Origin of the sequence: Sphingobium ummariense RL-3 (assembly GCF_000447205.1) — a bacterium.
GTDB classification, from domain to species: domain Bacteria; phylum Pseudomonadota; class Alphaproteobacteria; order Sphingomonadales; family Sphingomonadaceae; genus Sphingobium; species Sphingobium ummariense.
Map to the genome: position 1 here is coordinate 110,431 of NZ_AUWY01000023.1, position 56,345 is coordinate 166,775.

The 56,345-nt window shown below is 64.4% G+C and carries 54 protein-coding genes and 2 tRNA genes (2 of these 56 only partly in view); 36 read left to right on the forward strand and 20 right to left on the reverse strand.

Annotation, left to right across the window (positions count from 1 at the left end; genetic code table 11):
- Window positions 1-635 carry the 3' portion of an ABCB family ABC transporter ATP-binding protein/permease gene (locus M529_RS27415; protein ID WP_021316471.1) on the forward strand. 1,210 nt of this gene lie to the left of the window's left edge, so the window shows 635 of its 1,845 coding nt (coding positions 1,211-1,845); its start codon lies off the left edge, out of view; it ends in the stop codon at window positions 633-635.
- A 12-nt stretch (window positions 636-647) separates the two neighbouring features.
- A complete protein-coding gene (locus M529_RS27420) occupies window positions 648-1,073 on the forward strand; it encodes a GFA family protein (protein WP_031294165.1) in 426 nt (141 codons plus the stop codon).
- Between the two features lie 3 nt (window positions 1,074-1,076).
- Here the strand turns inward: M529_RS27420 and M529_RS27425 are convergent, their stop codons facing one another.
- Window positions 1,077-1,475, reverse strand: a complete 399-nt coding sequence (locus M529_RS27425) for an acyl-CoA thioesterase (RefSeq protein WP_021316473.1) — start codon at window positions 1,473-1,475, stop codon at window positions 1,077-1,079.
- On the reverse strand, window positions 1,475-3,529 hold the full coding sequence (locus M529_RS27430) for a S9 family peptidase (RefSeq protein ID WP_021316474.1): 2,055 nt from the start codon (window positions 3,527-3,529) through the stop codon (window positions 1,475-1,477). The genes M529_RS27425 and M529_RS27430 overlap by 1 nt, the downstream gene beginning before the upstream one ends.
- 93 nt (window positions 3,530-3,622) lie before the next feature.
- Between M529_RS27430 and M529_RS27435 the strand changes: the two genes are divergently transcribed.
- Entirely contained in the window at window positions 3,623-5,404 is a 1,782-nt protein-coding gene (locus M529_RS27435) for an aminopeptidase P family protein (RefSeq protein WP_021316475.1), read from the forward strand.
- A gap of 114 nt (window positions 5,405-5,518) precedes the next feature.
- Here M529_RS27435 and M529_RS50505 read toward each other — a convergent pair whose 3' ends face one another.
- A complete protein-coding gene (locus M529_RS50505; protein WP_269078858.1) occupies window positions 5,519-5,647 on the reverse strand; it encodes a hypothetical protein in 129 nt (42 codons plus the stop codon).
- A 114-nt stretch (window positions 5,648-5,761) separates the two neighbouring features.
- Between M529_RS50505 and M529_RS27445 the strand changes: the two genes are divergently transcribed.
- Window positions 5,762-5,836: transfer RNA gene (locus M529_RS27445), tRNA-Thr, on the forward strand.
- A gap of 37 nt (window positions 5,837-5,873) precedes the next feature.
- Here M529_RS27445 and M529_RS27450 read toward each other — a convergent pair.
- A complete protein-coding gene (locus M529_RS27450; protein ID WP_021316477.1) occupies window positions 5,874-6,785 on the reverse strand; it encodes a LysR family transcriptional regulator in 912 nt (303 codons plus the stop codon).
- Window positions 6,786-6,913: 128 nt separating this feature from the next.
- Between M529_RS27450 and M529_RS27455 the strand changes: the two genes are divergently transcribed.
- Both M529_RS27455 and M529_RS27460 read left to right on the forward strand, forming a co-directional pair.
- Window positions 6,914-8,059 carry an isovaleryl-CoA dehydrogenase gene (locus tag M529_RS27455; RefSeq protein WP_021316478.1) on the forward strand — a complete coding sequence of 382 codons (1,146 nt, stop codon included), beginning with the start codon at window positions 6,914-6,916 and terminating at the stop codon, window positions 8,057-8,059.
- Window positions 8,056-9,657, forward strand: coding sequence for a carboxyl transferase domain-containing protein (locus M529_RS27460; RefSeq protein WP_021316479.1), 1,602 nt, complete (start codon window positions 8,056-8,058; stop codon window positions 9,655-9,657). The genes M529_RS27455 and M529_RS27460 overlap by 4 nt, the downstream gene beginning before the upstream one ends.
- 20 nt (window positions 9,658-9,677) lie before the next feature.
- Here M529_RS27460 and M529_RS27465 read toward each other — a convergent pair whose 3' ends face one another.
- Window positions 9,678-10,106: an endonuclease domain-containing protein gene (locus M529_RS27465; protein WP_021316480.1), complete on the reverse strand. Its 429-nt coding sequence runs from the start codon at window positions 10,104-10,106 to the stop codon at window positions 9,678-9,680.
- A gap of 77 nt (window positions 10,107-10,183) precedes the next feature.
- Between M529_RS27465 and M529_RS27470 the strand changes: the two genes are divergently transcribed.
- The 3 genes from M529_RS27470 to M529_RS27480 are packed head-to-tail and all read left to right on the forward strand — an operon-like array spanning window position 10,184 to window position 13,382.
- The gene (locus tag M529_RS27470) at window positions 10,184-12,046 is read left to right on the forward strand and encodes an acetyl/propionyl/methylcrotonyl-CoA carboxylase subunit alpha (protein WP_021316481.1); all 1,863 of its coding nucleotides are present in this window, start codon (window positions 10,184-10,186) and stop codon (window positions 12,044-12,046) included.
- Between the two features lie 29 nt (window positions 12,047-12,075).
- Window positions 12,076-12,528, forward strand: a complete 453-nt coding sequence (locus M529_RS27475; protein WP_021316482.1) for a MaoC family dehydratase — start codon at window positions 12,076-12,078, stop codon at window positions 12,526-12,528.
- Window positions 12,525-13,382, forward strand: coding sequence for an HpcH/HpaI aldolase/citrate lyase family protein (locus M529_RS27480; protein WP_021316483.1), 858 nt, complete (start codon window positions 12,525-12,527; stop codon window positions 13,380-13,382). Before M529_RS27475 ends, M529_RS27480 begins: the two co-directional genes overlap by 4 nt.
- On the opposite strand, the gene M529_RS27485 is transcribed toward M529_RS27480, so the two are convergent.
- The 4 genes from M529_RS27485 to paoA all read right to left on the reverse strand — a co-directional run bounded on the left by M529_RS27485 (window position 13,374) and on the right by paoA (window position 18,554).
- On the reverse strand, window positions 13,374-14,642 hold the full coding sequence (locus tag M529_RS27485; protein ID WP_021316484.1) for a DUF3422 domain-containing protein: 1,269 nt from the start codon (window positions 14,640-14,642) through the stop codon (window positions 13,374-13,376). The genes M529_RS27480 and M529_RS27485 overlap by 9 nt on opposite strands.
- Before the next feature lie 113 nt (window positions 14,643-14,755).
- Window positions 14,756-16,972, reverse strand: coding sequence for an aldehyde oxidoreductase molybdenum-binding subunit PaoC (gene paoC, locus M529_RS27490; RefSeq protein WP_021316485.1), 2,217 nt, complete (start codon window positions 16,970-16,972; stop codon window positions 14,756-14,758).
- Window positions 16,969-17,925 (reverse strand): FAD binding domain-containing protein, encoded by a 957-nt coding sequence (locus M529_RS27495; RefSeq protein WP_021316486.1) that lies wholly within the window; start codon window positions 17,923-17,925, stop codon window positions 16,969-16,971. The genes paoC and M529_RS27495 overlap by 4 nt, the downstream gene beginning before the upstream one ends.
- A complete protein-coding gene (gene paoA, locus M529_RS27500) occupies window positions 17,922-18,554 on the reverse strand; it encodes an aldehyde dehydrogenase iron-sulfur subunit PaoA (protein WP_021316487.1) in 633 nt (210 codons plus the stop codon). The genes M529_RS27495 and paoA overlap by 4 nt, the downstream gene beginning before the upstream one ends.
- A 261-nt stretch (window positions 18,555-18,815) precedes the next feature.
- Here paoA and M529_RS27505 point away from each other — a divergent pair.
- Window positions 18,816-18,890: transfer RNA gene (locus M529_RS27505), tRNA-Gly, on the forward strand.
- 328 nt (window positions 18,891-19,218) lie between these two features.
- Here the strand turns inward: M529_RS27505 and M529_RS50690 are convergent.
- Entirely contained in the window at window positions 19,219-19,371 is a 153-nt protein-coding gene (locus tag M529_RS50690) for a type II toxin -antitoxin system TacA 1-like antitoxin (protein WP_084490764.1), read from the reverse strand.
- A gap of 321 nt (window positions 19,372-19,692) precedes the next feature.
- Here M529_RS50690 and M529_RS27510 point away from each other — a divergent pair, with 321 nt between their 5' ends.
- Together M529_RS27510 and M529_RS27515 are read left to right on the forward strand one after the other, a co-directional pair.
- Window positions 19,693-23,529: a hypothetical protein gene (locus tag M529_RS27510; RefSeq protein WP_152522510.1), complete on the forward strand. Its 3,837-nt coding sequence runs from the start codon at window positions 19,693-19,695 to the stop codon at window positions 23,527-23,529.
- A 101-nt stretch (window positions 23,530-23,630) separates the two neighbouring features.
- Window positions 23,631-23,906, forward strand: coding sequence for a hypothetical protein (locus tag M529_RS27515; RefSeq protein WP_152522511.1), 276 nt, complete (start codon window positions 23,631-23,633; stop codon window positions 23,904-23,906).
- 251 nt (window positions 23,907-24,157) lie between these two features.
- Here the strand turns inward: M529_RS27515 and M529_RS27520 are convergent, their stop codons facing one another.
- The gene (locus M529_RS27520) at window positions 24,158-25,231 is read right to left on the reverse strand and encodes an Abi family protein (RefSeq protein ID WP_031294174.1); all 1,074 of its coding nucleotides are present in this window, start codon (window positions 25,229-25,231) and stop codon (window positions 24,158-24,160) included.
- A gap of 389 nt (window positions 25,232-25,620) precedes the next feature.
- Here M529_RS27520 and M529_RS27525 point away from each other — a divergent pair, with 389 nt between their 5' ends.
- Window positions 25,621-29,571, forward strand: coding sequence for a hypothetical protein (locus tag M529_RS27525; RefSeq protein WP_161626316.1), 3,951 nt, complete (start codon window positions 25,621-25,623; stop codon window positions 29,569-29,571).
- A 273-nt stretch (window positions 29,572-29,844) separates the two neighbouring features.
- Here the strand turns inward: M529_RS27525 and M529_RS27530 are convergent, their stop codons facing one another.
- The 5 genes from M529_RS27530 to M529_RS27545 form a co-directional block, all read right to left on the reverse strand.
- Entirely contained in the window at window positions 29,845-30,258 is a 414-nt protein-coding gene (locus M529_RS27530; protein ID WP_161626317.1) for a hypothetical protein, read from the reverse strand.
- A gap of 34 nt (window positions 30,259-30,292) precedes the next feature.
- On the reverse strand, window positions 30,293-31,600 hold the full coding sequence (locus tag M529_RS27535) for a type II toxin-antitoxin system HipA family toxin (protein ID WP_021316493.1): 1,308 nt from the start codon (window positions 31,598-31,600) through the stop codon (window positions 30,293-30,295).
- A gap of 2 nt (window positions 31,601-31,602) precedes the next feature.
- A complete protein-coding gene (locus M529_RS27540) occupies window positions 31,603-31,803 on the reverse strand; it encodes a helix-turn-helix domain-containing protein (protein WP_021316494.1) in 201 nt (66 codons plus the stop codon).
- Between the two features lie 350 nt (window positions 31,804-32,153).
- Complete coding sequence (locus M529_RS0124050) at window positions 32,154-32,792, reverse strand: CerR family C-terminal domain-containing protein (protein ID WP_021316495.1); 639 nt, start codon at window positions 32,790-32,792, stop codon at window positions 32,154-32,156.
- Window positions 32,793-32,833: 41 nt separating this feature from the next.
- The gene (locus tag M529_RS27545; protein ID WP_021316496.1) at window positions 32,834-34,684 is read right to left on the reverse strand and encodes a putative bifunctional diguanylate cyclase/phosphodiesterase; all 1,851 of its coding nucleotides are present in this window, start codon (window positions 34,682-34,684) and stop codon (window positions 32,834-32,836) included.
- A 303-nt stretch (window positions 34,685-34,987) separates the two neighbouring features.
- Here M529_RS27545 and M529_RS27550 point away from each other — a divergent pair, with 303 nt between their 5' ends.
- The 8 genes from M529_RS27550 (at window position 34,988) to M529_RS27585 (ending at window position 41,981) form a co-directional block, all read left to right on the forward strand.
- Entirely contained in the window at window positions 34,988-36,181 is a 1,194-nt protein-coding gene (locus M529_RS27550; protein WP_031294181.1) for a hypothetical protein, read from the forward strand.
- 174 nt (window positions 36,182-36,355) lie between these two features.
- A complete protein-coding gene (locus M529_RS27555) occupies window positions 36,356-37,273 on the forward strand; it encodes a hypothetical protein (RefSeq protein ID WP_021316498.1) in 918 nt (305 codons plus the stop codon).
- A 182-nt stretch (window positions 37,274-37,455) separates the two neighbouring features.
- Window positions 37,456-39,570: a ParB/RepB/Spo0J family partition protein gene (locus M529_RS27560; protein WP_021316499.1), complete on the forward strand. Its 2,115-nt coding sequence runs from the start codon at window positions 37,456-37,458 to the stop codon at window positions 39,568-39,570.
- 107 nt (window positions 39,571-39,677) lie between these two features.
- Window positions 39,678-40,154, forward strand: coding sequence for a DUF6878 family protein (locus tag M529_RS27565; protein ID WP_021316500.1), 477 nt, complete (start codon window positions 39,678-39,680; stop codon window positions 40,152-40,154).
- 11 nt (window positions 40,155-40,165) lie between these two features.
- Window positions 40,166-40,573, forward strand: a complete 408-nt coding sequence (locus M529_RS27570; RefSeq protein WP_021316501.1) for a DUF6915 family protein — start codon at window positions 40,166-40,168, stop codon at window positions 40,571-40,573.
- On the forward strand, window positions 40,570-40,848 hold the full coding sequence (locus M529_RS27575; RefSeq protein WP_021316502.1) for a DUF5983 family protein: 279 nt from the start codon (window positions 40,570-40,572) through the stop codon (window positions 40,846-40,848). Before M529_RS27570 ends, M529_RS27575 begins: the two co-directional genes overlap by 4 nt.
- Window positions 40,849-40,927: 79 nt before the next feature.
- Complete coding sequence (locus M529_RS27580) at window positions 40,928-41,344, forward strand: hypothetical protein (protein WP_021316503.1); 417 nt, start codon at window positions 40,928-40,930, stop codon at window positions 41,342-41,344.
- Window positions 41,337-41,981, forward strand: coding sequence for a hypothetical protein (locus M529_RS27585; RefSeq protein ID WP_031294183.1), 645 nt, complete (start codon window positions 41,337-41,339; stop codon window positions 41,979-41,981). The genes M529_RS27580 and M529_RS27585 overlap by 8 nt, the downstream gene beginning before the upstream one ends.
- 6 nt (window positions 41,982-41,987) lie before the next feature.
- Here the strand turns inward: M529_RS27585 and M529_RS27590 are convergent, their stop codons facing one another.
- Window positions 41,988-42,347, reverse strand: coding sequence for a hypothetical protein (locus M529_RS27590; protein WP_031294184.1), 360 nt, complete (start codon window positions 42,345-42,347; stop codon window positions 41,988-41,990).
- Between the two features lie 316 nt (window positions 42,348-42,663).
- Here M529_RS27590 and M529_RS27595 point away from each other — a divergent pair, with 316 nt between their 5' ends.
- Window positions 42,664-42,978 carry a DUF4326 domain-containing protein gene (locus tag M529_RS27595; protein ID WP_201766321.1) on the forward strand — a complete coding sequence of 105 codons (315 nt, stop codon included), beginning with the start codon at window positions 42,664-42,666 and terminating at the stop codon, window positions 42,976-42,978.
- On the opposite strand, the gene M529_RS27600 is transcribed toward M529_RS27595, so the two are convergent.
- Together M529_RS27600 and M529_RS27605 are read right to left on the reverse strand one after the other, a co-directional pair.
- On the reverse strand, window positions 42,979-43,368 hold the full coding sequence (locus tag M529_RS27600; protein WP_021316507.1) for a type II toxin-antitoxin system VapC family toxin: 390 nt from the start codon (window positions 43,366-43,368) through the stop codon (window positions 42,979-42,981). It lies immediately after the preceding gene.
- Window positions 43,355-43,630, reverse strand: coding sequence for an AbrB/MazE/SpoVT family DNA-binding domain-containing protein (locus M529_RS27605; RefSeq protein ID WP_021316508.1), 276 nt, complete (start codon window positions 43,628-43,630; stop codon window positions 43,355-43,357). The genes M529_RS27600 and M529_RS27605 overlap by 14 nt, the downstream gene beginning before the upstream one ends.
- Before the next feature lie 325 nt (window positions 43,631-43,955).
- On the opposite strand from M529_RS27605, the gene M529_RS27610 reads away from it, so the two are divergent.
- The 5 genes from M529_RS27610 to M529_RS27630 all read left to right on the forward strand — a co-directional run bounded on the left by M529_RS27610 (window position 43,956) and on the right by M529_RS27630 (window position 51,725).
- A complete protein-coding gene (locus tag M529_RS27610) occupies window positions 43,956-48,284 on the forward strand; it encodes a strawberry notch family protein (RefSeq protein ID WP_031294187.1) in 4,329 nt (1,442 codons plus the stop codon).
- On the forward strand, window positions 48,284-49,318 hold the full coding sequence (locus M529_RS27615) for a DUF7146 domain-containing protein (protein WP_021316510.1): 1,035 nt from the start codon (window positions 48,284-48,286) through the stop codon (window positions 49,316-49,318). The genes M529_RS27610 and M529_RS27615 overlap by 1 nt, the downstream gene beginning before the upstream one ends.
- A gap of 295 nt (window positions 49,319-49,613) precedes the next feature.
- Window positions 49,614-50,537, forward strand: coding sequence for a DUF2493 domain-containing protein (locus M529_RS27620; RefSeq protein ID WP_031294190.1), 924 nt, complete (start codon window positions 49,614-49,616; stop codon window positions 50,535-50,537).
- Window positions 50,538-50,670: 133 nt separating this feature from the next.
- Window positions 50,671-51,135, forward strand: coding sequence for a nuclear transport factor 2 family protein (locus M529_RS27625; RefSeq protein ID WP_021316512.1), 465 nt, complete (start codon window positions 50,671-50,673; stop codon window positions 51,133-51,135).
- 2 nt (window positions 51,136-51,137) lie between these two features.
- Window positions 51,138-51,725 (forward strand): TetR/AcrR family transcriptional regulator, encoded by a 588-nt coding sequence (locus tag M529_RS27630; protein ID WP_021316513.1) that lies wholly within the window; start codon window positions 51,138-51,140, stop codon window positions 51,723-51,725.
- Between the two features lie 160 nt (window positions 51,726-51,885).
- Here M529_RS27630 and M529_RS27635 read toward each other — a convergent pair whose 3' ends face one another.
- Window positions 51,886-52,095: a hypothetical protein gene (locus M529_RS27635; protein ID WP_021316514.1), complete on the reverse strand. Its 210-nt coding sequence runs from the start codon at window positions 52,093-52,095 to the stop codon at window positions 51,886-51,888.
- A gap of 324 nt (window positions 52,096-52,419) precedes the next feature.
- Between M529_RS27635 and M529_RS49960 the strand changes: the two genes are divergently transcribed.
- From M529_RS49960 to M529_RS27665, 9 genes are all read left to right on the forward strand, one after another.
- Window positions 52,420-52,587, forward strand: coding sequence for a hypothetical protein (locus M529_RS49960; RefSeq protein ID WP_021316515.1), 168 nt, complete (start codon window positions 52,420-52,422; stop codon window positions 52,585-52,587).
- A 141-nt stretch (window positions 52,588-52,728) separates the two neighbouring features.
- The gene (locus tag M529_RS27640; RefSeq protein ID WP_021316516.1) at window positions 52,729-53,169 is read left to right on the forward strand and encodes a hypothetical protein; all 441 of its coding nucleotides are present in this window, start codon (window positions 52,729-52,731) and stop codon (window positions 53,167-53,169) included.
- A 561-nt stretch (window positions 53,170-53,730) separates the two neighbouring features.
- Window positions 53,731-54,057 carry a DUF736 domain-containing protein gene (locus M529_RS27645; protein ID WP_021316517.1) on the forward strand — a complete coding sequence of 109 codons (327 nt, stop codon included), beginning with the start codon at window positions 53,731-53,733 and terminating at the stop codon, window positions 54,055-54,057.
- A gap of 185 nt (window positions 54,058-54,242) precedes the next feature.
- A complete protein-coding gene (locus M529_RS27650) occupies window positions 54,243-54,488 on the forward strand; it encodes a helix-turn-helix domain-containing protein (protein ID WP_021316518.1) in 246 nt (81 codons plus the stop codon).
- A 91-nt stretch (window positions 54,489-54,579) separates the two neighbouring features.
- On the forward strand, window positions 54,580-54,843 hold the full coding sequence (locus M529_RS27655; protein WP_021316519.1) for a DNA -binding domain-containing protein: 264 nt from the start codon (window positions 54,580-54,582) through the stop codon (window positions 54,841-54,843).
- A gap of 132 nt (window positions 54,844-54,975) precedes the next feature.
- On the forward strand, window positions 54,976-55,275 hold the full coding sequence (locus M529_RS50695) for a transcriptional regulator domain-containing protein (protein WP_394357204.1): 300 nt from the start codon (window positions 54,976-54,978) through the stop codon (window positions 55,273-55,275).
- Between the two features lie 94 nt (window positions 55,276-55,369).
- Window positions 55,370-55,741 carry a DUF2285 domain-containing protein gene (locus M529_RS47600; RefSeq protein ID WP_021316520.1) on the forward strand — a complete coding sequence of 124 codons (372 nt, stop codon included), beginning with the start codon at window positions 55,370-55,372 and terminating at the stop codon, window positions 55,739-55,741.
- A gap of 140 nt (window positions 55,742-55,881) precedes the next feature.
- Window positions 55,882-56,163, forward strand: a complete 282-nt coding sequence (locus tag M529_RS27660; protein WP_021316521.1) for a helix-turn-helix transcriptional regulator — start codon at window positions 55,882-55,884, stop codon at window positions 56,161-56,163.
- A gap of 11 nt (window positions 56,164-56,174) precedes the next feature.
- Window positions 56,175-56,345: the 5' portion of a replication initiator protein A gene (locus M529_RS27665; RefSeq protein WP_021316522.1), read on the forward strand. The gene runs 717 nt beyond the window's last position; the window shows 171 of its 888 coding nt (coding positions 1-171); its start codon is at window positions 56,175-56,177; its stop codon lies off the right edge, out of view.

Below are 56,345 nucleotides of genomic sequence, written 5' to 3' on the forward strand. Positions count from 1 at the left end.
TTCGCTTCTACGACATTCAGTCGGGACGGGTCACGATCGACGGGCAGGACATCGGCGCCGTGACGCAGCAGTCGCTGCGCGCCGCGATCGGTATCGTGCCGCAGGATATGGTGCTGTTCAACGACACGGTCGGCTACAACATAGCCTATGGCCGCGAGGGGGCGAGCAAGGCGGAGATCGAGGCGGCGGCAAGGGCGGCGCAGATCCACGACTTCATCATGGGCCTGCCGCAGGGCTATGACACGCGCGTGGGCGAGCGGGGCCTCAAGCTTTCGGGCGGCGAGAAGCAGCGCGTCGCCATTGCCCGCACCTTGCTGAAAGACCCGCCGGTGCTGGTGCTGGACGAGGCAACCAGCGCATTGGACAGCCGCACCGAAACCGAAATCCAGGACGTGCTGCGCAGCATAGCGCGCAAAAGAACAACGCTGATCGTCGCGCATCGTCTCTCCACCGTGGTCGACGCGGACGAGATCATCGTGCTGGACCAGGGCCGGATCGTGGAACGCGGACGCCATGCCGATCTGGTCCGCGCCGACGGGCTCTATGCCGCGATGTGGGCGCGGCAGGCCGCGGAACGGGAAGAGGTGGAGCCAGAACCGAAGATCGAGGATGTGTTCGAGGTGGCTCGACAATAGGGGGAGCAAATCATGACTGAAGAGGTCCGGAAACATGATGGCGGGTGCCATTGCGGCGCCGTGCGTTTCCAGGTCACCCTGAGCCAAGGCTTCGACACGGCTCGACGCTGCACCTGCTCCTATTGCCGGATGCGGGGCGCTGTCGCCGTCTCCGCCCGCTTCGGCGACATGAAAATCACGAAGGGGGCGGACAAATTATCGTCCTATCGCTTCAATACCGGGGCGGCCCAGCACTTCTTCTGTTCCCTGTGCGGTATCTACACCCATCATCAACGTCGGTCGAACCAGGCCGAATATGGCATCAATGTCGCCTGTCTCGACGGCGTCAGTCCCTTTGATTTCACGGCGGTGCCGGTGGTGGATGGCGTCAACCATCCCAATGATGTGGGCGGCCAGGCACGTCGTATCGGGACATTGCGCTTCGACCCGACCGAATGAGGCTCACCCGTCGACGAAGTTCGCCGCCACCTCCGCCGGCACACGCAGGATGCGTCCGCTGGCCTTGTCGATGATCGCCCAGGTGGATTTGGCTGCCACCTTCACCTTCCCGTCCTCGCCGGTAAATTCCATGTGGCGGTCGAAACGGGCGCCGCGTGGACCTTCGGGAATCCAGGTGCGCGCCGTCACCGTCTCGCCCGCCTTCACATTGCCGCGATAGTCGATTTCGTGCCGGGTCACGACCCATATATAGGCGTCGACATGCGCCGGGTCGGCGTCGTGCATCCAATGCTCGACCGCGACCTGCTCCATCCACTGCACCCAGACGGCGTTGTTGACATGGCCGAGCACGTCGATGTGCTCGGGCAGGGCCGTAATCCGCTTGGTGAAGCGCGACGCCATCAGCTTGCCACACCCAGTTGCCACAGGATAAAGGCGAATTCCTCCGCCGTCTCCTGAAGGCTTTCGAAGCGGCCGGACTTGCCGCCATGGCCCGCACCCATATTGGTCTTGAAGATCAGGACATTGTCGTCGGTCTTGGTCGCGCGCAGCCGGGCGACCCATTTGGCCGGCTCCCAATAGGTGACGCGCGGATCGTTGAGCCCGGCCGTCACCATCAACGGCGGATAATCCTGCGCCTTCACATTGCCATAGGGATCATAGGCCCGGATCGTCTCGAACGCCGCTCGGTCCTCGATCGGATTGCCCCATTCGGGCCATTCGCCGGGCGTCAACGGCAGCGTCTCGTCCAGCATGGTGTTGAGTACATCGACGAAGGGCACATGCGCCACCACCGCGCCCCAGAGGTCGGGATCGCTATTGGCGACCGCGCCCATCAGCTCGCCGCCTGCCGAGCCGCCCGAGATACTGATGCGGCCCTTGCTCGTATAGCCGCGCTCGATCAGCCCCTTCGCCACGTCGACGAAATCGGTGAACGTGTTGGTCCGCTTGTCCAGCTTCCCGTCCAGATACCATTGCTGGCCGAGGTCATCGCCGCCGCGGATATGGGCGAGCGCGAAGGCGAAGCCGCGGTCGAGCAGCGAGAGACGCGTGGTGGAGAAGCCCGGCTCCATCGCGATGCCGTAGGCGCCATAGCCATAGAGATGCAGCGGCGCGCTGCCGTCGCGGGGCAGGTCCTTCGGGTAGACGATCGAGACGGGGATCGGCGTGCCGTCGCGCGCCGGGATCATCAGCCGCTCGGTCGCATAGCGGGTCGAGTCGTAGCCCGAGGGGATTTCCTGGACCTTCAGCACCTCCAGCTCGCCCGTCGCCAGATGATAGTCGTAGATGGTGTCGGGCGTGACCATCGATTCATAGCCGATGCGCAGCTTCGTCACGTCATATTCGGGATTGTCGTCGAGCCCGGCGGAATAGCTCGCTTCCGGAAAGGGGATGCGCTTGGCCGCATGGGTGGCGTAGTCGCGCAGCTCGATCTGGTCGAGCCCGTCCTGCCGTCCTTCGGTGACGTAGAAGCCCTTGAACAGGGTGAAGTCGGTCAGGTAGAAATGATCGTCCGGGGCGATCACCTCGGTCCACTCGCCGGGCGTCGCGATCGGCGCGGTCACCAGCCGGAAATTGGGGTGGGCATCGTTGGTGCGGATGTAGAGCGTGCCCTCATGCTCATCGACATCATATTCCCGGCCCTCCTGCCGCGCGGAGACCAGCAGCGGCGCGGCGGTCGGATCGTCGGCAGGCACCAGCCAGGCTTCGGTCGTCACATGGTCGCCGGTCGCGATGACGATCCACTTTTCCGACGAGGTAAGACCGATCGAGACGCGGAAGCCCTCGTCATCCTCGTGGAACAGTTCGACGTCGCTTTCCACCGGCTGCCCCAGCCGGTGAAGCCGGGCATTGTCGGTGCGCCAGTTGTCGTTGGCGAGGCCGTAGAGCAGCCCCTTGCTGTCGCTGGTCCACACGAGCGACGAGAGCGTGCCCGGGATCACCTCCGGCAGCAGGTCGCCTGTCGCCAGATCCTTGATCCGCGCCTCGAACCGTTCCGATCCGTTATTGTCGATCGCATAGGCGAGATAACGGCCGTCCGGGCTGACCGACATGGCGCCCAGGCGGAAATAGTCATGGCCTTCTGCCAGCGCGGGTTCGTCCAGGATCAGCTGGTCCTCGCCGCCCGCCACGGGCCTGCGATACCATTTGCGATATTGCGCCCCGACCTCGAAGGCGCGCCAGTAGATATAGTCGCCGTCCTTCTGTGGGACCGAGCTGTCATCTTCCTTGATGCGCCCCTTCATTTCCGCGAACAGTGCATCGGTCAAGGGCTTGCGCGGCGCCATCGCCGCCTCGAACCAGGCATTTTCCGCCTCCAGATGGGCGAGTACGTCCTTGTCCGTCACCTCGGGATAGCCAGGGTCGCGCAGCCAGGCCCAGGGATCGTCGACCGTGATGCCGTGATGGGTGATGCTGTGGGGACGGCGTTCGGCGATGGGAGGTTTTGCGGTCATTCGGTGTCCAGTTGTTGGCATAAGCGGCCTGGCACGCTTATGTTGTCCACTTTGTGGCCCGCGCAAGGGGCCAGTTGATCCAGGGAAGTTTCGATGTCCAGTTATGAAGACCGCCTGAAGGCCCTGCGCGCGCAGTTGCTGCGCGACCGGCTGGACGGCTTCGTCGTGCCGTTGACCGACGAGCATATGAGCGAATATGTCGGCGCCTATGCGCAGCGGCTGGCCTGGCTGACGGGCTTTCAGGGATCGGCGGGCAGCGCGGTGGTGCTGCCGGAGGAAGCCGCGATCTTCGTCGACGGGCGCTACACGCTGCAGGTGCGCGAGCAGGTCGACCCGGCGCACTGGCAGTATGAAAGCGTGCCGCAGACCTCCGTCGCGGCCTGGCTGGGCGCCCATGCACCGCAGGGCGGGCGGATCGGCTACGACCCGTGGCTGCACACCCGCGCCTGGGTCAGCCAGGCGACCGAGGCGCTGGCGGCGAAGGGTGCGGAACTGGTCGCCGTCGACACCAACCCCATCGACCGCGTCTGGCCCGACCGCCCGGCGCCCAGCGAAGCCCGGCTGGTGGTGCATGAGGACCGCTTCGCCGGGCGGAGCGCGGCGGAGAAGCGGCAGGCGATGGCCGACTGGCTGACGGGCAGGAAGGCCGATGCGGCGGTGCTTTCGGCGCTCGACTCGATCGCCTGGACCTTCAACATCCGCGGCAAGGACGTGGAGCGCACGCCGGTCGCACTCGCCTATGCGATCGTCCATGCCGATGCGACCGCCGACCTTTATGTCGCGCCGGAGAAAATGGACGAGGCCGTCGCCAAGCATCTGGGCAATGCCGTGCGCGTGCACGACCGCGCGGCCTTCGCCGAGGCGCTCGGCAGCTTGAGCGGCAAGACCGTGGTCGCCGATCCGGAGCGGGCGGTAGCCGCGATCTTCGAGGGGCTGGAGACGGGTGGCGCGAAGGTGCTGGCGCTGCGCGATCCGGCGGTGCTGCCCAAGGCGATCAAGAACCCGGTCGAGATCGCCGGGCACAAGGCGGCGCAGACGCGCGATGGGGCCGCGCTCAGCCGCTTCCTCCACTGGATCGCGACCGAAGCGCCCAAAGGCGGGCTCACCGAAATGATTGCCGCCGACCGGCTGGAGGCGTTCCGCAAGGACACCGGCCTGCTGGAGGATCTGTCGTTCGACACGATCAGCGGCGCGGGGCCGAACGGCGCCGTTGTGCACTATCGCGTCGAGGAGAAGACCAACCGGCCGATCGAAACCGGCACGCTCTATCTCGTCGATTCAGGCGGCCAGTATCGCGACGGGACGACCGACGTCACCCGCACGATCGCCGTCGGCACGCCCAGCGAGGAGATGAAGCACCGCTTCACCCTGGTGCTGAAGGGGCATGTTGCGCTGGCGCGTGCGGTATTCCCCAAGGGGACGCGCGGCGGCCAGCTCGATGCGCTGGCGCGGCAGTTCCTCTGGGCGGAGGGGCTGGACTATGCCCATGGCACCGGCCATGGCGTCGGCAGCTTCCTGTCGGTGCATGAGGGGCCGCAACGCATCGCGACCTTCGGCGGCGGCGACGAGCCGCTGCAGGCAGGCATGATCCTGTCCAACGAGCCCGGTTACTACAAGACCGGTGAATATGGCATCCGCATCGAAAATCTGGTGCTGGTGGAGGAACGCGCGATCGAGGGGGCGGAACGCGAGATGCTCGGCTTCGAGACGCTCACCTTCGCGCCGATCGACCGGAACCTCATCTCGGTGCCGATACTGACCGGCGAGGAACGCGCCTGGATCGATGCCTATCATGCGAAGGTGCTGGAAGTGGTCGGGCCGCAGCTGGAGGGCGGGGCGCTGGACTGGCTGAGGGCGGCGTGCGCGCCGCTGTAGGAGCTCTCACCCCGCTGTTCGGGCTGAACTTGTCGAAGCCTCTTTCTTTTCTTCAAAGCGAAATGGAGCCCCTCGACAGGCTCAGGGCGAACGGAGGTTGAGCAAAACGGATCCTCAATCGTCGGGCCGACGATCCGCCTTCTCGGTCGACGCACTCTCCCGCGCCTGAGCCTTGCGTCGGCGCAGATTGTCGCGCAGCGCCTGCGCCAGCCGTGCCTTGCGTTCGTCCGCTGTCTCCGTCATGGCGCAACGCATAAGCAAATCGCGCCCGCCGCCGCAAGCCGCCTTGACAAGCCGGGCGACCGCGGTCATAGGCCCGGCTCCGTCGCCCGGACATGGGCCACGCGATGAAATAGTGCTGCCGTAGCTCAGTGGTAGAGCGCATCCTTGGTAAGGCTGAGGTCGTGAGTTCAATCCTCACCGGCAGCACCATCATTTCGATGACATCGAAGACCATCCCGCGAACGGGTTACCCTGCGGGCCAGGCGGACCGTCCCAGATCGTCCCGCGCCAGGCCGGCAAGGCTGGCGTCGATCACCTGAAGCAACGACGGCATGGCGCTCAGCAGGCCCTCCCCCTCGACTGTCGCGGCCCAGCCCAGCGTCCGCTCGACGGAAAAGCCGGCGAGCCGGGGCCGCACTACGCCGGGCGCTTGGAAGCACATCGGCATCACCGTCACGCCCAGCCCGGCGGCGACCATCCGCAGGACTCGTTCATCATTTGTCGATCGCAGCGCGAAATGCGGCCGCACGCCGCGCTCGGTGAAGAAGCGGCTGGTCTCCGAAAGCGCCTCGCAATGGCGCCGGACCATCATCACCTCCTGCGCCAGCAGCTCGGGCGCGATCGCGCTCTCCCCCGCGAGCCGATGCCCCGCGGGAAGGGCGAGGCCATAGCCCTCCGTGACGATCGGCCGCTCCAGAAACCGGTCGGCACCGCGCCCGACGAGCGTGACCGCAAGGTCGATCCTCCCCCGCGCCAGATGGCCCGTCAGCTCCCTTTCGGTACCGAACAGCAGTTCGAACCGATGGGATTGCGCGGGATGCGTCCGCGCGACGCATTCGGCGATGATCTCGGTAGGGACGCTCGACAGGATGCCGAGACGCAGGTTGGGCTGGTCCATGCCCTCCCCCGTCATCGCCTGCATCGCGCCGTTGAACTCGCGCTCGATCCGGCGGGCATGGAGGAGGAAGCGGGCACCGGCACTCGTCAGCTCGACGCGCTGGCTCGACCGCACGAACAGCTGCGCCTGAAGCGTCCTTTCCAGCTTGGAAATGCCGACGGAAAGGGTCGGCTGGGACACGTTGCAATGGGCGGCAGCACGGGAGAAATTGCCCTGGTCGACGACGGCCAGGAAATAACGGAGCAGATATCTGTCGAGCATCGATGGGGGCACCTCCGGCGACACATGGACGATCGCTGAATAGATGCTGTCTATGCTGTCGTTATCGAAACTTCAATTTTCATATCTTTCCCCCTTCCGCTAGAAGATGGCCCGGGAAGAGAGGTGCCATGGCTGATTTCGACTTCGCCCTGGGCGAAAATGCGGACCTGATCCGCGAGACCACTGCCCGCTTTGCTGCCGAGCGGATCGCGCCGCTTGCCGCGCGGATCGACGCGGAGGACTGGTTCCCCCGCGACCTGTGGCCGGCCATGGGAGAGCTCGGCCTGCACGGCATTACGGTGGAGCAGGAGTTCGGCGGCCTCGGCCTCGGCTATCTGGAGCATGTCGTCGCGCAGGAGGAAGTGGCGCGGGCGTCAGCCTCGGTGGGTCTCTCCTACGGCGCGCATTCCAACCTCTGCGTCAACCAACTGCGCCGTTGGGGCAATGAAGCGCAGAAAGCGAAATATCTGCCGAAGCTGATTTCCGGCGAACATGTCGGCAGCCTCGCCATGTCGGAAGCGGGCGCCGGCTCGGACGTCGTGTCGATGAAGCTCAAGGCAGAGAAGAAGGGCGACCGCTACATCCTCAACGGCACGAAGTTCTGGATCACCAACGCCCCCTATGCCGACACGCTGGTCGTCTATGCGAAGACCGGCGAGGGATCGCGCGGCATCACCACCTTCATCGTCGAGAAGGATTTCCCCGGCTTCTCGATCGGCCAGAAGATCGACAAGATGGGCATGCGCGGATCGCCTACGGCCGAGCTGGTGTTCGACGGCTGCGAGGTGCCGGAGGAGAATGTCATGGGGCCGCTCAACGGTGGCGTCGGCGTGCTGATGTCCGGCCTGGACTATGAACGGACCGTGCTGTCGGGCATACAGCTCGGCATCATGCAGGCCTGCCTCGATGTGGTGCTGCCCTATGTCCGGGAACGGAAGCAGTTCGGCAAGCCGATCGGCAGCTTCCAGCTGATGCAGGCGAAGGTTGCCGACATGTATGTCGCGCTTAATTCCGCCCGCGCCTATGTCTATGCCGTGGCAAAGGCATGCGACGCGGGGCGCACCACCCGCTTCGACGCGGCAGGCGCGATCCTGCTGGCGAGCGAGAATGCGATGAAGGTGGCGCTCGAAGCCGTGCAGGCGCTGGGCGGGGCGGGCTATACGAAGGACTGGCCGGTGGAGCGTTACATGAGGGACGCCAAGCTGCTCGACATCGGCGCCGGCACCAACGAGATCCGTCGCATGCTGATCGGCCGGGAGCTGATCGGGGCATGAGCGCACCCGTCCTCGATACGAAACTCTCGCCCGACAGCGACGCTTTCCGCAGCAACGCCGCGCATAATCGCGCGCTGGTGGATGAGTTGCGCGCAAAGGTCGCCGCCGCCGCGCGCGGCGGATCGGACAGCGCGCGGGACAAGCATGTCGCGCGCGGCAAGCTGCTCCCCCGCGACCGCGTCGAACGGCTGCTCGATCCCGGCAGCCCCTTCCTCGAAGTCGGCCAGCTCGCCGCCAACGGCCTCTACAATGATGAAGTGCCCGGTGCGGGCATCGTCGCCGGCATCGGCCGCGTCGCCGGCCGACAAGTGATGATCGCCTGCAACGATGCGACGGTGAAGGGCGGCACCTACTTCCCGATGACGGTGAAGAAGCATCTGCGCGCGCAGGAGATCGCGCTCGAAAACCGCCTGCCCTGCGTCTACCTCGTCGACAGCGGCGGCGCGAACCTCCCCAACCAGGCGGAGGTCTTCCCGGACAAGGACCATTTCGGCCGCATCTTCTACAATCAGGCGCAGATGTCGGCGCGCGGCATCCCCCAGATCGCCTGCGTCATGGGCAGCTGCACGGCGGGTGGTGCCTATGTCCCGGCGATGTGCGACGAAAGCGTCATCGTCCGCAACCAGGGCACCATCTTCCTCGCCGGCCCGCCGCTGGTGCAGGCGGCGACGGGCGAGGTCATCAGCGCCGAGGATCTCGGCGGTGGCGACCTCCACGGTCGCAAATCGGGCGTGGTCGATCATGTCGCAGAGAATGACGACCATGCGCTGACCATCGTCCGCGACATCGTCTCGACCCTCCAGCCCGATGCCATGCCGGACGTCAACCTGCGCGACCCGCGCGCGCCGCTTTACGACGCGAGCGATCTCTATGGCATCGTGCCGCAGGATGTCCGCGCGCCCTATGACGTGCGCGAGGTGATCGCGCGGATCGTGGACGGCAGCGAATTCCACGAGTTCAAGGCGCTCTACGGCACCACGCTCGTCTGCGGCTTCGCCCATATCTGGGGGATGCCGGTCGCCATCCTCGCCAATAACGGCGTCCTGTTCAGCGAGAGCGCGGTCAAAGGCGCGCATTTCATCGAACTCGCCTGCCAGCGGCGCATACCTTTGCTGTTCCTCCAGAATATCTCCGGCTTCATGGTCGGCGGCAAATATGAGGCGGAGGGGATCGCCAAGAACGGCGCAAAGCTCGTCACCGCCGTCGCCACCGCGCAGGTTCCCAAGATCACCGTGCTGATCGGCGGCAGCTTCGGCGCGGGCAATTACGGCATGTGCGGGCGCGCCTACGGCCCGCGTTTCCTCTTCACCTGGCCCAACAGCCGCATCTCGGTCATGGGCGGAGAGCAGGCGGCGAGCGTGCTGGCGACCGTCAACCGCGACGCCGCCAACTGGACGCCCGAACAGGCCGAAGCCTTCAAGGCGCCGATCCGCCAGCGCTTCGAGGATGAAGGCAATCCCTATTACGCCACCGCGCGCTTGTGGGACGACGGCGTCATCGATCCCGCACAGACCCGCGACGTGCTGGGCCTAGCCTTCGCCGCCACGCTGAACGCGCCGATCGAACAGCGCGCGCAGTTTGGCGTGTTCCGGATGTGATGCGGTCAGGCGCGCTCTTGTCATTCCTCCCCCAGCTTGTCTGGGGGAGGGGGACCGCCCGGCGCAGCCGGGTAGGGGAGGGGCAGCCACGCCTCCGCTTGTGCCACGATGAAGCGCACGACTTCATCCAGATCGACCAGCACATCTCGCGCTGGGACACGCAAGGTCAGGATACCCTGCGCCGCGAACCAATCACCCCGCACCGCGTCCTTGTTGGGCCGGTCGCCCCGGTCATGTACGCCGCCATCGACCTCGATCGCGAGCCGGGCATCGCTGCAATAGAAGTCGAGAATGAAGACGCCGCTCGGATGCTGGCGCCTGAACTTGGGCCCGCCGGGACGGCACCGCAGCACCTGCCACAGCAGCACGTCCGGCAAGCTCATCGCGCGTCGCAGCCGGCGCGCCTTGCCGATGCTTCCCCGCGCCTTGGGCGCTCTGTCTTTGAGCATCGCGACACCCCCTCCATCATGCTTCGCATGGTCCCCCTCCCCGAGACAAGCTCGGGGAGGATTGATCGGAGCCAACCATGATCGCCTCCCTCCTCATCGCCAATCGGGGCGAGATCGCCTGCCGCATCATCCGCACCGCGCGGGCGATGGGAATCCGCACCGTCGCGGTCTATTCGGACGCCGACGCGCAGGCGCTCCACGTCCGATCCGCTGATGAGGCGGTCCATATCGGCTCATCGCCGGCGCGCGAATCCTATCTGGTCGGCGAGAAGATCATCGCCGCCGCGAAGGCGACCGGCGCGGAAGCCATCCACCCCGGCTATGGCTTCCTGTCCGAAAATGCCGATTTCGCGCAGGCGGTGATCGACGCCGGGCTCATCTGGGTCGGGCCGCGGCCTCACAGCATCCGCGCCATGGGGCTCAAGGACGCGGCCAAGAAGCTGATGCAGGACGCTGGCGTCCCCACCACGCCCGGCTATCTGGGCGAGGACCAAAGCAAGGCGCGCCTGAAGGCCGAGGCCGACGCCATCGGCTACCCCGTCCTCATCAAGGCGGTCGCGGGCGGCGGTGGCAAGGGGATGCGCAAGGTCGATGCGGCAGCCGACTTCGCCGAAGCACTCGCCTCCTGTCGGCGCGAGGCGGCGTCCAGCTTCGGCAACGACGCCGTGCTGCTCGAAAAATATATCACCAACCCGCGCCATATCGAGGTGCAGGTGTTCGGCGACACCCATGGCAATGTCGTCCACCTGTTCGAGCGCGACTGCTCGCTCCAGCGTCGCCACCAGAAGGTGATCGAGGAAGCGCCGGCGCCCGGCATGACCGAGTTCACCCGCGCCGCCATCTGCGACGCCGCCGTCCGCGCTGCGAAGGCGGTGGACTATGTCGGCGCGGGCACGATCGAATTCATCGCCGACGGTTCGGCCGGCCATATCAAGCCCGACCGCGTCTGGTTCATGGAGATGAACACCCGGCTCCAGGTCGAACATCCAGTGACCGAGGAGATCACCGGCGTCGATCTCGTCGAATGGCAGCTCCGCGTCGCGTCGGGCGAACCGTTGCCGAAGAAGCAGCACGAACTGTCGATCAACGGCCACGCCATCGAAGCGCGCCTCTATGCCGAAGACCCGGCCAAGGGCTTCCTGCCGAGCATCGGCAGACTGGAGCGGTTCGAACTCGACGGCAGCGTCCGTATCGACAAGGGAGTCTATCAGGGTGCGAGTATCTCCCCCTATTACGACCCGATGATCGCCAAGATGATCGCCCACTCGAGCGACCGCGAGGGTGCACGCGAAGATCTGGTCCGCGCGCTCAACGACAGCGTCATCTGGCCCGTTCGTACCAATGCCGCCTTTCTCATGAACCTGCTCGATCACCCGGATTTCGTCGCCGGATCGGTGGACACCGGCCTTATCGAGCGGGCGGGCGAAACGCTGATGCCGCCGGATGCGCCCTCGGACGATCTGCTGTCCGATTCCACCGGAGACTATGGGCGGCAGGCGCTGGCCGGATTCCGGCTGAACGCCCCGCCTCGGCGGGAGGTCGTACTGGCGGTCAATGGCCAGATCAGGACGGCGCACATGCCGCTCCATGACTATGTGGATCAGAAGCCGCTCGCTGGCCCCGCTGACCCGCCTTCAGAGATGTTCTGGACCGAAGAGGGACAAACCTGGCGGATCGGCCCGCTGCGCGTATCGGGCGCTGCCACCGGCGCAGCCTCCGACGGGGCAATCCTGTCGCCCATGCCGGGCCGCATCATCGCCGTCGCCGTCTCACCAGATGAGCGGGTCACCAAGGGCCAGAAGCTGCTTACCCTCGAAGCCATGAAAATGGAGCACAGCCTGGTCGCGCCTTTCGACGGCACCGTGACGGAGCTGAACGCGGCCGAAGGCGGGCAGGTGAGTGAAGGAGCGCTGCTGGCCAAGATCGAGAAGGCGGACTAGCACGGCGTCGGCAGGATCGGGAGGTCAGGATGGCAGGCAGATATTTCGACCAGTGGCAGGTGGGCGACAGCATCGCCCATGAAATCCGCCGCACCGTGACGGAGACCGACAATCTCCTCTTCTCGACGATGACCCACAATCCCCAGCCGCTCCATATCGACGTCGAGGCGGCGCGGGCGAGCGAGTTCGGACAGATCCTCGTCAACGGCACTTTCACCTTCGCGCTGATGGTGGGCCTGTCGGTCGGCGACACGACCTTGGGCACGCTGGTCGCCAATCTCGGCTACGACAAGCTGATCATGCCCAACCCGGTCTTCATCGGCGACACGCTCCGCTGCGAGACCGAAGTGACCGACCTCAAACCCAGCAGGTCCCGGCCCACCGCCGGCATCGTCACCTTCACCCATCGTCTGCGGAACCAGCGCGACGAGGTCGTCTGCCAATGCCTGCGCACAGCGCTGATCAAGCGGTCCGACGCATGATCCTGCGCTCGCTGCTCTTCGTTCCCGCCGACCGGCCCGATCGCTTCGCCAAGGCGGCCGCCAGCGGGGCCGACGCGATCATCCTCGACCTGGAGGACTCGGTCCTGCCGGAGCGGAAGGCCGCAGGGCGCGCCGCCCTCGCCGAATGGCTCTCCGCCGAACGCCCCATTCCAGCCTTCGTGCGCGTCAATCCGCTGGCGACGGGCCTCACCGCGGCTGATCTCAAAGCCGTGATGCCCGGCGCGCCGGACGGCATCGTCCTGCCCAAGGCGGAGGGAAGCGCAAGCATCGACGCCATCGCCGCCCTGATGGGCGAGCTTTCCGTTCCCATCCTCCCGATCGCCACGGAGACACCCGCCGCGCTTTTTGCGCTCGGGAGCTATGCAACCGTGGGCGAGCGGCTGGCGGGCCTCACCTGGGGAGCGGAGGACCTGCCGGCGGCGATCGGCGCCACGACATCGCGCGAGCCGGACGGCCGCTATACCCCCCCCTATGAGTTGGTCCGCTCGCTCGCCCTCTTCGCCGCCCACGCCGCGGGAGTGGCCGCGATAGAGACGGTCTATCCCGACGTGGGCGATGCCGATGGCCTCACGGCTTATGTCGCCCGCGCCCGGAGGGATGGTTTCACCGGCATGATGGCGATCCATCCCCGCCAGGTGGAGATCATAAACAGGGGGTTCACCCCGACCGAGCAGGAACTGCGCCACGCCCGGGCGGTGGTGGAGGCGTTCCGCACGAACGACGGCGCTGGCGCACTTCTGCTGGAAGGCCGGATGATCGACCGGCCCCATCTGGTGCAGGCCGAACGGCTCCTCGCCCTGGCGGACAGGCTCGCCCCGCCGCCATCAATGTAGAGAGATCAGGCGCCTCCTGAGGCGGCCGAGCAGCAGGAACGCCGCCAGTACAACCAGCGGCACCGCCAGGCCAAGCGCCAGGGTCGACGAAAATCCGTGCCACAGCTTCTCTGCCGCCTTGGCCGGATAGGACAGCAGGCCGAGCGCATAATAGCTGATCGCTACCACCGACAATCCTTCCACCAAGTGCTGCAGGCGCAGCTGCATCCGCGCGCTGCGGTCCATGGAGGCGAGCAGCCGGCCGTTCTGGTTCTCGATGCGCGTCTCGATCCGTGTGCGCAGCAGCGCCGTGAACTGCGCTGTCCGGTCATTCAGTTGCGCGTGGCGCGCGGTGAAGGCGGCGCAGGTGCGCACCGCCGGGTTGAAGCGCCGCGCCGTGAAATCGGCGAGCGACTGGAAGCCCGGGATCGGCCGCGCATCCAGTTCCCGCAGCCTTTCCCCCACGATCTGGGCATAGGCGGCGGTCGCGCTCAGCCGGTAGTCGCAATGGCCGGCAACGCTCAGCAGCTCGGCAGACAGCCCGGTGAGGTCGGCCAAGAGATCGTCATCGCGGGACTGGTCCGTCGTCAACGCCAGCCCGATCTGCGCGAGCCGCTGGTCGAGCGTATCGAGCTTCGTCCAGTTGTCGCGGGCGATGGCCAGGCCCAGCAGCGCGAGGTTGCGGTAATTTCCCAGTTCCTGCAGCCGCTGGAGCGCGCGGGCGATGTCGCCGCTCGCCATGCCGTTGGCGGCGAACACCATGCGCCCCATGCCATCCTCATGGATGCGGAAATCGGCCCAGATGCGCCCGCCTCCGGCGATGTGGCAGCTGACCAGATGGTCGCCGTCGAAATCGGCGGCGGCGACCGCGTCCTGCGCCTGCCTGTCATCCTCCACCAGCAGGACATGGTTGGCGCGCACCACCTCGCCCGGCAGGGCGTCCAGCCATGCCATGGCCTGCAGCCGCGCGGGATCGGTGAAAGGCTGCCAGTCGAACGGCGCTGCCGCCGCTCCACAGAAGATCAGCGATGCAGTGCTTGCCTCGCTGTGCAGTTCCCACATCGCGGCGACATCCGGGGACCAGCGCCCGGTGGCATGGCGATGCTCCGGCCGGTCCAGCCGGGGCATGCTGTCGACCGCTGCACGCTCATCCTCGCGGTCCTCGGGCGCGACCATGCGCACCACCTGGATCAGCCGGGCGGGCGGCTCGAAGCCCGGCAGCCGGCGCAGGTGCATTTCCCCCACGACCTGTCGTCGCAGCGGATGTTCTATGAACGCCATCGTGACCTCCCCTCCCGGTGGTAACGCTACCGTCCTATACCCGCCGACCCGGTCTTGGATAGGGCGTAACGCAACATCGCCGATCGCGGGGCGTCACCGGAAAGGAAAGGCGATCAGGCGATGGCCGTCCCGTCGGCGTGGCGCAGCAGCTTGTCGATCGTCAGCGGATAGTCGCGCAGCCGCACCCCGGTGGCGTTGTAGATCGCATTGGCGACCGCCGCCCCCGCCCCGCAGATACCCAGCTCTCCCACGCCCTTTGCCTTCATCGGCGAAGACTTGTCGTCCAGCTCGTCGACGAACAGCACGTCCTGCTGCGGAATGTCGGCATGCACCGGCACCTGATACTCCGCCATGTCGTGGTTGACGAAGAAGCCGAAGCGCGTGTCGACCACCAGTTCCTCCATCAACGCAGCGCCCGCGCCCATGGTCATCGCGCCGATCACCTGGCTGCGCGCGGACTTGGGATTGAGGATGCGGCCGGCGGCGAAGGCCCCGCCCATGCGGCGGATGCGTACCTCTGCGGTGTCGACGTCCACGCCCACCTCGCAAAAATGGGCGCCGAAGGTCGCCTGGGCATAGCGCTTCTCGAGGTCACCATATTCCATCTTGTCCTCGGCCCACAGGCCCTCGCGCCCGGCGAGAGCACCCAGCTTTTGCGAACGGTTGCCCTGTTTCACCAGCCCGTCCTCGAAATCGGTCTGGTCGGCAGCAAAGCCCGCCTTTTCCGCCAGCTTCGCGCGCAGCGCCATGCAGGCGGCATAGACGCCCGCCGTGGAGCTGTTGGCGCCCCACTGCCCGCCCGACCCGGCCGAGACCGGGAAGCGGCTGTCGCCCAGCTTCACCGTCACCGCCTCCAGCGGCACGCCCAGCATCTCAGCCGCCGTCTGGCCGATGATGGTATAGGTGCCCGTGCCGATGTCGGTCATGTCCGTCTCAACGGTCACCCGGCCCTCAGCGTCCACGCCAACCCGCGCGCCGGAGGTCTGGACCAGATTGTTGCGAAAGGCGCTGGCCATGCCCATGCCCACCAGCCAACGGCCATCGCGCACCTGTCCGGGCTTCGGGTTGCGGCGGTTCCATCCGAAGCGGTCTGCGCCCTGGCGCAGGCATTCGACCAGCTTGCGGCTGGAAAAGGGACGCTGCGGCCCGGCCTCGGGATCGAACTGCACGTCGTTGCGGATGCGCAGCTCTACCGGATCGACGCCGCAGGCCTCGGCCAGCTCGTCCATCGCGACCTCCAGCGCCAGCAGGCCCACCGCCTCGCCGGGCGCGCGCATCGCGTTCCCTTCGGGCAGGTCGAGCGTCGCGAGCCGGTGGGTCGTGATGCGGTTGGCGCCCCGATACAGCAAGCGCGTCTGCTGCGCGGCTGTTTCCGGCCCGCCACCGGGCAGGTCGCCCGACCAGACATCGTGCGCGATCGCGTCGATCACGCCATTGCGGTCCGCGCCGAGGCGAATTCGCTGGATCGTCGCAGGCCGGTGCGTGGTGTTATTGGGGATCTGCGGCCGGGCGATCGCGACCTTGACCGGCCGTCCCACCTGCCGCGCGCCCAGTGCCGCCAGCAGAGCGTCCGCCCGCACGAACAGCTTCGAACCGAAGCCGCCGCCGATGTAGGGCGAGACGATCCGGACATTCTCCTTCTTGATCTTCAGCGTCTTGGCGACGTCGCCGACACCCCACGCGACCATCTGGTTCGCGGTCCAGAGCGTCAGCATGTCGCCGTTCCACGCCGCGATGGTCGCGTGCGGCTCCATCATCGCATGGCTCTGGTCGGGCGTGGTATAGGTCTGGTCGACCTTCACCGCTGCCTTGGCGAAGGCACCGTCGAAATCGCCGACGCTGGTATCGGGCTCGCTGCCAAAGCTCGCCTTGGGCTTGACGGCGTTGGCACGCTCGCCAGCGAGGTCGAAGCGGCCGGTGGCGGGCGCAAAGTCGATCTGGACCAGCTTCGCCGCGTCGCGCGCATTTTCCAGCGTGTCCGCGACGACCAGCGCCACCGCCTGCTCATAATGCTCGACCTTCGGCCCACCAAGCAGGCGGGCGGTGTTGAAATCGCCCTTCTCCAGCGGCCCGGCATTCTCATAGGTGACGATGCCCAGCACGCCGGGCGCGGCCTCCGCCGCCTTCAGGTCGATCGAGCGGATCGTGCCGCTGGCGATCGCCGATCCGACGATCCATCCATAGGCGGGCTTGGGCGCCGCATCGTGGCGCTCATAGGCATAGGGCGCGGTGCCGGTGACCTTCGCCGCGCCGTCGATCCGGTCGTGCGGAATGCCGACCACGCGGCCGCGATCGATGGGATTGGTGGTTGCGGGCGTATCGAACTTCATGCCGCTGCCTCCTTCTGCCGGAAGACCGAGGCGAGCGTGCGCGCGGTCAGTCCCTGCTTGAACCCGTTCTGCTCGGTGGGCCGCGCTCCGGCGAGCGCCGCCTCCGCCACCGCCTTCGCGCCGGAAGGCGCCGCGGCATCGGCCGCCGCGACCCGCCAGGGCTTGGGCGCCAGGCCGCCGAAGGCGAAACGCGCGCTGCCATCCTTGCCGAACACCGCCGCCACCGAAACCAGCGCGAAGGCGTAGGAGGCACGGTCGCGCACCTTGTGATAGACATGGGTGCCGCCCAGCGGCCGGGGCAGGGTCACCGCCGTGATGAGTTCGCCCGGCTTCAATGTATGTTCGACATGGGGCGTATCGCCCGGCAGCCGGTGGAAGTCGGCGATCGGGATCGCGCGGCGGCCGCCGGCGGCATCCACCGTCTCCACCGTCGCGTCGAGCAGCCGCATCGCCACCGCCATGTCGGACGGGTGCTGGGCGATGCAGGCATCGCTGGTGCCGATGATGGCGAGGCCCCTGCTGATGCCCTTCAGCGCAGCGCAGCCGCTGCCCGGGCGCCGCTTGTTGCAGGGCATGCGCGTGTCGTAGAAATAGGGGCAGCGCGTGCGCTGGAGCAGGTTGCCCGCCGTCGTCGCCTTGTTGCGAAGCTGGCCTGACGCACCGGCGACGAGCGCGCGGCTCAGCACCGCATAGTCGCGCCGCACGGTTGCGTCCGCGGCGAGATCGGTATTGCGCACCAGCGCACCGATGCGCAGCCCGCCCTCCGGCGTCTTCTCGATCTTGTCCAAGCCCAGCCGGTTCACGTCGACCAGATGGGCCGGCGTCTCGATCTGCAGCTTCATGAGGTCGAGCAGGTTGGTGCCGCCGGCAATGAAGCGGGCGCCCTGCACGCTCGCCACCGCCTTCGCGGCCTGCTCCAAGCTGGTCGCGCGCTCATAGGTGAAGGGCTTCATGCCTTGGCCTCCCCGGCGACATTGCGCATCGCGGCGATAATGTTGGGATAGGCGGCGCAGCGGCAGATATTGCCGCTCATCCGCTCGCGCAGTTCGGCGTCGCTCAGCGCCACCTTGTTTAGGTCGACCGTCGCGTGGCTCGGCACCCCGGCCTCGATCTCGTCCAGCACCGCCACGGCGGAACAGATCTGCCCCGGCGTGCAATAGCCGCACTGATAGCCGTCATGGACGATGAAGGCCTTCTGCATCGGGTGGAGCTTTTCGGGCGTGCCGAGGCCTTCGATCGTCGTCACCTTCTCGCCATCGTGCATGACGGCGAGCGTCAGGCAGCTGTTGATACGGCGGCCCTCGACGATCACGGTGCAGGCGCCGCACTGGCCGTGGTCGCAGCCCTTCTTGGTGCCGGTCAGATGCAGATGCTCGCGCAGCGCGTCGAGCAATGTCGTGCGCGGATCAAGCTGAAGATGCACTTCGCGCCCGTTGACGGTGAGTTCCACGGGGGTCATGCGGCCTCCTTCCTGCCTGGGTTGCGCGGCGACGGTCGATGCGCCGCCCAGCGCCGGCACGGTCGCCGCGACGGCGACGCCGCCCTGCAACAGCCCTCGGCGCGTCAAATGGTCGGACGTCATGGCGATCCTCCTCCTGCTGAAATGCCATACGAAGAGCGAATGCGATCGATCCGCGAGAGTCGGGAAAAACGTGTCGCGCGAGGGTAGCAGAGGCCACGCCATTGCCAAAGCCCCGCCGGCGGCAAATGCGAGCGCGTTTTTCGCCCCGCCCGGCCGGGCAAGAAAATTGCCGGGGAAGCGAATTGCCCCCTTGCCGAGTCAGAAGCGCACTGCTAGGTGGCCGCCTCACCCGCCGAGAGGTTCCCTCCTCCGGCCGCCAGAGCGGGCGTAGCTCAGGGGTAGAGCACAACCTTGCCAAGGTTGGGGTCGAGGGTTCGAATCCCTTCGCCCGCTCCAGTTTTCCTCTTATAATTCAATAACTTATGGCGGCGCCTCGGCGCCATTTTTTGCTTCCCCGCGCCCTCCATAAAGTCCGGGGAAGCAGGGGGGAAGCACGAGGAGGTGTGCTGCAACGCACCAACGGATATGTTCGGCGAATATGATGCTATCGATTTTGTGTCATCGTTGAGCACAGCCCGACGCTTGATTGCGTGAGCGAGTAGGAACTCCAGCCACACGTTCTCTGGATCTGGCCGTTGCAGCGTCCACTTGGATTGCAGGCGTGATCGCAACCGCGGTGCAGGGCCACCAACCAGAGGTAGCGTGGGCGTGGCTGATCGACCTTTCACGACACAACCCGGCGCCTATGCTCAGCGAAAGCTCGCCGGAGGCGCTTGTTTGGTGCGCCCGGTCTTGCGAGCACATTTAGGAAGACCGCGCGATCCTGCTCGGACAGGATGATCGATTCCTCATAATCGGGGCGTCGGCTATACGTCATCTCAGCAGTCTCAAATTATGCGTCAGTCAGAATTTCCGTCAATCAATGGAATTTTTCAAGCGCGGCTGGCGGCTTGTATGACCAGAAGGTCAGCGTCCGCCGACAGAGCCGACATCCGACCGCTCGAACCGGCCCCTCAAAACCCGCCCTTTATTCATCAGGCTGTCCCGGCATACGTATCTGACTTGTCATAACGCCAATTGGCTCTGCGTGCTCATTCTGCTCATACGGCTAAGAGAGCTGCTCTCGTTTAGCTAAGTAGTCAGGGGGAATGGATAGCCGAGCTCGAAATTTAACGTTCAAACTAGTATCGAGTTGACCATGACTAGGAAGGCCACCCACGACCGCCATGGATCCCACGCCGGTCGCGGTTTTCGCTACCAGGACGCTGTGGCTGTCATGCTAGCTCTCCGGATCTGGGCCAACCTCGATCCGCGCGCAACCATTGTCCCCGAAGGCAATGACGACATCGAACGGCGTTCCGCCGCCGGCAGCGAGCTCGTCCAGGTCAAGAGCCGGCGCGAGGACCTCGGTGAGCTGCCGCTGGCGAGCGCTAGAAACTACATCACTGAGCTCTGGGACCGGCACGATAAGTTCACGCCGCACGCATCTCGGCTCGAGCTGATCCTCGAACAAGGCATCATCGACCACGAAACCTCGGCGGATGGCGGCATAGTGCCGAGCGCGAAGCTGGCCTCTAAGCTGCCCGGCAACGCGCGGGGCAAGGGATTGCTGGCCAAGACCGACGTCCGGCAGGTGTCCTCTCCAAACGCCGACTCGATCGCGATTATCATGGACCGCACCGGCTGCGCGCCGATCGTCGCTGCACTCAGCGTCGCTCAGCTCCTGCACGAGGTCGGGACGCTTGCAGACGACAATGGGCGCCTTAAGCCGGACACCTATCGCGGCCTCTCGACTAGCGATACCGACCGCATCGTCACCCACACGCTGGCGGCTACCGATGTCGAGGCGATCCAGGCGGCACTGCGTAACGGAGCGTGCGAACCGGCGGACTTCCTAACGCCGCTCGACGACTCCGAATTCTACCTTGGTGTCGATGTCCAGCCCGGACATGTCGCTGCCGGGCTGGTCGTTCCCCGATTGCAGCCCCGCGAGGCGCTGGCCCGCGGCCTTGAGAGCCGCGGCGCCGCGCTCGTCGCCGGTCCATCTGGTGCCGGCAAGTCTGCGATCATGTGGGACACCGCCTATTCCCTGCGCCACACGATCAGATGGTATCGTCTGCTTCGCATCGATCAGAACGACCTGCCCGCCCTCCGGCAACTCGTCCGCACCCTTCTGGCGAACCCCGATAGCCCTATCGGCTTCGTAGTCGACGACATCGGGCGGCGGGGCACTGAGGGTTGGGACGCCCTGACGCTCGAGTTCGCGGCGGTGCCGGGCGTCGTTCTCCTTGGCTCGATCCGCGAGGAGGATCTTTTCCTCCTCCAAGGCCGTTCGCGTGCTGCGGAGGTGCGCGCCGAGCCAGACAAGGACCTCGCCCGCCGGATCTTCGAGGAGCTGAAGCACACTGGCAGGACCGAATGGGCCGGTTGGCAGGAGCCATGGAATCGAAGCCGGGGCTTGGTGCTTGAATATGTCCACGTGCTGACCGCCGGGCGGAGGTTCGAAGAGACGCTCGCTGGACAGGTGGATGCTAGGCAGAGCGACCCGGCAAGAGCGCCCGAGCTGTCCATCCTGCGGGTCGTGGCGCTGACCGGCGCGGCGGGTGCCAGCGCCAACGCCGATCGGCTTCCCGCTGTCCTGTCGTTCCCCGAAGAGGATGTCGGCCGCAACCTGCGCCGTCTCGTCGACGAGCATCTCGTCCGCGTGGATTTAGACGGCGGGCTAGCCGGTCTCCACCAGCTGCGATCCGCAGAACTGGTGCGCCTGACGCACGCGGTCCCGCCGCCAACGATCGCGACCACGTTCGCCCGGGCGGTCGGCACAGTTTCGTCGAGCGATCTCGAGCCTCTGACCGCCGATGGCATGCGCAACCGCAGTGTCAGCCAGGATGCCGCCATCGCGGCGCTCAGCGCGAGGATCCAGAGCGACCTGAGCCTCGAGACGCTCACGGCAGCACTTCGTGGCCTCGGGACGGCGTGGATCGCAAACGCCGTCGATGCCTGGCTGGCGACGGAGAACGTGCAAGCCCTCCCACCGACGCAGGTCGGCACCGCTGCGATGTTCGGGTTGGCAGGGACCACGATCCCAGCGATCAACGAGGCACTCGGGAACGCGATGGCCGCAGCTGCAGAACTCGTTCAGATGCGTACGGACACCACCGGCGATCCTAGACACGCACTCCTTGAAGCTCTGCCAGCTCCCTTGCTCAACGAGATGATCTCGGGCGCCACGGACGCGGTAGAGCTTGACCAGTTCCTGTCTTCACTGAACGGCATGCCGCTGCACCCGACCGTCCGCTCCGCATTGGCGACGAGACCGGTCGACCTGCTCGCGGCACCGATCGATGGCGTCGTGCGCCTACTTGGGACACTCGCTATCCTCGACCGGAATGAGGCAATCGCATGGAGCGATGCCATCGGGGAACAAGAGCTTGTCGACCGGATGCCCCATGAGATCGCGTGGGCGACGGAACCAACGTTCGAAGAGTCTCCCGATGGCCGGGTGATACGTTGCGACTATAACGAAATTGGCGTTCCCGGCGAGGACGGTACCCATGACAAGGTGGTGCGGATCTGCGAAGTGGCGCTAGCGCTCTCCCCACGATCGGACATCGCCGCTTCTGCCGCGAGAGCACCGAACGGAGAGGTCGTCCAGTTCGGTGGCTTGCCCCTTGCGGAGAAGCAGATACCGCGCGCGAACCTGCCGTCGGCAGCACTGCCGGAATGGAACCGCCGCTGGCGCGACGCGATCGCGATCCGCGTCGCCGCGCCGACCTATAGTGGATACCTCGCGCAGGCCGTGGAGCTTCTCGACCGCCTCGCACCTGCACTGGACCGCGTCCTCAATCTCATCATCCGCGGTAAGAGCGTCTCCGATGCGCAGTTGACCGCCATGAACAGCGTCCACGAAGCCGCCCGCGAGCTGACCCCGCCTGTAATCGCGTCCTCGGTCGCGACCGGCGAGGGATCAGGGGAGTTCAACGCCAACGTTACGAAGCTGCAGAACCTGCTGTTTGCGGGCAGTGCCGACGTCTGTAGGCGTTTCTACCAGCTGCCAGAGGGCGCCGGTGCCTTCATCGCTTGGATCGCCGACCTGATCAAAAGCGCCGATGAGGCCGGCACGCAGGAACCGTGGGAACTCGTCGGCGGCGCGCCTGCCGGTCTCGGCAAGATCCGTGAGATCCTCGTTCGCGTCAGGATCATCGCGGGCGATGCTGCCGGGGGAACTGCGCATCCGGGCGTGAAATCCGCCACGCTCCTCGGCAAGGCAAAACCCCACAACGCGCTCCGTCTTGTCGCCTCAGTGGTCGAGAAGCGGATGGCGACGGCGCGCAACGAGCTGGCAGCATCGATCCAGTCCCAACTCGAAGACGACGGCGTTGACGCTCTGGTTCATGTCCTGGAAGACCCCGACGGAATCCTCCCATGGCCACCCAGCAAGGTGCTCGTCGTGATCCCAGTGATTTCGCAGATGGAAATCGAGAGTTACGCGATCGCAACGCTAACCGCCCGTCAAGCCGTTCCAGACGACATCAGGCTCACGGTGATGCCGAGCGTCGACGGACGGGTGCTGCCGACGCGTAGCGTCAGCGGCTATGAGACGCTGCTACCTCTCCCCGACGAGGCCGACATCTGGATCGAGAAACTCGACCTCCCCGCATTCCGCGCGGAAATCTCGCCGATCCTGAACTTGGCGGTGGCGAAGGCATCGGCCTTACAGTCGATGGACCGTCTCAATCTAGGCATCCCCGGTCGCCCCCATGTCGAACTGGAAGCACGCAAGACGCTCGAGGATGAGCTCGCCTCGACGCGAGACCTACTGGTGGCGAAGGTCGACGATCTCGACCCAGAAGGCTCAGCCCTCGCTTTATCTCTGCTTGACCGCATCCGCTCTGGCGAGACCAGCTTCGCGGATAGCGTCCAGGAGTTCACTGTGAGCCAAGTGCCGAACGAGGTTATTCAAGAACTATCCGGCTTGCAGATTGCACTCGACGACGCCGAGTTCGAGTGCAGCAGGGCAGGATGCAGGAGCTGAATCGCTTTCAATTGGGTCGCTCGCCTATCCGGGGCAGCTGTTTCTTGAGAAGCGAATGATCGCCGATAATGTGCGCCAGCATATGAAGATGAGGTGGGTCGATGGCAATGGGTCCGAAGCGGCGCGAAAACAATGATCTTATGCGTCTGCATGTCCGTATCGATGGCGAGGCGGATATCAACGCGATCTGCTACGTGCTGAGGGGACTGTTCGCCGCAAATGGCAACAGCGATGGCCAGACCAAGTCGAATCAACAGTTCCGTCGCGGCGTCGTCGTCACGTTCGGGAGCGGGCCTCTCGCCGGCCTTTTCCTCGATAGCGTAGAGCAAGTGATCCGCAAACGGGTTCGCAACCGCATTCAGTTCGACCGGCGCTAGCCCATTCTGAACGGCCGGTTCCGGGCAAGGCGTCCGGAAGACCAAACGACTTAAATTGGGGCGCGTTGCTGCCAACCGGCTTTTTGGCGGGCAAGCGGCAGTCAAGCAGAAGCTGCCGTTGGAAACTCGACCGGCGAGCGACGCTTTTGAGTCGGGAGCCGCCGCTTTCCGGCAGAAACTGACGCCGTGTCCGCCGACATAGCTGCCATTCCAAGCTCGACCTGGCTGCCCACAGTGTGTTTAGCGTTAGATCAGTAGCGGCGCTGCGCTCGCGGGATGACGCCGACCGGCGTACCAGCCGGATCGAGGCCGATGACCATGTTGACCTTTTTTTCTGTTAGTCGATCGATAGCCAAAGCTAGTGCCGTGCTTGCCGGCATCGCTACCCAAGTCTCACTCACGTCAATCGTGGTCAAAAGGTGTTTTACGGTATGCTCGACTGGAGCAACGAGGCCATCGGTCGTCTTTGCCGCCGCAGCGAGATATTGGATAAGTTCGATAGGTCCAAACGCCGCTGTCACTACGCCGTCGCCGTCAATGCAGATCGCCACTTGGTGCTTACGGTCGAATTGCTCAGAGACATGCTCAAGGGTGGTCGCTTCCGTGACCTCTACGTAGTCCGGAGCCAGTCTGGTTTGGAGCGAGACGAAGCCCGCGGCAGGTCCGCGCGGGCGAGTGCGGATAATTGCGCTAACGGTAGAATGGTGTTTGAGCCATGCTGCGGTTTCGGTGCACCTCAGGCGAACTAACTCGACGATTTTTGCGTGTACATCCGTGATGTTGAGATCGAGTACTGGTTCGTGATGGGCGACACGGTTGCGAAATCGATTGATCGCTTTGGCCATGGACTGGACGTCGTGGCGGCTGGTTCCACGTGCTATGTTTGGAAAGACAATATTGAGACTCGTTCGCCAGAGATTGCCGTATTCAGGTCTCAGAAGATTTGACCAAAAATCGAAGGTGAGCTCAGCGACAACCTGACTGTGCGTTGCTCCTGGTCCTGCCCGGGCGATAGCCTTCTGCAGGGTGGCCAAGCCTTCCGGCATTAGTACTGTGTTGCAGAATTGAGGGTCGAGATGCCAGCTGTGGCCATGGCGCGCCTTCAGAAGAGCATCAATTGCGTTGCGTAGGGTTACTTCAACTACCCCGAGCGGGTACATGAACGCCTTTGCTACCCGCGCGTTATAGAGGTATAGCGCGAGCGCGTAGCCTTCATTTTGACCGCCTTTTGACAGATAGGTCGCAAAGCGAGGCTCCGATAGCGAGGCCCTGATTGCGGCGACCTGAGGTGGCAGATTGGGGTAGGGTACTTGACTTTCAGCCATTCTTGCGCCTATTAAGCTCCTAGCAGTCGAAGTGGCCCCACTGGCGAAAGCTATGCGCCCTCGGCACGGATTATACGGCACCAGGTCAGGCTATGCCTCACCTGGTGTTTTCGTACCTGCTCCAAAAATGCGCGATTAATGCACATCAAAGCAGGCATACCAACCTTCCCTCAAGACCAGACCTCGGCCCCTAAGGCTCAAAAACCGCCAACAGAGCGCCTTGCTTGTTGACCTATTAACCTACATAGCCGATAACTGTAGCGTCTGCAATACGGAATACAGGTGTAATGATCGTGGTGTCTGTCGGGCCTTACATTCGCGCCAATATTATCCCTGCCGACCTGTCCGTTAGCGAGGCATCCCGGCGACTCAGGGTCGGGCGCCCTGCGTTGTCCAACCTTCTGAATGGCAACGCCCGACTTTCTCGCGATATGGCGTTAAAGCTTGAACGCACCTTCGGAGCCGATGCAAACATGCTAATCCGGCGGCAAGCAGAACTCGAAGAGCAGGCCGAGAAGGCGGCAACAGAGGTCCGCGTCGCGCGCCAACAAGCGGCAGGCTATCTCAAGATTACGTCGAGCGAAATCGCCAATTGGGGGAGCACGATTGAGGCGCGCACGCGCCTCCCAGTCCTCCTGCGGCGCCTGGTTCATGCCGATGTCGACCCTGCGGCGAAAGTCGATTTTCCCGGCTATGATGCAGGCGAACGCAAGGGCTGGGATGGATCGACCGAGGTCGACAGTCCCGGCCATTGGGTACCTGACGGAAAGGCGGGCTGGGAGCTGTCGGTGTCAGGAGATCTGCCCGGCAAGCCGAATCGCGATATTCAAGCGCGTTCCAAGCTCCCGGCATCCGAGCGCGCAGCGACGACATTCGTCTTCGTGACGGCCCAGAACTGGCAGGGCAAGGAAGCGTGGATTGCCAAGCAGCGCAGCATTGGACAGTGGCGAGACGTACGCGCCTATGACGCGGTCGATCTTGAGCAATGGCTTGAACGCTCGGCCACAACCCAGCTCTGGTTCGCCCGCGAACTGGGCCGAAGCCTGGACGGTATCGTGCCCATCGCCGAATGCTGGAGACGCTGGACGGAATCGACATCGCCAAAGCTCTCACCTCTGCTCTTCGATGAAGCGATCAAGGAACGGCGCCAGACGCTGGTCGATTGGATCGAGGGCCATGGCGAACATCCGTTTGTGATCGTGGCGGACTCGGCCGATGAAGCCTTGGCCTTTCTTGCTCGCGCACTGCTCGAACCCGATGGCACCGCCGGCGTCTTGCATGATCGTGCCGTGCTTGCGACCGATGCAGACGCCCTCGTCCGCCTCGCGGCGGCATCGCCCGATGCCATCCTGATCGCAGCCGATCGCGAAACTGAGCTAGCTGCGAGCAGCCTCACCAGGCGCAATCGTGTGATCGTGGTGCGCCCGCGCACGAGCGTAGAGAACGATGCCGACCTGACCCTCCAAACACCGAGCAGCGAATGCTTCGGCTTGGCGCTCGAAGATATGGGGGTCGAGGAACATCTGCGCGAGCAACTTAGTGACGAATCTGGTCTCTCCCCTACGATCCTGCGACGCCGCTTGGCGCTAACACCCGAACTCCGGCTGCCCTCCTGGGCGAGCGAGAAGGCGCTAATGCGCAAGTTAATGCCCATGCTACTTGCGGGCGCTTGGAATCGTACAGTTGAGGCCGACCGCATGCTGGTCGCCGAGCTTGCCGGAAAAACCTTCGAAGAGGTCGAGAAAGATCTGATCGACCTGCTCACATTGCCCGAGGCTCCTGTATGGGCGATCGGCAATTATCGCGGCCTGGTGTCACGCAAGGATGCGCTTTTCACTGCCGGCGCCGCGCTCAATCAGGACGATATCGACCGCTTTTTCGAGGTCGCCGAATTTATCCTCTCTGAGGATGATCCTGCGCTCGACCTGCCGCCCGAAGAACGGTGGTCCGCCAACATCTACGGCAAGAAGCGCGATATCTCGGGTTCGATGCGCGCGGCGGTAAGCGAACTGCTCGTGCTGCTTGCTGTCTATGGCGATCGTATCCTCGGATCGCAGGTAAGCCCGGTCGGCATCCGGGTCGATGCCCTTGTCTCAAGGCTGCTCCATGCAGTCGAGGCGCGCAAATGGCTCTCGCAACAGTCGGACTTGCCGCTTCTCGCTGAGGCATCGCCGCGCGCTTTCCTCGAAGCCGTCGAACTCGACCTGCGATCCGAGGATCCGCAGCTCCTGACCATGCTGCGCCCGGTCCAGAGCGGTGGCTTCGACAGTCCTGATCGAACCGGACTGCTCTGGGCGCTCGAAGTGATCGCATGGAACGAAGCCTATCTGTTCCGCGTCGCGCGTATCCTAGCGCGCCTCTGCGAAGTGCCGATCAACGACAATTGGGTGAACAAGCCCGAGAACAGCCTGGAATCGCTGGTTCGCTCCTGGCTGCCGCAGACCGCTGCCGACATAGACCAGCGTCTCGCGCTGCTTGACATGATCGTTCGGGAGTTTCCCGCAATCGGCTGGAACCTTTGCAAGGCCCAGATCGAGACCGGCCATCGCTCGGCCTCCCCCAATGCCACGCCGCGCTGGCGCACCGATGCCGCAGGCGCGGGCGGCGCAACCTATGAGGAAGATTACCGCATGCGTCGACATGCGCTCGATCTTATGCTCGACTGGCCTTGGCTTGATATATCCCAGCTGTCGGATTTGATCTCTGAATCGGCCGAAATGACCAACAAGGATCAACTCGCCGTCTGGGCTCGCGTCCAGCGCTGGATCGACAATGGCCCGAGCGACGAAGAACGCGCAATGCTGCGCGAGCATATGCGGCGCTCGGTCCTTTCGCGCCGAAACCGCAAGAAGGTCCGGACCGGCAAGATCGACGGAATCCGCCGATCGATATTCGAAGCGCTCGCGCCCAGTGACCTGGTTGAACGCCATCGATGGCTGTTCGCCGAGCAATGGGTTTCCGAGTCCGGCGACGACATCTGGGACGATGATTTCGACTATAACAAGCACGAGGCGCATATCGATGCCCTGCGCCGTAGCGCTATCGCTGAAATTCGCGATGGATACGGCCTTGACGGAGTCGGACGCCTCCTCTCGTCAGTGAATGCCTGGCACACGGTTGGCCACTATCTGAGCAAGCTCACGCCGGATGGCGAACGGGCGGACTTGGTCGCGACAATCCTGGCGCGCCTCCAAAGCTCCAATGAGCGCTACTGGATTGGCTGTCTGCAAGGCGTCTTGCAGGCGCTGGCCGACGATGAGCGGGAAGTGATCCTACGCACGCTAGTCCCTGAGCTGGACGACACGGCAGCGCTCACGCTCTTCAAATACGCCTCATTCGAAGGAAGCACATGGAGCCTTCTGGCCGAACTGCGCCCCGATCTCCAGGTGCCCTATTGGCGCGAAGTCGTGCCTTATGGCTGGCGGCAGAGCGAAAGCGAACTCAACCTGTGCGTCGAGCGGCTGCTCGATGTCGACCGCCCGATTTCGGCGTTCAATGCGATGTCGCACGAGTTCAAGCGTCTCGACGGTGGAATTCTTGCGCGATTGATGAAGGCTCTGATCGAGCCCACCAAAGAATTGGAGCGCGAGGTCCAGATCAATGCAGGTGCCATCTCGGATGCCCTCGATGCACTGCAGGCCAGTGGAGCCGCCTCCGTCGCTGAGCTTGCTCAGTATGAGTATCTGTTCATCAACGCCCTGTCGCATTCCCGACACGGAATTCCCAATCTCGAATTGCGGATCGAGGAGGCGCCTGCCGACTTCGTGCAACTCGTCTCGCTGCTCTATCGCCGCGACGATGGCGGTGAGGACCCTCCCGAACTCCGCATTCCGGAAGGTCGTGACATGCAGTTGATCGGCAGCAATGTTTACCGCGTGCTCGATAAGCTCAAGCGCACACCTGGCACCCAAGACGATGGAACGGTCGACAGCTCTACACTTCTGGGATGGCTCGTTGAGGTGCGCGAGCGTTTGCGGCTGGTTGGCCGTGCCAGTGTCGGCGACAGCCAGATCGGACAATTGCTAGGTCGGACTGGCTCCGGCGCCGATGGCATATGGCCCAATGAAGCGGTTCGTGATGCGCTCGAAGCGTGCGGAAGCGACCGGATGATCCGCGGCATGGAAATTGGCCTACACAATAGTTGCGGTGCGACTTGGCGTGGACCGGGAGGCGACCAAGAACGCAATCTTGCGTCAAAATATCGGGCCTTCAGCCGCCAGCTGCAGGCTGAATATCCGGTCACTTCTCGAATGCTGGAGCACGTTGCGCAATCGTATGATAGTCAAGCCGAATGGCACGACACCGACGAAGCAGTGCGCAAACGGCTCCGGCGGCGATAAAATTGCCCGCCCATCTGGCCAACACAAATCGATGTTGCGAGCCTGCGAGCGAACGACCGACAATAGGGCGTATCGCTGCTATCGGACACGGCCGCAACGAAAGGCAGCTATTCGCAAGCTTCGCGCTACAACCTGCCGTTCCGGAGTGTCTGAATTAGCTGTCTGGACCTGTGGTGTATTTCCAATTTTTACCGGCAGATGCTCAACGCAACTTAGCTTCTACCATTGAGCCGGCGTCCTTGCGTAGGATCATCTCTTGCTGCCGCAACCGTGCTACGCTGCGCTTTCCTTCCCTTCCCATGCTTTGGACTGAGGATAGGAATCTTTCGGCGCGACCTCGATGGATTCAAGCGCACCATGGGTGAAGCGAGCAGTATATTCGTGCCAATCGCTGGCAGATTCTCCCGATCCGTAGAAGCAGAACTCGCCATGGAAATCGAGATCACGCCATCGCCTGTTTATGGCCCTGTGCGATCCGATGAAGGGAAGTTTGAGGTCGGGTCGCTCTGCGAGCGGCACGTCTTCCCAATCGCAATCCTCTATCATCAGCCGCCCATCCACGCGGATCAAAAGCGTGCCCAGCACACAATCGAAGTCTTTGGTCTGCATTTCTCCCGTAAAGCCATCCGACAACGGAATTTCGCAGCGGATGGTGTCGAACATTCCCATGGCAGTTTCCTCGGACATTGCCGACATTCGCACAATTGTTGTGCGCTCCGGATCAATAAGCTGAATCGCGGGCGTCTGCACTCACGTCGTCCAGCTGATCGTCGGCAATATCACCTTCTTCGTGTGCATGCAGCCGAACTTCCCGGATGCGTTCTTCAATTGCGCGCGCAAAGGTGTCGAGCATGAACCCCGGGCCTGCCGGCATGGTCGCGACTTCTTCACGTGCGGCCGGTAATTCGCGAAGAAGGCGCTTCGTTACGTCGCCAACACGGCGAACCGTTGCCTTAGCGGCCAGACCACATGCTTCGGCCGTGCGTTGCCAATGGCGCCCATACACGTGCCGCCCACGGCGCTGACCACCAATGGCCTGGGCATGGTTTTGCGTTATGCCGTCCCAGGCCAGCCCGGACATCAGATCGTAAAGCGGCGCCAGGCTCGGGCCTTCTGGCTGCAGAAGAATCGAATAGTTCTTCGCATGGGAATCTACGTTGCCGGTCGCGATATTGAAGATCACCGCGTCTAGCAGCCGGTTGATGTCGCGGGCGGTCATGTGTTCGCGAACCAGCGCAAACATATCGGTAAGGCCGGGTCCGCGGCGGCCTGTCCGGTTGAACTCATATTTGGCAGCCGGCGCCCGGCCCAGCGCCTGACAAAAATCCTCCTGATGGATACGCCGCGTCCCGCTTTCATTGTCCAGGCGGTCATATCGCGTAACGAGCAGGTAACTGCGTTCGCCAGCCTTGCCGGTCGTCACATGGGCAGTGGGCAAGCCGATGCGGTTGGCCAAAACCATGCACAGCGCTTCATTCTGCACGCTATCCACCAGCCGCGGATTGTCCGGCTTTAAGATGTGCGTCGAAGGGGCGCCATTGACAGGAATGGCAAGGCGATTGTCATGCAAGGCGACCGGGAGTTTGTCCTGCGCGCCGGCGAGGCTCATCGACACGCCGTCTTCCCCGACCAGAAATGGGCGTGCGGGGAGATCGCTGATGATACGCTCAAGCGCGGCAGCATCTGGAACCGTGCGGTAGCCCGGTGGCCCGTCGTGATTGGACGGTCCGATGCTCAGCGCGCCGGCAAGATCTCCTCCCGTTTCCATGATAAGGCCGAGCACGTCTTCGGGAGACGCGCCCAGTGCCCGCGTCATGGCGCGCAGCGGCTCGCCTTCGGGCAGCAGGTTCATCAGCCATGGCAGGACAAGATCCTGTTCATAGCGCGCTTCGCCAAGCGGCATGGTGAGCGAGATTGGAAAGCGATCGGCGTCGCCGAGCCAGTCTGGCTGGTAGATAAGCCGGACCTCTCCCGCATCGGCCGCGATTGTCGCGATCTGCCGATCCTCGTAATGGACGGGCAGCTGCACGCTCAGCTCAGCTCCAGATGAAGGCCGACCGCCTTGGCAGCCGCCAGCGCCTTGCCGAGCTGCGCTGTCGCTTTGCCTCCTTCCAGATCGACGATGAAGCGTTCGCCACTATTAATGGCAAGCGCCAACTCGCGCTGGGTGAGCCCCAGCGCCTTGCGCGCCTGCGCCACGGCGGCGCCGAATTCCTGTGCGGTCTGAATCATATCATCTTCCCGAACGGTAAGATTGCACACATAGAAGCACCACGCAAGGTCTTTTCTTCCCGAACGGTAAGATTCTGGTTACTGAGACGAATATCGCAGATCAATCTTCCCGAACGGGAAGATTGCTCTCGGAAATGCACACGCCTCTTGCCTTGCGTAGCTGCAACGCCTTCCAAAAGGCAATTCAACCGCGTCGGAGACCGATGCTTCGGAGCTGCTGGCGCGTCGAAACGGAATCTCGCTACGCTGTCGGTAAGGTAGCAGGTGCTCAACCGAACTTGAAATTCGCATCTCCTGAACATCTCATTCGGTACAGAGCTGGGAGGCGGGATCGGCAGCGATAACGCCCGTCACGCAAGCGCGGCGGCGCGACAAACGGCGAGCAGTTGCGCCTCGATCGCCGCTTTGTTCTCCGGCTTTGCCGGGTCGAGCCCCGTCATCCGCCGCACCATGCCTGGCGCCGTGCCGAAGATTCGAACCTGGCCGAGAATGGCCACCGCCTTTACCCGTATTGCGCTATCGTCCCATCGGCCATGCCCGAGCCCACCGATCAGGGCAGCGAGCCTTTCGCCCACGCGCTCCAGCAAGCGATCGTAGAGAATCTCGAACGCCTCCGTGGGCTCCAGTTGCTCACGCGACACAAAGCGCGCCCAATCCGCGCTGCGCTCATCCAGCATCAGATCGAGGAGCGCCGCCACGAGCCGGTCGATCTCCGCGAGGTGTGCCTCGTCATCGCTCGCGCCCGGCATCGCCGCGCCATCCAGGCTTGGGGCCAGCACCCGCTCCAGATGGTCGGCAATATGCCCGGCCGCGGCAAGATAGATGCCGTCCTTGCCGCCAAAATGATAAGTGATCGCCGACATCGTCGTTCCGGCGGCCGCCGCGATCGCACGCGTACTCGCGCCGCTGCGGCCCATGCGGCCGAACTGGTCGATCGCTGCATCCAGCAGGCGATTGCCGCAAAGCGACAGGGACTCAGGCTTTGCCATAGCCGCAGACTAACCGCCGTCTGCCTCGATCTCAATTGCGCTTATCCGGCGCTGGCGCGGTGTTTCGCCCATTCCGGACGGCTCGTCGCCGCGCGCGCCGCCATGCCCCCATAAAGCGGCGTTGCGTCGGGGACTCCAGCGCCGTGCCGGCGCAACAGCGCCGCCATGGTTTCGCGATCGGCAGCCCGCGCGAACGCAAACCCCTGGCCAAGCTCGCAGCCCATCGCCCAAAGCTGGCTGGCCTCGACCTCGGTCTCGATTCCTTCCGCGACAATAGCAATGCCCAGCCTACTGGCTGTCTCGATCAGTCCCTCGATGATGATCATGCCCGGATCGTCCGGCCAAAGCCGCCCAATCAGCGTCCGGTCGATCTTGATGATGTCGACCGGAACATCGAGCACATGTGTCAGCGACGCATGGCCTTTGCCGAAATCGTCAAGCGCCACCCGCACGCCGGCTGCGCGCAATCGCGCGAGCTCCCTGGCCACCACACGGTCACGCCGACCGGCATAGGCGTCCTCGCTGACTTCAAGAATGAGACGCTCTAGCCCAATGCCCGAGCTGTCGAACGCAGCTTCGAGTTTTTGCAGGATGCTGCCGGTGTAAAAGTCCGCCATCGAGACATTGAGGCCGATATGCCCGATCGGCACGCCGTTATCACGCCACCAGGCGACGTCATTCGCAACGGTCTGCGCCATGTAGCCGGTCAATTCGGTGGCGACATGGGCATCGGTCGTGGCCTCGTGAAACGCCTCGGCTGCGATGATCGCCCCATCCTTGTCACGCATGCGGCACAGCGCTTCGAGGCCGGCAATCTGGCCGGTATCGAGCCGGACCACCGGTTGATAATGCGCCTCGATCCGACCCTCCGCCAGGGCCTGTGTCACGTCGCGGATCGCGTCGCGGCGGTGTGTGATGCGCGATCCGATCCCCGGCCAGTACCGAACGAAGCCGCCTCGGCCCGTCTCCTTGGCATGATATAGCGCAAAGTCCGCCGCCTCGTTCACGGCGAGCGCGGTCGCCTCATCCGGCCCCAGGACGGCCCCGCCAATCGTCGCGCTCGGCACGACCGCGTGACCAGCGCAGCCTACCGGTTCAGCGAGCGCGGCGAATATTCGTTCCGCTGCAGCATCGAGATCGGCCAACATGCTCGGCGCGCGGATGATGACCGCAAATTCGTCACCGCCCAGCCGGAAGGTGGGGTCGGGCACCATTGCCCGCGCGACGCGCTTCGCGGCTGCCCGGATCAGGGCATCGCCGGCAAGATGGCCGAAGGTGTCGTTGACGATCTTGAGATTGTCGAGGTCAATGACGAACATGCCCCACGACCCCGGCTCATCGCAGGGGATGTTGGCGAGCGCGGCACTCCAGGCCGCCCGGTTCGGAAGTCCGGTCAGCGCGTCTATCGTCGCCCGGCGCTCACGATCGATCGCTTGAGCATGGCGGCGCAGCGCCGTGGCACACAGCTCGGCACAGGACTCCGCCAGTTCGCGCTCATCCGCCTGCGGTCCTCTCGGATCGCGGCAATACGCGGCCAGGACAGCGACCACGTCTTGATCCATATCGATCACCGGAAACGACCAGCATGCTTTAAGATCGAGGCCTTCAAGGAGCGCAACGGCGTCCGCGAAGCGCGCATCTCGGCGGATGTCCTCGATCACGACACCTTCGCGCCGGTACGCCGCCGTACCGCACGAGCCGACTTCCGGCCCGATCAACAGCCCATCAAGCGCCGCGCAATAGTCCGCCGGCAAGCCGGGTGCCGCGAGCGGATGCATGAGGCCTGCCCGATCGACGCTCACAATCGAGCAAATCAGGTGCGGCGCGGCCGCCTCGAAACTCTTGCAAATCTGTTGCGCAGTCTCATCAAGCCCTTCGCCATTCGCGATCATCCGAAGAATCTGATTTTGAATGCGGAGCAACGTTCAACCGCCTGGAACCTGAGTATAGCAAGGGATGCGACCAAAATAGTCGCAAGCGGTAAACAAAGACCTTCCCTCCAAGCTGAAAATCACTTTAACCATGTACCTGGAGGGGAAGGGCTTCCCCTGCGGCCGAGCCCGGAGTCTCGGCCGACCCCTTCAAGCGGGGAGATCCCCGCAACGCCCCCTAGAGTGAGAGTGCGGACCGATCTTCCGTGACGGGTTGAAAGCCGAGGGAGAGGCCCTCCGGTGCCCGTCATGGAGTTTTGTCCCATGACTATGCAGGTTCTCGATGCCAACCGCGCCGCCGATGGCGGCTACAAGGTCGATGTCAGCCGCGGCCAGCGGATCGGCCGCGTCTCGTCCGAGTGGTTCTCGCGCCCCGACGACGAACGCTTTCTTTCCCTTTCCGACCTCGCGCGAACCGTGCGCGAGCGGTCCGAGCGCAGCAAGACGCGTGTCGTGGACAGCGCCCTGGTCCAGGTCGAGGCGAACCGCTCCGACTCGGAACGCCTGGCGCTCATCGTGCCGGGCGCTGATGCGCCCATCGCACCGACGCACTGGAGCTTCGGCCAGCTCGCCAGCCTGGTCGGCGCCCCGGCCGCCTATCTCCGCCAGCTTCCAGCCGCGCTCGCCGGTATCAACCTCCAATATGGCCTGACATCGCATCGAGCCGAGCAGGTCAAGACTTTCGAGATCGAAGACGGCCGCGTCGAGCTGCGCGCCGTAACCGGCCCCGACTATGGCCGCATCCACGACTATGAGCTGATCGAAGCCATCCAGCGCATCGCCGGCAATGGCACGGGCGATACGCGCTGGAAGGTCCCTGGTGTGCTCGACTGGTCGACCGGGATCTACAACCCCCATGTCGATGTCGCGAAGGACACGACCACGCTCTATGCCTCCGATCGCGACGTGTTTGTCTTTCTCGTCGACGATCTCAACCCCATCGAGGCCGGGCGTCTGCCAGACGGTTCGCCCGACCTGTTCTTCCGCGGCTTTTATGCCTGGAACAGCGAGGTCGGAGCAAAAACGCTCGGCATCGCGTCCTTCTATCTTCGCGCCGTCTGCCAGAACAGGATGCTGTGGGGGGTCGAGGATTTCGAGGAAATCACCATCCGTCACTCCAAATATGCAGCCTCCCGCTTCGCCCATGAGGCCGCGCCCGCACTGCTGAACTTCGCGGATTCCTCACCCATGCCTTTCGTCAACGGCATCAGGGCCGCGCGCGAGCGGATCGTGGCGACGAACGACGAGGATCGCAGCGATTTCCTGCGTCGGCGGGGCTTTTCCAAGGCCGAAACCGGCAAGATCATCGAGACCGTGCTGGCCGAGGAAGGCCGGCCGCCGGAAAGCGTCTTCGACTTCGTGCAAGGCATCACCGCCGTCGCACGGGACAAACCCTATCAGGACGCCCGCCTCGATATGGAGGCCAAGGCCAAGAGGCTGATGGACCGGGCAGCCTGACTTTCCGCAAAACCGGGGAGACGGCTTTCCGGCTCTCCGGTTTTACACGCTTCCGTCTTCACGCTTCGACGTTCCGCGGCGCGGTCCTCCCAAGTGCGAGGGCCGCGCCTCGCTCCGTGATGGGTTGAAGGCCGAGAGACCGGCTCCCGGCCGCCCATCGCGGAGATCATCCCGATGACGACCAAAGAGCCGGCGGACATCCGCCTACGCGTCCTCAGCCTCGGCGCTGGGGTTCAATCGACCACGCTCGCCTTGATGGCCGCACATGGCGAGATCGGTCCAATGCCCGACTGCGCCATCTTCGCCGATACCAGATGGGAGCCCCAGGCGGTCTACGAACATCTCGCCTGGCTGAAATCGCCCAACGTCCTGCCGTTCCCCGTCCACATCGTGTCGGCCGGCAACCTGCGAGCCGATCTACTTGCCGGCGCCAGAGGGAAGCGCTGGGCTTCGATCCCGGCCTTCACCCGCAATGTCACGCCCGCCGGCACCGAGCTCCCCGTTTACGACGAAGACGAAAATGGCGATCTCGTTGTCGTCGGCGCCCGCATCCTCAAGACCGAGCGGGTAGGCGTCGGCATGATCCGCCGCCAATGCACCGGCGACTACAAGATCGTGCCGATCCGCCGAAAGGTCCGCGAGCTGCTCGGCATCGCCGGTCGGCGGTCGCCTGCGACACCGGTCGCCGAACAATGGATCGGCATCTCGCTCGACGAGGTGCTCCGCATGAAGCCCTCGTTCGAAGCGTGGCAGGTCAACCGCTGGCCGCTGATCGAACGCCGCATGACCCGGCACGACTGCCTGCGCTGGCTCAAGCGCAACGGCTATCCTCGGCCACCCCGGAGTAGCTGCATCGGCTGTCCATTTCATTCCGACGATCATTGGCGGCACATGCGCGACCATGATCCCGACTCCTGGGCCGATGCCGTGTGGGTCGATCGCAACATTCGCACGGGTTTCCGCAAAATCCGCGGTGAGCTCTATCTGCATCGCTCCGCCGTTCCCCTCGACAAGGCCGATCTTACGACCGACGCCGATCGCGGCCAGCTCGATCTCTGGCCGAACGAATGCGAGGGGCTGTGCGGTGTCTGATGCCGCGCGTCCCTGCCATCCCGCCGATCCGGTTCTGCGCACCGACGCGCTTACGGCCTCGCGTCTTTCCGTACCGCCGAGGCAGATCGCCGCCGCAGAGAGTAAGAGGGCTGCGCCCTTTTTCCGTGACGGGTTTCAAGCCGAGAGAGAGGCTCTCGGCGCCCGTCGCGGAGTATATCCCGATGGCCACTGCCGTTCAGAAAATCACCCTCAGCGCCTCGCGCGACATTCCCTTCAACAAGCTCGTGCTCAGCCAGTCGAACGTCCGCCGTGTAAAGGCCGGCGTCTCGATCGAGGAGCTCGCCGAGGACATCGCCCGCCGCGGCCTCCTCCAGAGCCTCAACGTGCGGCCGGTTCTCGACGCCGAAGGCGCCGAGACCGGCATGTTCGAGATTCCGGCCGGCGGTCGCCGCTTCCGGGCGCTCGAACTCCTCGCCAAGAAGAAGCGGCTCGCGCGAAGTGCGCCCGTCCCCTGCATCGTGCGCGAGACCGGCACCGGTATCTCGGCCGAGGAGGATTCGCTCGTCGAAAATGTACAGCGCGCGCCGCTGCATCCGCTGGATCAGTTCCGCGCCTTCCAGACCCTGCGCGAACAAGGCTTGAGCGAGGAAGAGATCGCCGCGCGCTTCTTCGTGTCGGTCAACGTCGTCAAGCAGCGGCTCAAGCTGGTCTCCGTGTCGGAGAAACTCCTCGAGCTTTACGCCGACGAGGCCATGACGCTCGAACAGCTCATGGCCTTCACCGTCTCGGCCGATCCCGCTCGCCAGGAGCAAGTCTGGGAAGCGATCGAGCAAAGCTGGTCGAAGGAGCCCTATCAGATCCGCCGCATGCTGACCGAAAACACGGTCCGCGCCTCGGACCGGCGCGTGCGTTTCGTCACGCTTGGGGCCTACGAAGAGGCTGGCGGCGCGGTCATGCGCGACCTGTTCCAGGATGACGACGGCGGATGGGTCGAAGACGTCCCGCTGCTCGAACGGCTCGTTGCCGACAAGCTGAAGGCCGAAGCGGAAAGCATCGCCGGCGAAGGCTGGAAATGGATTCAGGTCGCCGCCGACTTTCCCTATGGCCACACCCATGGGTTGCGCGAACTCGCCGGCACGCCGATCGAACTGACCGACGAGGAGCGCGCCACGCGAGCCGCGCTGGGCGAAGAATATGACCGCCTCGAATCCGAATATGCCGAGGCGGACGAACTGCCCGATGAGGTGGATGAGCGGCTTGGTGAAATCGAGGCCGCACTCGAAAGCTTCGAGGCGCGCCCGGTCGCCTACGATCCCGCCGAGGTCGTGCGGGCCGGCGCTTTCGTCAGCATCGCGCATGATGGCCGGCTCAGCGTCGATCGCGGCTATGTTCGCCCCGAGGACGAGGCTCCGGTCGGCAGCGAGGAGACTGACGCACCGGGCGCCGGCCATCCCGGCTCCGAGGACGACGCTACCGTTCAACGCACCGTGATCACGCTGGGCGGCGAGTCCCAGGACGATGACGAAGAGGAGGATTTCATCAAGCCGCTGCCCGAGCGGTTGGTGACCGAGTTGACGGCACATCGCACGCTCGCGCTGCGCGATGCGCTTGCGGGCAACCCGCATATCGCGATGACCGCGCTCCTGCACAAGCTCGTGCGCGACACCTTCCAGCATATCGCTGCGCCGGGATGCCTGGAGGCTTCGGTGCGCCACGTCTTCTTCCCCGTGCAGGCGGACGATCTGAAGGACAGCGCGTCCGCCAAGGCCGTCGAAGAACGCCAGGACGCGTGGAAGAGCGACCTGCCGACCGACGACGACGCTTTGTGGGATCGAATCAACGGCCTCGACGAGACGGGCCGCATGGCGCTTCTGGCCCATTGCGTGTCGTTCGGCGTCAACGCGCTCTACGAAAAGGCCAACCCCTATGGCGCCGGCCCGACGCAGCATGGCGTGCAGCAACGCATCCATGAGGCGAATCGGCTCGCCCGTGCGCTCGGTCTCGACATGGCAGCGATCGGGTGGCGGCCGACGGTCGGCAACTATCTCGGCCGGGTGACCAAGCCGCGAATCCTCGAAGCCGTGCGCGAGGGCGCCGGCGAACAGGCCGCGCAGCTCATCGACCACCTCAAAAAGGGTGACATGGCGAAAGAGGCCGAACGGCTTCTCGCCGATAGCGGCTGGCTTCCCGAGCCGCTCCGACTGGCGCCCCTGGATGGGGACGCGGCGGACCGGCCTGACGACGAGACCGAAGCGCTGCCTGCATTCCTCTCCGATGACGACGAGGCAGGCGAGCTCAGCGAGCCGGACGAACCGGCGGCGATCGCCGCTGAATAACGCAAGGACGCGCGGGACGGCTCGCCCCGTCCCGCGCGTCTCCCCGCTTTCCATCCACTCACGCCCGGTCCTCGCGCCGGGCGCTTTTCATTTCAGGAGCAATTCCGATGGACACCGATACCCCCAAGCCGATGCCGACGATCGATTATGCCGCCTTTGAGGCAAAACAGAAGGCGTTTGACGAAACCGCCCGCCGCCTGCTCGTGGGCAACAAGACAGTGCTGTTCGAACTGCTTGCCGAGGCCGGTATCAGCCAGGTTGTCGTCAAATTCGATGGTTATGGCGATAGTGGCCAGGTGGAAGAGATCGACGCTTTCAAAGGCGACCAGCCAGCCGACCTGCCCGACGCCAAAATCGAGATTCAGTCCGCACTCTGGGGCAGCCCCGACGTCAAGCGGGAACTTTGCAGCACCGACGAGGCGATCGAGACCATGGCCTATGATTTCCTCAGCCAGACCCATGGCGGCTGGGAGAACAATGACGGCGCCTATGGCGAGTTCGTTTTCGACGTCGCCGCGCGGTCGATCTCGCTCGACTACAACGAGCGCTACACCGCCACCGAATCCTACAGCCACGATTTCTGAGGGAGGCAACAATGGGACATTGCTATCACCACGCGCTTTCCTCGGTGCGCAAATGGGGTGGAACGGCCGACGACTATCTGCCGCTCCACCAATGGTTCGACGAACCGTCCAAGCTGATCACAGCGGACTTCCGGCACCGCGCTCTGCGCCATCATGCCCAAGGCATATTCGAACTGGAACGCACCTTTGGAAAGGCGCTTACGATCTCCACCGGACGCATCGTCCCTGTCCGCCTGATCGGCGAACAGCATGTGCTCGAGGATCTCGGCTTCATTCCGAGCTTCGCCGACTGGGTGCGCCAGATCCGTCCGCAGCCCTGGATGGGGCGCGCCCAGCCGATCCACAAGATCGTCGATCCGTTTGCGGCCGAAGGCAAGACAAGCGAGCCGGACCAAACCCAATCGGAGGCAGTGCGATGAAACCTGAATATCCGCTGCGGCTGTTTTTCGATTGCTCGACGGCGCATGTCTCGCCCGCCACCCGGACCTGGCTGGAAACGCTCGCTTCAAGCGGCGAGGCGATGATCGCCGCCACGCCCTATGGCTGGTTTCTCTGGGTCGAGGAGACGCCCCCAACCGATCAGCCCGCTGATCTCTCATCGGTCATGGACCACGCGCGGCAGCTTGGCGCCGAATACATCCTCTTCGATCGCGACGCGCCGGAAAACGACGCTTTGCCGGTCTTCGACGATTAGCGCCGCAGCCCTTTCCACCGATCTCACCATCAATCCCGCCCGGCCAGCGCGCCGGGCGTTTTCGTTTCAGGAGTCCGTCATGGCCGACTATTTCACCCATTTCTCCTGCGTGCTCGATGTCGGAACGCCCGACAACGCGGCCCGCGCACTCGATCTCTACAACCGCCTGTCCGACGAAAACGCATCGGAAGATCCGCCATCCGAAGGGTTCGATCTTTCCATCGTTCCCGAACATGGCGGCACCAGCCTCTGGATCCGCGACGATGTCACCGGCGACCCGGAGCATGTCATCCAGTTCGTCAAACGCTGTGCCAGCGCGTTCGGCCTCACCGGACGGTGGGGCTTCCAATACGCCAATACTTGCTCGCGCCCCCGCGTCGGCGCGTTCGGCGGTGGCGCCCATGTTCTCGATCTCGCCACCGGCAAGACCGTGGCGTGGACCTACACCGGAGGCTGGCTCTACGAGGTGCTCGATGGAGGCGATCCCGATGCCTGAGATCATCGAAACCACCGTCTATCAGCTCGATGAGCTCGCGGACGCCGCCAAAGACGAAGCCCGCGCATGGTATCGGCAGACCGGCTTCGAGCATGACTGGTTCGAGTTCGTCTTCGACGACTTCGAACGCATCTGCGCCATATTTGGAATAGAGCTGCGAACTTACCCGGTCCGCCTCTACGGCGGTGGCGCAAGGCAGAAGCCGTGCATTTTCTTCTCCGGGTTCTGGAGCCAGGGCGACGGAGCCTGCTTCGAAGGGCGCTATCGCTATGCCAAGGCCGCTCCCCGCGAGATTCGGGGCTATGCGCCGAAAGATGGCGAGCTGCACCGGATTGCCGATGCTCTGCAGGCGGTCCAGCGGCGCAACTTCTACCAGCTTCATGCCAGCATCGTCCACCGGGATCGCTACTACCATGAATATTGCATGGCGATCGGAGTCGAGCGCGACAGCCCGACCTGGCAGGACATGACGGCCGATGCAGAAGATGCAGTGATCGAGACGCTGCGCGATCTGGCGCGCTGGCTCTATCGCCAGCTCGGAGCCGAATATGAGTATCAGTCCTCCGACACCTCCGTCGATGAGGCGATCCTCGCCAACGGCTACACCTTCACGGAGAACGGACACCGGTTCGGATAACAGTCGTTACCAGACTGCCACTTCCCATTGGCCGTTCACGCGGGCAAAACCGATCGCCCGGTTCTGCGGCGTCGCGTTCGGCTTGGTCGGGTCGAGCACGACCTGGGTCATGCACATCACGCCCGGGCCGACTCCACCGGGCGAGCAGTCGCCGAGCTTCAACGTCGCATGAGAGAGCACCGTCCCCGTGAACAGACGATGTCGGCGCACGGCCTCCGTCGCTTCCTCCTCGGTCGGCTGTGCGATCCCGGCCGCCGCGGCAGGCGACGCCGGGGCGGGCGCGATAGCGGGCCGCAGAATGAATCCGGCCACAAAGCCGATAACGAGGCAGGCGGCCGCCACAATCCCGATCGTGCTTCCTCTCACCACGCTCTCCTCGAAACCCAATGGCGGCGCACTCTCATCATTCCCGATGTCAGCGGAACCGCGGTGCGCCATCTTATGAATAAGCGATCATAGCCCCTTCGGCCTGGCCCCGAAACAACGACCGTCTATTGACCGAACGGTTCGACCGATCTTCTGCACCTGACACCTCCGTGCGCCTGCGGCTTCCTGGCTGGAGGCGCCGCGACCCAGGTCAACGGACAAGCCGTTCCCGCGCGCCAGGGCGCTGGCGTGACCCCCGCCGCCTGACCGCCCTCCGCCCGTCGCAACGCGAACTGAAGGCGAGGCAATGTGCAGAGTGTTGAACAAGCATCGGTCGGGCGTTCCGACCGGGGCCGTCTATATCGGCCGGGGCAGCAAATGGGGCAATCCGTTCCGCATTGGTCGGGATGGCGATCGCGCGACCGTCATCGCGAAATATGCGCGCTGGCTCGCGAGCCAGGTTCATCTGCTGCGCGCGCTCGACGAGCTGCGCGGTCGCGACCTCGTCTGTTTCTGCGCGCCGCTGCCCTGCCATGGCGATCTGCTTCGCAGGCTCGCCAATGCCAGCCGGGAGGAGCGGATCGCATGGTGGTGCGAGGCGGCACGACCCTCATCGCACGCCGCTGAATGATCATGGCGTCTCGACGGGGATAGGCGCTCGTCCCTTGGCACGTTTGGCCAGCTTGCGATCGAAACTTAGAAAGACGTTGCAATGACCGGCTTTGGCGAGGTGGAGCGCGTCGGCGAAATCCATGCCCTCGCTCATCCAGTCGAGCGCCTGCGCCAGGATCGCCGGCTCCTCGATCATAATGCCCGGCAAGCCGGCCAGCCCACGCAAGCCATCAGCAATCCGAGACGGCGCAAAACCATAGCCGCTGCGCAGCACCCACTCGCTTTCGAGCAGCACCGTCGTTGCAATGAAGATATCACCGGCTTCAATCGTGGCGCGCGCCGCCTTGGCCTGGCGCTTGTCGTCGGCGGTCAGAAAGCGAACGACGACATTGGTGTCAATCGCGCGCACGCCGCGCCGCCTCCGCCGCGACCGCAGCGTCCATCTCATCTATCGACTTCGCCCGACCTTCAAAGGCGAGCGAACCGAACACCGCTTCGACGGTCGCGGGCGCAAAGGCAGGCTCCGGCTTCAGCAGCACACCCTCCGACGTGCTCTCCACCGTCAGGCGCGTGCCAGCGGGCCAATGCCGCAAGTCGCGGATCGCCTTTGGCAGAATGACCTGGCCCTTGGTTGATATGACAGTCGTCAGCCGATCCTGTGCGTTCGCCACGGCGAACCTCCTTAAATGTAAGACGTAAGTAAGATAGCTTGAAAAGGCGCAATCGGCAACAGCTTCGGCGCCTCCGGACGAACCGCATAAGCCGTCCATCAACATAAGTCGTTGGGCGGCTTTGCTTATCTTGGACGAGCGACTTCCTCTGCGCGCACTCTCCTGCCACGACTTCAATGCCCGTCGCACCGCGCGGATCGCAGAATGGCGGGGCCTGACGGCCGCCGCCCGAGAGGAAGAGGACGGCCGGAACGGGTTTGAGCCGGTCCGGTCGAGAGAGAGCGCCGGTCAGCTCGTCCTTCTCCGCTCTCCCGAGGTTCCCATCATGAACAACGCTTCCGCACAGGCGGCCGCTCAGGCCGCCTCGCTCCCGCTCGCACCGGAGACCCCGCCGGCTCGCGCCGTCCTTGCCGCCGCCGAGCAGCTTCTGCCCCATCTCGAACAGGGTCGGCCGGTCGACGCCGCGACGCTGCGCGCCGCCATGGAGACCGCCTTCGGCGCGTCCGACGCGAGCGGCGCCTGGGACTGGAAGACTGCTTACGACGCCTGCGAAGCCGCCACCGTCCTGTTCCTGCGCAAATACGGAAAGGCGCTCTTCCGCAAATCCGCTTCGCCGGCTTTGCGGCTTTCCGCTCTGGCCAAAATCACCGGCCTTTTGCCGACTCATACGCGCCGGTCCGAGCAGGCGCAGGCCTTTCAGCAGTTTTCTACGCCCCTGCCGCTGGGCCTCGCGGCGCTGACCGCGGCCGCGCTGACGCCGGCCGACCGCGTGCTGGAGCCCTCGGCCGGCACCGGCCTTCTGGCGATCCTCGCCGAGATTGCGGGCGCGACGCTCGATCTCAACGAACTGGCCGAGACACGCGCCGACCTGCTTTCCGCTCTCTTTCCGGCCGTACCGCTCACGCGCTACGACGCGGCCCAGATCGACGACCATCTGGATCCGGCCACTGTCCCAAGCGTCGTCATCATGAATCCGCCCTTCTCGGTGATGGCCAATGTTTCCGGGCGGATGGGCGACGCCGACTATCGGCACATCGCCTCCGCCCTCGCACGACTTGCTCCGGGCGGTCGTCTCGTCGCGATCACCGGCGCCAATTTCTCGCCCGACGCTCCGGCCTGGCGAGACAGTTTCATCCGGTTGCAGGAGCGCGGCCGCATCGTGTTCACCGCCGCGATCGCGGGCTCTGTCTATGCCAAGCATGGCACGACCATCGAGACGCGTCTGACCGTCATCGACAAGCGTCCCGCCGAAGACAAAGCGCGCTTTCCCGAATCCGCCGGAGTCGCGCCCGATGTCACGACGCTCCTGCAATGGCTGGATAACCTGCTTCCCCCTCGCATGAGCTGCTCGCTGCCAAGCGTGCCCGTCGTGGCTGGCGCTATGCCCCGCACCGTGCGCGGCTATCTCGCCCGCGCGGCCAGCGTGCAGCCGCCTCGCGGCATTGCCGCGCCCGACGGCCTGCCGCTCAGCTACGAGCCGGTCGACTGGACGCCGCCCGAGGGCGCACGCCTGTCTGACTCGATCTACGAACCCTATGCGCTCCAGTCGATCCGCCTTCCCGGCGCGCAGCCCCATCCGACCAAGCTCGTGCAATCCGCAGCCATGGCATCGGTCGCGCCGCCCAAGCCGAGCTACCGACCGACGCTTCCGGCCGCGCTCGTCTCCGCGGGCATTCTCTCCGATGCGCAACTCGAAACGGTCATCTATGCCGGCGAAGCGCATGGTGAATATCTCGCCGGCGCCTGGACCGTGGATGAGACCTGCGATGTGGTTTCCGCAGCTTCCGATGATGCGGCCCACAGCGTCCGCTTCCGCCGCGGCTTCATGCTCGGCGACGGCACCGGTGCCGGCAAGGGCCGCCAGTCGGCCGGGATCATCCTCGACAACTGGCTCCAGGGCCGCCGCAAGGCCGTCTGGATCTCGAAGTCCGACAAGCTGCTCGAGGACGCCCAGCGCGACTGGTCGGCGCTCGGCATGGAGCGCTTGCTGGTCACGCCGCTGTCGCGCTTTCCGCAGGGCACGTCCATCCGGCTTGCCGAAGGCATCCTTTTTACCACCTATGCCACGCTACGGTCCGACGACCGGGGAGAAAAGCTTTCCCGCGTCAAGCAGATCGTCGAATGGTTGGGCTCCGACTTCGATGGAGTGATCATTTTCGACGAGAGCCACGCCATGCAAAACGCCGGCGGCGGAAAAAGTGAACGCGGCGACGTCGCCCCCTCGCAGCAGGGCCGTGCCGGGCTCAGGCTCCAGCACGCGCTCCCCAATGCGCGTGTCGTCTACGTCTCGGCAACCGGGGCAACCACCGTTCACAATCTCGCTTACGCCCAGCGGCTCGGCCTGTGGGGCGGGGAGGATTTCCCCTTCGCCAACCGCGCCGAGTTCATCGAGGCCGTCGAGAATGGCGGCGTCGCGGCGATGGAAGTGCTCGCCCGCGACCTGCGCGCACTCGGCCTCTACACGGCCCGGTCGCTCTCCTATGACGGTGTCGAATATGAGCTGGTCGAACACCAGCTTACTGCTGAGCAGACCCGCATCTACGACGCCTATGCCGGCGCCTTTACCATCATCCACAATCATCTCGACGCGGCCATGCAGGCCGCCAATATCACCGGCGCGTCAGGCACCCTCAACCGGCAGGCGAAAGCCGCCGCCCGCTCGGCCTTCGAAAGCGCCAAACAGCGTTTCTTCGGCCATCTGCTGACGAGCATGAAGACCCCGACGCTGATCCGCTCGATCGAGCAGGATCTCGCCACCGGCCATGCCGCCGTCGTCCAGATCGTTTCGACCGGCGAGGCCCTGATGGAGCGTCGTCTGGCCGAAGTCCCGACCGAAGAATGGAATGATATTCGCGTGGATATCACGCCCCGCGAGTATGTCCTGGATTACCTTGCCCATTCCTTCCCGGTGCAGCTCTACGAGCCGTTCACCGACAGCGAAGGCAATCTTTCGTCTCGCCCCGTCTATCGCGATGGACAACCCGTCGAGAGCCGCGAAGCCGTCGCCCGCCGCGACGAGCTGATCGAGCGGCTCGCAGCGCTTGCGCCCGTTCCCGGCGCGCTCGATCAGATCGTCCAGCGGTTCGGCACGGAGGTGGCCGCCGAAGTCACCGGCCGATCACGCCGCGTCGTCCGCAAGGGCGAGCGCCTCGTCGTCGAGAACCGCGCGGCATCCGCCAATCTCGCCGAGGCGGCCGCCTTCATGGATGACCAGAAGCGCGTGCTGATCTTTTCGGACGCTGGCGGCACCGGACGCAGTTATCATGCCGATCTTGCGGCCCGGAACCAGCGCCTGCGCGTTCATTATCTGCTTGAGCCGGGCTGGAAAGCCGATGCCGCCATCCAGGGTCTCGGCCGCACCAACCGCACAAACCAGGCGCAGCCGCCGCTGTTTCGGCCAGTCGCCACCGACGTCAAGGCCGAGAAGCGCTTTCTCTCCACAATCGCCCGCCGGCTCGACACGCTCGGCGCCATCACGCGCGGGCAGCGCCAGACCGGGGGTCAGGGCCTTTTCCGGCCCGAAGACAATCTCGAATCGCATTACGCGCGCGATGCGCTCCGGCAGCTCTATCTGCTGCTCGTTCGCGGCAAGGTCGATGGCTGCTCGCTCGACCGCTTTGAATCGGCGACCGGCCTCCGCTTGACCGACGACAATGGCATCAAGGACGAACTGCCGCCGATCACGACGTTCCTCAATCGCCTGCTGGCGCTGACCATCGAGCTGCAGGGCGTGTTGTTCACTGCCTTCGAACAATTGCTCAACGCCAAGATCGAAGGCGCCATCCGCGCCGGCATATACGATGTCGGGCTCGAAACCCTGCGTGCGGAAAGCTTCGTCGTCACCGACAGCGACGTCATCCATACGCATCCGGGGACCGGGGCGGAAACGCGCCTGCTCACCATCGCATGCCGCGAGCGCAATCACCCCACGACCCTGGCTGACGCCCTCGATCATCTTGGCGATCCGCGCGCGCGGCTGCTGGTCAATGGTCGCTCACATCGCGCCGCCGTTCAGGTGCCGGCATCCGCGATCATGCTCGACGATGGCGAAATCGAGCGGCGCGTCTGCCTCATCCGGCCGATGGAACGGCACTATGCACCCTTGCACATGATGGCCGAAAGCCATTGGCAGGAAGTCGGCCGCGACGCTTTCGCCAAGGCCTGGCATGCCGAAATTGCCGACGTCCCCGAATTCTCCGAAAGCACGATCCACATCGTCGCCGGCCTGCTGTTGCCGATCTGGAAACGCCTGCCCGACGAATCCACCCGCGTCTATCGGCTCCAGACCGACGCTGGCGAGCGCATCATCGGGCGACGGGTCTCCCCGGCATGGGCGGCAAACGCCGCCACCACGGGGGCCACGACCCTCGCACCTGACCACGCTTTTTCCGCGTTGATGGACGGGACGACCACTCTCGATCTTGCCGAGGGGCTCCAACTGCGTCGCGCGCGCGTGATGGGCAGCTATCGCATGGAACTGAACGGCTTTACCGAAGCGATGCGGGAGCGTCTGCGCGCCTATGGCCTGTTCAGCGAGATCATCTCGTGGAAGCTGCGCTTCTTCGTCCCGGTCGACACCACCGGTCCCGTCGTTCTCGCCAAGCTGCTCGATACCTATCCGGTCGCGCGCATCATCGAGCGGGAGGCAGCCTGATGGCCCTGGAAAACCCGTCCGATCTCGCACACCGCCTTGGCCGCCAGGCCGAGGCGGTGTGCCGTCACTATCTCGCCAGCGGTCGCCGCGAAGGCCGCTACTGGCTGGTAGGGGACGTGCGCAACACGCCCGGCCGTTCTATGTATGTCCGGCTCAAGGATTCTCCCAAGGGACCGGCGGGAAAATGGACCGATGCCGCGACAGGGGAACATGGCGATCTACTCGACGTCATCCGCGAGAGCTGCGGCCTCATCGACTTCAAGGATGTCGCCGACGAAGCTCGGACGTTCCTCGCCATGCCACCGCCTGAGCCGGAGCCGCGCCCCCATGAGCGCCGCACTCCAGCACCTGTCGGCTCGCCCGAAGCGGCTCGCCGTCTCATCAAAATGGCGCAGCCGATTTCGGGCACGATCGTCACGACCTATTTGCACGAACGCGGGATTACGGATTTGCGCGGAACCGGAAGCCTGCACTACCACCCGCGCTGCTACTACCGACCGGATGACTATTCGCCGACCGAGACATGGCCGGCGATGATCGCGGCAGTCACCGATCTGGACGGACGTATCACGGGGGCGCATCGCACCTGGCTCGACCCCCGACGCCCGGATAAGGCACCGATCGAAACGCCGCGACGAGCGATGGGCGACCTGCTCGGCAACGCCGTCCGCTTCGGCCTCGGCGCCGAGGTCATGGCCGCCGGCGAAGGCATCGAGACCGTCCTGTCGCTCCGCCAGATCGCCGATATGCCAATGATGGCCGCACTCTCCGCAGCCCATCTTGCCGCTTGCCATTTCCCCGACACACTGCGCCGGCTCTATATCGCCCGCGACAATGACCCGGCAGGCGACGGCGCGCGCGATAGTCTGGTCGAACGAGCGGATGCGGCCGGAATCGAGGCGGTGGTGCTGTCGCCGCGGCTCGGCGACTTCAACGAGGACCTCCGCAAACTTGGCCGCGATGCCCTTGGCGCGCTGGTTCGTCCCCAATTCGTTCCACAGGACGTCGTCCGCTTCATGACGCTCGCGGCATAGGTCGGCGGAAGGGCCGGTGGCGGCTGCGAGCCGCCGCTCGCCCGGATGCATCCTGACAGCGGAGAGGACCGCGCCTCGGCCTTCCAAAGGGCGATCGACCCACAAACGGGCCGAGCCGGCAATGGCGGCGGCCGACTATTTTCCGGCGGCCCTTCGGGCCTTTCCATCGCGAACCAAAATAGCCGGCCTTTGCCATCAAAGGGCTTCGCTTCGCTCAGCCTGCCAGCCCGGCCCGTCCGTGGGCTTCGTCGCCAAGAAGGCCGCGACGGTCGCGGTCCAACCGACGGAGCACCCCATGACCGAGCGCGACGACCACGAACCGCACCACGACTCTTCTCCCACCGACCATGTCCTCAACGAACTTCAACTCTATGGCTACCGACCGTTCGAGGACGAGCCCGACCAGCGCCTCCTTCCAGAGGGCAACGAAGTGGCCCGCGCGATCGCCGACATCTTCGATGCGCTGATCTCGACTTTGGAAGACACCCGCCTCGAACCCGACCTCGACGATCTCCTCTGGTCGACCGTCAACACCTTCCAACGCGCCGCGGCGCGCGTCGATCGCGACCTCGACACCAACGAGCAGGCGCAGAAACGGTCCCAGAAGCAGCAAGACGGCAGCGAGGTAAAATCGGTCGAACTGGAACGTCTCATCGCCGAGGGGAAGACACTGGTGGAGCGCCAGGCGGCATTCGAACTCATGCGCGACGAGGCCGCCGAACACTATGAGCGCCAAGTCGGCAAGGCGTGGCTCCCGCGCAGCGGATCGAAGGTCAATCACCGCAATCTCACCGCGACGATGATCGACAGCCGCGACTTCGTCATGGCGAAGAAACGCGCCGAACAGCAAGTGCTGCTACCTCCCGGTCCCAAGATCGTCGTCACCGGCGGGCTCGATTTCAACGATCATCGGCTCATCTGGGCGAAGCTCGACCAGGTCCACCAAAAGCACCCCGACATGGTGCTGATCCACGGCAAGGCGCCCAAGGGCGCCCCCAAGATCGCATCGCTCTGGGCAAAGAACCGCAACGTGCCCCAGATCGGCTTCGCGCCCGATTGGACCAAGCACGGACGCGCTGCCCCCTTCAAACGCAATGACGAAATGCTGGAGATCGTGCCGAAGGGCGTCCTGCACTTCCCCGGCACCGGCATCGACGACAACCTTGCTGACAAGGCCAAAAAGCTCGGCATTCCGGTCTGGAAGTTCGGCGGCGCGTGAGCGCCGCCGCCATGCTCGAGTGGACTTTACCAGGGAGCCGCACTGAGCGCCTGCACTTCAGTCCTGGCGATTGACGTTGGTGATCGGCCCTTGTACCGAACGGTACAAGGCAGTTCTCCTAAGGAATTCCGACATGAGCCGACCTCCGCTTCCGCCTTTCACAGCCGAAACCGCCACGCAAAAGGCCCGGCTCGCTGAAGACGCATGGAACAGTCGCGATCCGGAAAAGGTCGCGCAGGCTTACACGATCGACAGCGTCTGGCGGAACCGCAGCGAGTTCGTGACGGGGCGTGAGCAAATCATCCCCTTCCTGGCGCGCAAATGGGCCAAGGAGCTCGACTATCGACTCATCAAGGAGGTCTGGGCCTGGCAAGACCGTCGCATTGCGGTTCGCTTCGCTTATGAGTGGCACGATGACAGCGGCACCTGGTTCCGCTCTTATGGCAATGAAAATTGGGAGTTCGACGATGCTGGGCTGATGGCCCGCCGGATCGCCTCCATCAACGATCGCCCGATTGCGGCAAGCGAGCGTCTGTTCATCTGGCCTCTGGGCCGACGGCCGGACGACCATCCCTCGCTCAGCGCGCTCGATCTCTGAGCATGTCACGCACGGCCACGGATCGGGTCGACGCGCTGCCGGCCTTGGCGGAAGTCTTTCGCGAACATGGCCATGCGGGCGCGAGCCTGTCGCGCATTTCCGCAGCGACCGGTCTGGGCAAGGGGAGCCTCTATAACTTCTTCCCCGGCGGCAAGGACGAAATGATGGCCGCCGTTCTCGCCGATATTGCGGACTGGTTTGAGGCGGCGATCTTTTCCGCGTTGGAGCTGTCCGACGACCCGGCACGGGCGATCGCGGCAATGATCCGGGACGTAGACACCTATTTCAACTCGGGTGGCCGGGTCTGCCTCGTGGGCACGTTGGGTCTCAGCGCGTCCCGTGACCCCTTCACCAAATCGATAAGGCTCTATTTCGAACGGTGGATCGCCGCGCTGGCCACATGCATCGCAAAGGGTAGTGTGCCAGGCAATGAGGCAAGCACGCTAGCTGAACGGACCGTGGTCGGAATTCAGGGCGCCATCGTCCTCGCTCGGGCGCTCGACGACGAAAACACCTTCAGGCGCATCCTTCGCCATCACGAAAAGACGATGCTCGATGCGATTGCAGCGCATCGCTCGCGGCATTCCTAGATCGCACCTCTTCCGACCCGAACGGCGACCGGCTGCGCGCGCTGGGCCTCGCCGAGCAGCTCGATATCCGCTCCTGAACGCGGCTGCATGCAAGCACCGCAGCCTCACGCTATTCAATCGGCCGTAAAGGTGGGTAGGCGCCATTTCGCGACGCCGCCTCTCAGGTCGGATCGCCGGTAACGGCGATCCGAGCCGCGCGCGCATAATGCGCGAGCTCGCTATCATTCTCGATCAGATCCTCGAGCAGTGCTTTCATATCGGTCTGGTCGGAGCTCGACTGAAATGGTCCAGGCTGCCTCTCGATCGCAAGCACCGCGATGGCGAGCGCCTTTTTCACCAGATGCAGGTCGCGTCCCGCAAACTCGGCCATATGCCTATCCTTCGTACTGCCTTCCCAACACGCACCTCACGATAGCCCAAATGCGGATCGGGGCGTGACTCACAAATCGCCCGGTCAACAGGTCATCAATGGACATCGACGTTCGTGGCTCGGTTCGCGGACAACCACCCCCGCCGCGTTGGCGCTGATCCTTGGTCAGACTGAACGCTTGACGCCATCAACCCGTAAAGGGTCGGCTACGCAAAGCGTGCCGCCGCTCTGGCCTTGCCTGCGCGGTGATTGCAGCGCCCAGCCCGACACATCGGGCGCCTGTCAGCGGGGGATGGTCCTCCGCTCAAGACAGGAGCCGCACCAATGTCCTTCCACGATGCTCACGCCTTCGCCTTCAGCCTCGCCAGCACTCTCATGACCGCAATCGTAATCTTCCGGGCCGGTGACGGCACAGTCTCGGTCATGCCGGCCAATGAATATGACGGCGACAGCACCGCTATCCTCGATGAAATCGACCCTTTCGCCTCGTAAATACGACAAGGCCGTGCGGCTGAGCGAATCCATTTCTCGGTTTTCGCTCCCGGCACGGCCGATTTTCTGCTACTTCAATTCGTGCGCCGAGGTGGTGGTGGCAGGCGCGACCGTCAGAATACTCTTACGGAGACCACCACTATGATTATCCTGTCCATCCTTGCCTCCTTCGCCGCCATAGGCGCGATCTGCTGGCTCTTGTTCACGCTGGCCGTGTTCGCTCTCCCGGCTTTCGTCGGGGTCACCGTCGGCGTCTGGGCGCACGCCAGCGGCGCCGGCCTGATCGGTGCCTTTCTTGTCGGTGTTCTCGCCGCAGGGGCGACGCTCACCATCGGTCATCTGTTGATCGGTTTTCTCCGGCCCTTGTGGCTGAAGGTCCTGGTCGCCCTTGCCTTTGTGGCGCCCGCGGCCGTCGCGGGCTTCCACGCGACCCACGGCATCGTCAAGCATCTCATGCCTTCCGAAACTTGGCAGCTCGCCTTTTCGATCATCGGTGCCATCGCGGTCGGCGTGACGGCACTTCTCCGCGTCACCGGAATGACAGCCCCAGACCCGTCAGCGCAGCAGATCGCCAGAGCCTGAGTCGCCGGGCAACGGTCAGGCGGTTGAGTAGAGCGCGTCATGCCGTGAGTCGTCGTCGAACTGTGCGGTTGGGGAAGCGTCGTGCGCAATCACTCGCAGAGCGCAGCGCGGCATTGACCCTCGCACGGCTGCTGGCGGGTGGCGCAGCGGCATTGCCGGGAGGGACGGGCCGTGCGCGTAGGCCAGCGGCGCACTGGCGTAGCACAGTTTCCTTGCCGGACGCCAAGGCAGGCGAGCCGATGCCGTAAGCGGCGGCGCCTCAGGTCCAAGGCGGGCAGCCTGTTCCTCCTTGCCGGAACTCCTGTCTCAAGCGCACCAACACGGTCTCTTCAATGGCCTGATCTGGCCGAACGCCGGCTTCGCCTCGATCGCCTATGCCGCAACAGCGGCGTCACAACTTTCTTCCCCTGGCGGCTGTGCCGCCATTCCGCGCGGAACAAGAAAGTTCCTCCTTTGCTGTCATGCCCCTGACGGGGTGCGTCGTCGATCGCCTCCGGCCTGTCGATCGCCATCGAGACCGCAATGGTGCGGGCTCGAAACGTCGAAGCAAGGAGAACTCACATGGCTACCATCGGCACCTTCAAGAAGACCGCCTCGAACGAATTCACCGGCGAAATCGTCACCCTCTCGGTCCAGGCCAAGAACGTCCGCATCATCCCCGAAGCTCGCACCACCGGCGAGAACGCTCCCAGCCACCGCGTCTTCGTCGGCCGCGCCGAAATCGGCGCCGCCTGGTCCAAGCAGTCGAACGAGGGCCGCGACTATCTCGGCCTCAAGCTCGACGATCCGAGCTTCACCGCTCCGATCTACGCCAACCTCTTCGACGACGAGGACGGCGAGAGCTTCAGCCTCATCTGGTCGCGCCCGAACCGCCGCAACGGCGACTAAGGCCCCACCGATGCCCCGCCCGAGATCGGGCGGGGCATTATTCTTGTTCCTGACCGAATCGGATTTCACCCGGATAGGCGAACCTCATGGTCGCAAAGCGAATAGCGCTGGAGTTTGGCGACGAAAGCGACTATTTTAGTCGTAGTTCTGGCGTGCGCGTGTCTCCGAATGGGAGGTGATCATGCATGATCACCGCCCGACAATCGCGGGCCGCACGCGCGTTGCTGGGTTGGACACAGGAGACGCTCGCTGACAAGGCCCGAATATCCCTGACCGCGCTCAAGCGCCTCGAATCCGAAAACGGGCTCCAGGTGTACGAGACGACGCGCGATCAGGTGCGCCGTGCCCTCGAAGGAAGTGGCATCGTCCTACTCAATTCCGACAAGGGGGAGGGCGTCATGCTGGTCAGGTCCGAGGACATGTCCGCCTGAGCCAGCGCTCGGCCACCGGCCCCTTCGCCGCGCCGCTCAACTAATGGTTAACAAATAGCTCCAAAATGCATATAGTCTGTACGTGAGCAACATGATCCAAAATAGCTTTCTCGATGCACCGCCGCAAAGCGAGACGCTCACGCCCTATGACCGCGAGCATCTTTCGACCTATCTGCGCCTGCTCGACGCCGAAGCCGACGGTGCGCTCTGGCAGGACGTGGTCGAAACCGTATTCGGCCTCGATCCCAGAACCGAGCCCGACCGATCCGCCCAAGTCTATGCCACGCACATCGCCCGGGCCAGGTGGATGACCGAAAACGGCTACCGCCACCTGATCCAGACCCGGTTCCACTGACCGCCCGCATCGCGTGATGCAGGTCTTGCATCACGCGATGCGGGCTTCGTACTTCCCGTCACCGTCCCGAACTGGAATCCTGCGCCTCCAAAATTTTGCGCTTCATGTGCAACTAGCGGGGAGGACACGATTATGCCCCAACATGGCACCTGGCGGTCCGCTTCCGCCTATGACTATGTCGAGGAGCTCGATCCGGAAGAACTGGCCTGGGAGTTTCTGCGGCGCAATCGGCAGTACCAGGCCGAGTATCAGCAATTGACCGGCGCGGCCCGACTGGACGCGAGCGCTGACACGGGTATCTGCGCCAAATGGGGGTTGCGATTTCGCGACGGACCCGAAGCTACGCGCGATCGATGCCGCGATCTTCTGGGCTGCAACCGCCGATCCGGGGACACTCCACTTCGCACCGCTATCCGAATCCCTCGCCTATAGCCCGTTCCCAGTTCCTGCCGAGATCGCGCATGAGCGGTCGGCTCCGGAAGGGACGTACCAGTATCTCCAGATCAGACACACACGCTTCTACGTCATGGCCGAACATGGCGCCGACCCCAGCGCACCCATCGGACTGGTGATCGCGATCGGTTCCGACACCGATGATCGCATCGAGACGGTGGGCCGCTTCTTGTCCGCGTTGCAGAAGAACAAGCCACGCGAAGACCCACGAACGACGCCCCAACGCCGTCATCGTCTCCGGCAGATGTTGCGCGCGATCGACGCCTGGATGGAGGCGGTCCCTTATCGCCGGATCGCGGCCGTCCTGTTCCCCGACGATGACATCGAGGCCCGCTCCTGGGTCGGCAATCCTGTAAGAGAAACAACAATCCGTCTCGTTCGGGATGGAAAGTCGCTCGTCAACGGCGGCTACCGCGCCTTGTTGCGTCGCTCCCGCCGCTCCTGATCCACTGAGCCGCGCATGCGCGGCCCGTGTCGATTTTAGCGAGCGATCTTCGACATCGCGCGGGCGCCTCCGCCTCGCCACCGTGCTCTCGATCCGCCGCTGACCCCCAGCGGCACGAAACGAGACCATGGAGCCTTCTTATGGCCGAGACCGCCGCCGGCTTTCCGCCACGCTACCTACGCTCACCCGAAGCCGCGCGCTTTCTCGGCCTCTCCAACCGCACCCTCGAAAAACATCGCACCTATGGCACCGGCCCCGCCTATCGCAAGCTCGGCGGCCGCGTCGTCTACGCGCTCGACGATTTGCAGGCCTGGGCCGAAAGCGGGACCGTCACCTCGACTTCCGATCCGCGTGGCGCCGTGCTCCCGGCAAAGCCAAAAGCCGACGCCGCGCACCGCGCTGCTGGCCGCGGCTCGCGCTGACCATCACTGCCATGTCGTCCCGGCATCACCACCGCGAGGAACGCGCGCAGCTCGATCTGTTCCGCGCCCTCCCTGGCGATCTCGCGCCGCGCGACGCGCAGGATCTCATGGCCTATCCTTTCTTCTCGCTCGCCAAGTCGAAGCGCCTGGCGCCGATCGACTTCAAGGCCGGTTCCATCGTC

Excerpts from the sequence above, each read along its gene's own strand:
- M529_RS27430 (WP_021316474.1), bottom strand. The coding sequence starts at position 3,529 with ATGACCGCAAAACCTCCCATCGCCGAACGCCGTCCCCACAGCATCACC.
- M529_RS27530 (WP_161626317.1), bottom strand. The coding sequence starts at position 30,258 with ATGTCCGAGGAAACTGCCATGGGAATGTTCGACACCATCCGCTGCGAA.
- M529_RS27625 (WP_021316512.1), top strand. The coding sequence starts at position 50,671 with ATGAGCCGACCTCCGCTTCCGCCTTTCACAGCCGAAACCGCCACGCAA.
- M529_RS27555 (WP_021316498.1), top strand. The coding sequence starts at position 36,356 with ATGACGACCAAAGAGCCGGCGGACATCCGCCTACGCGTCCTCAGCCTC.
- M529_RS50505 (WP_269078858.1), bottom strand. The coding sequence starts at position 5,647 with ATGACGGAGACAGCGGACGAACGCAAGGCACGGCTGGCGCAGGCGCTG.
- M529_RS27580 (WP_021316503.1), top strand. The coding sequence starts at position 40,928 with ATGGCCGACTATTTCACCCATTTCTCCTGCGTGCTCGATGTCGGAACG.
- M529_RS27615 (WP_021316510.1), top strand. The coding sequence starts at position 48,284 with ATGGCCCTGGAAAACCCGTCCGATCTCGCACACCGCCTTGGCCGCCAG.
- M529_RS27570 (WP_021316501.1), top strand. The coding sequence starts at position 40,166 with ATGGGACATTGCTATCACCACGCGCTTTCCTCGGTGCGCAAATGGGGT.
- M529_RS27640 (WP_021316516.1), top strand. The coding sequence starts at position 52,729 with ATGATTATCCTGTCCATCCTTGCCTCCTTCGCCGCCATAGGCGCGATC.
- M529_RS50695 (WP_394357204.1), top strand. The coding sequence starts at position 54,976 with ATGCCCCAACATGGCACCTGGCGGTCCGCTTCCGCCTATGACTATGTC.
- M529_RS27485 (WP_021316484.1), bottom strand. The coding sequence starts at position 14,642 with ATGGCGTTCATAGAACATCCGCTGCGACGACAGGTCGTGGGGGAAATG.
- M529_RS27495 (WP_021316486.1), bottom strand. The coding sequence starts at position 17,925 with ATGAAGCCCTTCACCTATGAGCGCGCGACCAGCTTGGAGCAGGCCGCG.
- M529_RS27425 (WP_021316473.1), bottom strand. The coding sequence starts at position 1,475 with ATGGCGTCGCGCTTCACCAAGCGGATTACGGCCCTGCCCGAGCACATC.
- M529_RS27420 (WP_031294165.1), top strand. The coding sequence starts at position 648 with ATGACTGAAGAGGTCCGGAAACATGATGGCGGGTGCCATTGCGGCGCC.
- M529_RS27480 (WP_021316483.1), top strand. The coding sequence starts at position 12,525 with ATGATCCTGCGCTCGCTGCTCTTCGTTCCCGCCGACCGGCCCGATCGC.
- M529_RS27465 (WP_021316480.1), bottom strand. The coding sequence starts at position 10,106 with ATGCTCAAAGACAGAGCGCCCAAGGCGCGGGGAAGCATCGGCAAGGCG.
- M529_RS27565 (WP_021316500.1), top strand. The coding sequence starts at position 39,678 with ATGGACACCGATACCCCCAAGCCGATGCCGACGATCGATTATGCCGCC.
- M529_RS27475 (WP_021316482.1), top strand. The coding sequence starts at position 12,076 with ATGGCAGGCAGATATTTCGACCAGTGGCAGGTGGGCGACAGCATCGCC.
- M529_RS27620 (WP_031294190.1), top strand. The coding sequence starts at position 49,614 with ATGACCGAGCGCGACGACCACGAACCGCACCACGACTCTTCTCCCACC.
- M529_RS27645 (WP_021316517.1), top strand. The coding sequence starts at position 53,731 with ATGGCTACCATCGGCACCTTCAAGAAGACCGCCTCGAACGAATTCACC.
- M529_RS27550 (WP_031294181.1), top strand. The coding sequence starts at position 34,988 with ATGACTATGCAGGTTCTCGATGCCAACCGCGCCGCCGATGGCGGCTAC.
- M529_RS27630 (WP_021316513.1), top strand. The coding sequence starts at position 51,138 with ATGTCACGCACGGCCACGGATCGGGTCGACGCGCTGCCGGCCTTGGCG.
- M529_RS27470 (WP_021316481.1), top strand. The coding sequence starts at position 10,184 with ATGATCGCCTCCCTCCTCATCGCCAATCGGGGCGAGATCGCCTGCCGC.
- M529_RS27635 (WP_021316514.1), bottom strand. The coding sequence starts at position 52,095 with ATGGCCGAGTTTGCGGGACGCGACCTGCATCTGGTGAAAAAGGCGCTC.
- M529_RS27515 (WP_152522511.1), top strand. The coding sequence starts at position 23,631 with ATGGCAATGGGTCCGAAGCGGCGCGAAAACAATGATCTTATGCGTCTG.
- M529_RS27545 (WP_021316496.1), bottom strand. The coding sequence starts at position 34,684 with ATGATCGCGAATGGCGAAGGGCTTGATGAGACTGCGCAACAGATTTGC.
- M529_RS27655 (WP_021316519.1), top strand. The coding sequence starts at position 54,580 with ATGATCCAAAATAGCTTTCTCGATGCACCGCCGCAAAGCGAGACGCTC.
- M529_RS27660 (WP_021316521.1), top strand. The coding sequence starts at position 55,882 with ATGGCCGAGACCGCCGCCGGCTTTCCGCCACGCTACCTACGCTCACCC.
- M529_RS27560 (WP_021316499.1), top strand. The coding sequence starts at position 37,456 with ATGGCCACTGCCGTTCAGAAAATCACCCTCAGCGCCTCGCGCGACATT.
- M529_RS27450 (WP_021316477.1), bottom strand. The coding sequence starts at position 6,785 with ATGCTCGACAGATATCTGCTCCGTTATTTCCTGGCCGTCGTCGACCAG.
- M529_RS27585 (WP_031294183.1), top strand. The coding sequence starts at position 41,337 with ATGCCTGAGATCATCGAAACCACCGTCTATCAGCTCGATGAGCTCGCG.
- M529_RS27510 (WP_152522510.1), top strand. The coding sequence starts at position 19,693 with ATGACTAGGAAGGCCACCCACGACCGCCATGGATCCCACGCCGGTCGC.
- M529_RS27610 (WP_031294187.1), top strand. The coding sequence starts at position 43,956 with ATGAACAACGCTTCCGCACAGGCGGCCGCTCAGGCCGCCTCGCTCCCG.
- M529_RS27540 (WP_021316494.1), bottom strand. The coding sequence starts at position 31,803 with ATGATTCAGACCGCACAGGAATTCGGCGCCGCCGTGGCGCAGGCGCGC.
- M529_RS50690 (WP_084490764.1), bottom strand. The coding sequence starts at position 19,371 with ATGACGTATAGCCGACGCCCCGATTATGAGGAATCGATCATCCTGTCC.
- M529_RS47600 (WP_021316520.1), top strand. The coding sequence starts at position 55,370 with ATGGCCGAACATGGCGCCGACCCCAGCGCACCCATCGGACTGGTGATC.
- M529_RS27520 (WP_031294174.1), bottom strand. The coding sequence starts at position 25,231 with ATGGCTGAAAGTCAAGTACCCTACCCCAATCTGCCACCTCAGGTCGCC.
- M529_RS27575 (WP_021316502.1), top strand. The coding sequence starts at position 40,570 with ATGAAACCTGAATATCCGCTGCGGCTGTTTTTCGATTGCTCGACGGCG.
- M529_RS27650 (WP_021316518.1), top strand. The coding sequence starts at position 54,243 with ATGATCACCGCCCGACAATCGCGGGCCGCACGCGCGTTGCTGGGTTGG.
- M529_RS27435 (WP_021316475.1), top strand. The coding sequence starts at position 3,623 with ATGTCCAGTTATGAAGACCGCCTGAAGGCCCTGCGCGCGCAGTTGCTG.
- paoC (WP_021316485.1), bottom strand. The coding sequence starts at position 16,972 with ATGAAGTTCGATACGCCCGCAACCACCAATCCCATCGATCGCGGCCGC.
- paoA (WP_021316487.1), bottom strand. The coding sequence starts at position 18,554 with ATGACGTCCGACCATTTGACGCGCCGAGGGCTGTTGCAGGGCGGCGTC.
- M529_RS27460 (WP_021316479.1), top strand. The coding sequence starts at position 8,056 with ATGAGCGCACCCGTCCTCGATACGAAACTCTCGCCCGACAGCGACGCT.
- M529_RS0124050 (WP_021316495.1), bottom strand. The coding sequence starts at position 32,792 with ATGGCAAAGCCTGAGTCCCTGTCGCTTTGCGGCAATCGCCTGCTGGAT.
- M529_RS27455 (WP_021316478.1), top strand. The coding sequence starts at position 6,914 with ATGGCTGATTTCGACTTCGCCCTGGGCGAAAATGCGGACCTGATCCGC.
- M529_RS49960 (WP_021316515.1), top strand. The coding sequence starts at position 52,420 with ATGTCCTTCCACGATGCTCACGCCTTCGCCTTCAGCCTCGCCAGCACT.